Source organism: Kitasatospora sp. NPDC059646, from assembly GCF_042734615.1.
Taxonomy (GTDB): domain Bacteria; phylum Actinomycetota; class Actinomycetes; order Streptomycetales; family Streptomycetaceae; genus Kitasatospora.
The window spans coordinates 96,490-137,184 of sequence record NZ_JBHWDS010000015.1; the positions used below are offsets into that span (position 1 = coordinate 96,490).

At 74.9% G+C, this 40,695-nt stretch carries 42 protein-coding genes; 13 read left to right on the forward strand and 29 right to left on the reverse strand.

The window, feature by feature from the left end:
• Window positions 1-19 precede the first annotated feature (19 nt).
• The 3 genes from ACFV1L_RS13450 to ACFV1L_RS13460 all read right to left on the reverse strand — a co-directional run bounded on the left by ACFV1L_RS13450 (window position 20) and on the right by ACFV1L_RS13460 (window position 2,751).
• Window positions 20-682, reverse strand: coding sequence for a hypothetical protein (locus ACFV1L_RS13450; protein ID WP_380365464.1), 663 nt, complete (start codon window positions 680-682; stop codon window positions 20-22).
• A 30-nt stretch (window positions 683-712) separates the two neighbouring features.
• Window positions 713-1,630: a hypothetical protein gene (locus ACFV1L_RS13455; RefSeq protein ID WP_380365466.1), complete on the reverse strand. Its 918-nt coding sequence runs from the start codon at window positions 1,628-1,630 to the stop codon at window positions 713-715.
• Between the two features lie 251 nt (window positions 1,631-1,881).
• On the reverse strand, window positions 1,882-2,751 hold the full coding sequence (locus ACFV1L_RS13460) for a helix-turn-helix transcriptional regulator (protein ID WP_380365468.1): 870 nt from the start codon (window positions 2,749-2,751) through the stop codon (window positions 1,882-1,884).
• A gap of 78 nt (window positions 2,752-2,829) precedes the next feature.
• Here ACFV1L_RS13460 and ACFV1L_RS13465 point away from each other — a divergent pair, with 78 nt between their 5' ends.
• A complete protein-coding gene (locus ACFV1L_RS13465; protein WP_380365470.1) occupies window positions 2,830-3,597 on the forward strand; it encodes an SDR family oxidoreductase in 768 nt (255 codons plus the stop codon).
• A 56-nt stretch (window positions 3,598-3,653) separates the two neighbouring features.
• The gene (locus ACFV1L_RS13470) at window positions 3,654-3,863 is read left to right on the forward strand and encodes a tautomerase family protein (RefSeq protein ID WP_380365472.1); all 210 of its coding nucleotides are present in this window, start codon (window positions 3,654-3,656) and stop codon (window positions 3,861-3,863) included.
• Between the two features lie 639 nt (window positions 3,864-4,502).
• Here the strand turns inward: ACFV1L_RS13470 and ACFV1L_RS13475 are convergent.
• From ACFV1L_RS13475 to ACFV1L_RS13485, 3 genes are all read right to left on the reverse strand, one after another.
• The gene (locus tag ACFV1L_RS13475) at window positions 4,503-4,883 is read right to left on the reverse strand and encodes an STAS domain-containing protein (protein ID WP_380365474.1); all 381 of its coding nucleotides are present in this window, start codon (window positions 4,881-4,883) and stop codon (window positions 4,503-4,505) included.
• A gap of 188 nt (window positions 4,884-5,071) precedes the next feature.
• Window positions 5,072-5,416, reverse strand: coding sequence for an erythromycin esterase family protein (locus ACFV1L_RS13480; RefSeq protein ID WP_380365563.1), 345 nt, complete (start codon window positions 5,414-5,416; stop codon window positions 5,072-5,074).
• Window positions 5,386-6,447 (reverse strand): erythromycin esterase family protein, encoded by a 1,062-nt coding sequence (locus ACFV1L_RS13485; protein ID WP_380365476.1) that lies wholly within the window; start codon window positions 6,445-6,447, stop codon window positions 5,386-5,388. The genes ACFV1L_RS13480 and ACFV1L_RS13485 overlap by 31 nt, the downstream gene beginning before the upstream one ends.
• Before the next feature lie 890 nt (window positions 6,448-7,337).
• Here ACFV1L_RS13485 and ACFV1L_RS13490 point away from each other — a divergent pair.
• A complete protein-coding gene (locus ACFV1L_RS13490; protein WP_380365478.1) occupies window positions 7,338-8,279 on the forward strand; it encodes a hypothetical protein in 942 nt (313 codons plus the stop codon).
• A complete protein-coding gene (locus tag ACFV1L_RS13495; protein WP_380365480.1) occupies window positions 8,279-9,346 on the forward strand; it encodes a Ku protein in 1,068 nt (355 codons plus the stop codon). Before ACFV1L_RS13490 ends, ACFV1L_RS13495 begins: the two co-directional genes overlap by 1 nt.
• 39 nt (window positions 9,347-9,385) lie before the next feature.
• Here the strand turns inward: ACFV1L_RS13495 and ACFV1L_RS13500 are convergent, their stop codons facing one another.
• The 7 genes from ACFV1L_RS13500 to ACFV1L_RS13530 form a co-directional block, all read right to left on the reverse strand.
• Window positions 9,386-10,435, reverse strand: coding sequence for an aromatic ring-hydroxylating dioxygenase subunit alpha (locus ACFV1L_RS13500; RefSeq protein ID WP_380365482.1), 1,050 nt, complete (start codon window positions 10,433-10,435; stop codon window positions 9,386-9,388).
• A gap of 349 nt (window positions 10,436-10,784) precedes the next feature.
• Window positions 10,785-11,336, reverse strand: a complete 552-nt coding sequence (locus ACFV1L_RS13505; RefSeq protein WP_380365483.1) for a hypothetical protein — start codon at window positions 11,334-11,336, stop codon at window positions 10,785-10,787.
• Window positions 11,336-13,894 (reverse strand): helix-turn-helix domain-containing protein, encoded by a 2,559-nt coding sequence (locus tag ACFV1L_RS13510; protein ID WP_380365485.1) that lies wholly within the window; start codon window positions 13,892-13,894, stop codon window positions 11,336-11,338. The genes ACFV1L_RS13505 and ACFV1L_RS13510 overlap by 1 nt, the downstream gene beginning before the upstream one ends.
• Before the next feature lie 12 nt (window positions 13,895-13,906).
• Window positions 13,907-14,587, reverse strand: a complete 681-nt coding sequence (locus ACFV1L_RS13515; protein ID WP_380365486.1) for a hypothetical protein — start codon at window positions 14,585-14,587, stop codon at window positions 13,907-13,909.
• Between the two features lie 608 nt (window positions 14,588-15,195).
• A complete protein-coding gene (locus ACFV1L_RS13520; RefSeq protein WP_380365488.1) occupies window positions 15,196-16,047 on the reverse strand; it encodes a HEAT repeat domain-containing protein in 852 nt (283 codons plus the stop codon).
• A 68-nt stretch (window positions 16,048-16,115) separates the two neighbouring features.
• Window positions 16,116-16,499: a hypothetical protein gene (locus ACFV1L_RS13525; RefSeq protein ID WP_380365489.1), complete on the reverse strand. Its 384-nt coding sequence runs from the start codon at window positions 16,497-16,499 to the stop codon at window positions 16,116-16,118.
• Between the two features lie 163 nt (window positions 16,500-16,662).
• On the reverse strand, window positions 16,663-17,496 hold the full coding sequence (locus ACFV1L_RS13530; RefSeq protein ID WP_380365491.1) for an NAD(P)H-binding protein: 834 nt from the start codon (window positions 17,494-17,496) through the stop codon (window positions 16,663-16,665).
• 325 nt (window positions 17,497-17,821) lie between these two features.
• Between ACFV1L_RS13530 and ACFV1L_RS13535 the strand changes: the two genes are divergently transcribed.
• Window positions 17,822-19,042 (forward strand): esterase/lipase family protein, encoded by a 1,221-nt coding sequence (locus tag ACFV1L_RS13535; protein WP_380365493.1) that lies wholly within the window; start codon window positions 17,822-17,824, stop codon window positions 19,040-19,042.
• A gap of 236 nt (window positions 19,043-19,278) precedes the next feature.
• On the opposite strand, the gene ACFV1L_RS13540 is transcribed toward ACFV1L_RS13535, so the two are convergent.
• The 3 genes from ACFV1L_RS13540 to ACFV1L_RS13550 form a co-directional block, all read right to left on the reverse strand.
• Window positions 19,279-19,863, reverse strand: coding sequence for a hypothetical protein (locus ACFV1L_RS13540; RefSeq protein ID WP_380365495.1), 585 nt, complete (start codon window positions 19,861-19,863; stop codon window positions 19,279-19,281).
• A 229-nt stretch (window positions 19,864-20,092) separates the two neighbouring features.
• Entirely contained in the window at window positions 20,093-20,755 is a 663-nt protein-coding gene (locus ACFV1L_RS13545) for a response regulator (protein WP_380365497.1), read from the reverse strand.
• Entirely contained in the window at window positions 20,752-21,861 is a 1,110-nt protein-coding gene (locus tag ACFV1L_RS13550) for a sensor histidine kinase (protein ID WP_380365498.1), read from the reverse strand. Before ACFV1L_RS13550 ends, ACFV1L_RS13545 begins: the two co-directional genes overlap by 4 nt.
• A gap of 451 nt (window positions 21,862-22,312) precedes the next feature.
• Here ACFV1L_RS13550 and ACFV1L_RS13555 point away from each other — a divergent pair, with 451 nt between their 5' ends.
• Window positions 22,313-23,896: an alpha/beta hydrolase family protein gene (locus ACFV1L_RS13555; RefSeq protein WP_380365564.1), complete on the forward strand. Its 1,584-nt coding sequence runs from the start codon at window positions 22,313-22,315 to the stop codon at window positions 23,894-23,896.
• A 230-nt stretch (window positions 23,897-24,126) separates the two neighbouring features.
• Window positions 24,127-24,471 carry a hypothetical protein gene (locus ACFV1L_RS13560; RefSeq protein ID WP_380365500.1) on the forward strand — a complete coding sequence of 115 codons (345 nt, stop codon included), beginning with the start codon at window positions 24,127-24,129 and terminating at the stop codon, window positions 24,469-24,471.
• 34 nt (window positions 24,472-24,505) lie between these two features.
• On the opposite strand, the gene ACFV1L_RS13565 is transcribed toward ACFV1L_RS13560, so the two are convergent.
• From ACFV1L_RS13565 to ACFV1L_RS13585, 5 genes are all read right to left on the reverse strand, one after another.
• On the reverse strand, window positions 24,506-25,090 hold the full coding sequence (locus ACFV1L_RS13565) for a TMEM165/GDT1 family protein (RefSeq protein WP_380365502.1): 585 nt from the start codon (window positions 25,088-25,090) through the stop codon (window positions 24,506-24,508).
• A gap of 405 nt (window positions 25,091-25,495) precedes the next feature.
• Window positions 25,496-25,894 (reverse strand): DUF2267 domain-containing protein, encoded by a 399-nt coding sequence (locus tag ACFV1L_RS13570; protein ID WP_380365504.1) that lies wholly within the window; start codon window positions 25,892-25,894, stop codon window positions 25,496-25,498.
• 279 nt (window positions 25,895-26,173) lie between these two features.
• Window positions 26,174-26,578 (reverse strand): DUF2267 domain-containing protein, encoded by a 405-nt coding sequence (locus ACFV1L_RS13575; protein WP_380365506.1) that lies wholly within the window; start codon window positions 26,576-26,578, stop codon window positions 26,174-26,176.
• Window positions 26,575-26,820 carry an STAS domain-containing protein gene (locus tag ACFV1L_RS13580; protein ID WP_380365507.1) on the reverse strand — a complete coding sequence of 82 codons (246 nt, stop codon included), beginning with the start codon at window positions 26,818-26,820 and terminating at the stop codon, window positions 26,575-26,577. Before ACFV1L_RS13580 ends, ACFV1L_RS13575 begins: the two co-directional genes overlap by 4 nt.
• 197 nt (window positions 26,821-27,017) lie before the next feature.
• Window positions 27,018-27,452, reverse strand: coding sequence for an Hsp20/alpha crystallin family protein (locus ACFV1L_RS13585; RefSeq protein ID WP_380365509.1), 435 nt, complete (start codon window positions 27,450-27,452; stop codon window positions 27,018-27,020).
• Between the two features lie 109 nt (window positions 27,453-27,561).
• Between ACFV1L_RS13585 and ACFV1L_RS13590 the strand changes: the two genes are divergently transcribed.
• The gene (locus tag ACFV1L_RS13590; protein WP_380365511.1) at window positions 27,562-28,248 is read left to right on the forward strand and encodes a hypothetical protein; all 687 of its coding nucleotides are present in this window, start codon (window positions 27,562-27,564) and stop codon (window positions 28,246-28,248) included.
• A 244-nt stretch (window positions 28,249-28,492) separates the two neighbouring features.
• Window positions 28,493-29,263 (forward strand): polysaccharide deacetylase family protein, encoded by a 771-nt coding sequence (locus ACFV1L_RS13595; protein WP_380365513.1) that lies wholly within the window; start codon window positions 28,493-28,495, stop codon window positions 29,261-29,263.
• A gap of 109 nt (window positions 29,264-29,372) precedes the next feature.
• Here the strand turns inward: ACFV1L_RS13595 and ACFV1L_RS13600 are convergent, their stop codons facing one another.
• On the reverse strand, window positions 29,373-30,554 hold the full coding sequence (locus ACFV1L_RS13600; protein ID WP_380365515.1) for an MFS transporter: 1,182 nt from the start codon (window positions 30,552-30,554) through the stop codon (window positions 29,373-29,375).
• Between the two features lie 170 nt (window positions 30,555-30,724).
• Here ACFV1L_RS13600 and ACFV1L_RS13605 point away from each other — a divergent pair, with 170 nt between their 5' ends.
• Window positions 30,725-31,048, forward strand: a complete 324-nt coding sequence (locus ACFV1L_RS13605) for an ArsR/SmtB family transcription factor (protein WP_380365517.1) — start codon at window positions 30,725-30,727, stop codon at window positions 31,046-31,048.
• 28 nt (window positions 31,049-31,076) lie between these two features.
• On the opposite strand, the gene ACFV1L_RS13610 is transcribed toward ACFV1L_RS13605, so the two are convergent.
• Window positions 31,077-31,619, reverse strand: a complete 543-nt coding sequence (locus tag ACFV1L_RS13610) for a DUF4383 domain-containing protein (protein WP_380365518.1) — start codon at window positions 31,617-31,619, stop codon at window positions 31,077-31,079.
• Window positions 31,620-31,803: 184 nt separating this feature from the next.
• Between ACFV1L_RS13610 and ACFV1L_RS13615 the strand changes: the two genes are divergently transcribed.
• A complete protein-coding gene (locus ACFV1L_RS13615; protein ID WP_380365520.1) occupies window positions 31,804-32,835 on the forward strand; it encodes a sigma-70 family RNA polymerase sigma factor in 1,032 nt (343 codons plus the stop codon).
• On the forward strand, window positions 32,832-33,884 hold the full coding sequence (locus ACFV1L_RS13620) for a MerR family transcriptional regulator (RefSeq protein WP_380365522.1): 1,053 nt from the start codon (window positions 32,832-32,834) through the stop codon (window positions 33,882-33,884). Before ACFV1L_RS13615 ends, ACFV1L_RS13620 begins: the two co-directional genes overlap by 4 nt.
• A 44-nt stretch (window positions 33,885-33,928) precedes the next feature.
• Here ACFV1L_RS13620 and ACFV1L_RS13625 read toward each other — a convergent pair whose 3' ends face one another.
• The 4 genes from ACFV1L_RS13625 to ACFV1L_RS13640 form a co-directional block, all read right to left on the reverse strand.
• Window positions 33,929-34,663, reverse strand: coding sequence for a DUF1295 domain-containing protein (locus tag ACFV1L_RS13625; protein WP_380365565.1), 735 nt, complete (start codon window positions 34,661-34,663; stop codon window positions 33,929-33,931).
• A 166-nt stretch (window positions 34,664-34,829) separates the two neighbouring features.
• On the reverse strand, window positions 34,830-36,119 hold the full coding sequence (locus tag ACFV1L_RS13630; RefSeq protein ID WP_380365524.1) for a class I SAM-dependent methyltransferase: 1,290 nt from the start codon (window positions 36,117-36,119) through the stop codon (window positions 34,830-34,832).
• Window positions 36,116-36,805, reverse strand: a complete 690-nt coding sequence (locus tag ACFV1L_RS13635) for a DUF1365 domain-containing protein (RefSeq protein ID WP_380365566.1) — start codon at window positions 36,803-36,805, stop codon at window positions 36,116-36,118. Before ACFV1L_RS13635 ends, ACFV1L_RS13630 begins: the two co-directional genes overlap by 4 nt.
• 83 nt (window positions 36,806-36,888) lie before the next feature.
• On the reverse strand, window positions 36,889-38,217 hold the full coding sequence (locus tag ACFV1L_RS13640) for an NAD(P)/FAD-dependent oxidoreductase (RefSeq protein WP_380365525.1): 1,329 nt from the start codon (window positions 38,215-38,217) through the stop codon (window positions 36,889-36,891).
• A gap of 436 nt (window positions 38,218-38,653) precedes the next feature.
• Here ACFV1L_RS13640 and ACFV1L_RS13645 point away from each other — a divergent pair, with 436 nt between their 5' ends.
• Entirely contained in the window at window positions 38,654-39,877 is a 1,224-nt protein-coding gene (locus tag ACFV1L_RS13645) for a glycosyltransferase (RefSeq protein ID WP_380365527.1), read from the forward strand.
• Window positions 39,878-39,918: 41 nt separating this feature from the next.
• Here ACFV1L_RS13645 and ACFV1L_RS13650 read toward each other — a convergent pair whose 3' ends face one another.
• Together ACFV1L_RS13650 and ACFV1L_RS13655 are read right to left on the reverse strand one after the other, a co-directional pair.
• Window positions 39,919-40,209 carry a DUF427 domain-containing protein gene (locus tag ACFV1L_RS13650; RefSeq protein ID WP_380365528.1) on the reverse strand — a complete coding sequence of 97 codons (291 nt, stop codon included), beginning with the start codon at window positions 40,207-40,209 and terminating at the stop codon, window positions 39,919-39,921.
• Window positions 40,210-40,343: 134 nt separating this feature from the next.
• Window positions 40,344-40,565: a hypothetical protein gene (locus ACFV1L_RS13655; RefSeq protein WP_380365530.1), complete on the reverse strand. Its 222-nt coding sequence runs from the start codon at window positions 40,563-40,565 to the stop codon at window positions 40,344-40,346.
• Window positions 40,566-40,695 lie beyond the last annotated feature (130 nt).

A 40,695-nucleotide genomic window follows, 5' to 3' on the forward strand; every position in this document is an offset into this window, starting at 1 on the left:
TCGGGGCGCCCTCTCCGGGTCAGTTCTTCTCGTAGAACGAGCTGGAGTCCCGATCGAAGAGCAGCGTGACGGGTGTGCCGTCGACCAGGGTGACCTCGCACGGGTTGCTCCATGCGTGCAGGATGACGGTTCCGTTGTTCTGGTACTTGTCCAGGAAGACGGACACCCGCTCCTCGGGGACGAAGGACGCCTGCTCGCCCGGACCGAGGGTCACGGCGCAGAGCGGGGACGATCCGTCGTCTCGTCCCTCGGCCGACATGGTCGACGTCTGCGCGAGGCCGAAGGTGTAGGCCTTCTTCACCGACCCCTCGCTCTTGTTCCGGACCCAGTAGGCCGTGTCGGAGGGCGGCTTCTGGGTGCTGTTGCGGGTGAACGCGGCCCCGTCGAAGTCGTAGTAGACGCCCATGTCGGCGTTGCCTCCCAGCGGCGTGTCCTGGGAGATGGTGTGGCCCTCCTCGATGGTGGTGAGGGACGCGTACAAGGTGTACTGCTCCTCCCAGGACACCGCGTTGTTGGCCATCGGCGCGAAACTCACCCACCCGACGTTGGTGGTGTTGCCACCGGCGAGGGAATCACCGCCGGTGGCGGTCACCGCCTTGGCCAGGATGACGTTCTGGCCCAGCGTCTTCACGATGTAGTCGGCGTCGCTCGCGCCGGGGTTGATGTGCAGGACGTAGGTCATCGTTGCTCCAGGTTCGGGTTCGGGTCTGGCTCACGTGCTGGCGGGGGTGCCTGCGTAGAAGGCGTAGAGGGTGCCGTTGTACGACGCGAGGCGCGGGTGCGCGGCGTCGGCGACGCCCGGGATCTGCTGCCACGCCTCCGTCCACGTGCCGGCGCCCCCGTTGTAGGCGCACCACCACAGGGCACCGTCCGCGTCGACGGCCACGCCCAGGAGTTGTTCGTCCTTGTCGTCCCCCGGGACGACCCCCAGCGCGGGGTAGATGGGGTTCTTGGGTGCCTGGACGGAGACCTTCTGCGCGGTGCTCCAGGTGGAGCCGGCCCGGTCGTAGACGCTCCAGAGCACATCGGTGGTGCCGGCCCCCGGGCTCTGGTAGACGAGGTACGGCCGTCCCTTGAACTCCCTGACCGCAGGCTGACCGGAGGCGCTCTGACCGGGCACGGCCTGGAACCCGCCCCAGGTCGCGCCGTCGAACTGGCTCCAGGTGAGGGCGCTGCCGGTCTTGGTGACGAGCATGAGGGTGTTGTTGGAGTACGCCAGGTCGCAGCTCCCGCTGTCGGGCGAATCGGGGATCGTCTGGTCCGCCGTCCAGCTCTCACCGCCGTCGGTGCTGAGCGTCCACGACAGCGTGTTGCTGGTGGCCGTGGTGTGGACGCAGCACAGCTCGTCGGTGGTCCGGGCCGCGAGGGCGACGGCTCCCGCGCTGACCCTGGTGTCCGAGTGGTCGCCGCTCCACGAGCCGTCGAAGACGCGCGAATGCAGGTAGGCGTCCGCCGGACTGACATGGGCCATGCACAGTTTCTCGACATCGCCGTCGTAGAACGGGGCGGGTGCCGGATAGGAGTTGCCGATCACTATCTCGTCAACCGGCTCGGGCGCGCCCCAGGCCTTGTTCTGCGCGGCGAAGGGCATCATCCACAGGACGGGGTCGCTGTCGTCGGCTTTCGTCATCGTGTCGTCGTCCTTTCGTCGCTCGACGTCGACCACGCACGAGGGGGGCGGACGGCCCCCGCCGCGAGCGGATGTCCACCGCGGGAAAGTCGGAAACATCCGCGGCATGCCCTTACGACGCCACCACAGGAACCCGCACCCGACACCGGCCCCGCCCGCCGTACGGCCCCCGGCCCGCAACCGATCGCACTCCGGCGGCTGTTGGAGGTCCGGGGCCCGCCGTCCGCCTCGCCTGTGCGGGCGACGCTCCGTCAGAGTGTCGGGTGCACGACGTTCTGGGTGCCGACGACCGTGAGCAGGTCGAGCAGGCCGGCGCTGTCGGTCCCGGCCACGGGGGTGAACCAGAGCAGGCGCTGCCGGCCGTCCTCGCTGAAGAGGTTGAGGCAGTTGACCTCGATCGTGCCGAGCGTGGGGTGGATCAGACGCTTGCGGTCGTCGCGCCGGAAGGCGACGTCGTGGTCGGCCCAGAGCGCGGCGAACTCGGCGGAGGCGACGAGCAGTGCGCGGATCATCGAGGCCGCCTCGGTGTCCTTCGCGTCCCGGCGGGCGGCGGCGGCCCGCAGGTCCGCGACGAAGGCCCGGGACTGGGCTTCGTGATCGGGCTCGGGGTAGAGCTGCCGGGCGTCGGGTTCGGTGAACCACCGGTGGACGAAGCTGGCCCGAGGTCCCCGGAAGCCGGACTGGTCGCCGAGCAGGGCCACCGCGACCGGGTTCTGCACGAGCGTGACGTGCAGGTCGGTGATGACCTGGGCCGGTGTCCCGGCCAGCCGGTCGAGGAGGTCGAGCATGCCGGGGTGCACGTGGGAGGCCGGACCGCCCTGGGCGGGCACCGGGCGGTCCGCCAGGCGGAACAGGTAGTCGCGTTCGTCGGCGCTCAGCCGCAGGGCCCGGGCCAGCGAGGCGATCATCTGCTCGGACGGCTGGGACCCGGCTCCCCGTTCGAGCTCGTTGTAGTAGTCCACCGACGCGCCGGCCAGCTGGGCGACCTCCTCGCGGCGCAGCCCGGGCACCCGGCGTCGGGGCCCGGCCGGGAGGCCGACGTCGGCCGGGCGGATGCGCTCGCGCCGTGAGCGCAGGAAGGCACCCAACTCGCGGTGTCTCGCAGCAGTCATGCCCCCCATTCTGCGCTCGGCCGGGCCGCCGACCCAGGGGATGACATCCCCTGGTTCCGCCGGTCGCGGCCGCGCATCGTGGACGCCATGACCACGAACCACGACACTCGAACCCATTCACCGGCGGCCGCGCGGGTCGCCGTCGTCACCGGAGGATCGCGCGGCATCGGCCGCGCGGTCGCCCGCAGGCTCGCCCGGGACGGCCTGGACGTCGTGGCGAACTACGCCTCCGACGAGGGCGCGGCCCAGCAGACGGTGGCGGCGATAGTCGCGGACGGCGGGCGCGCCGTCGGCGTGCGGGCGGACGTCGCGGACGAGACCGCCGTGGCGGCCCTGTTCGACCGCGCGGAGCGGGAGTTCGGCGGCGTGGACGTCGTGGTGAACGCCGCCGGCCGGCTCGCCCTGTCGCCGATCGCCGACCTCGACCTCGCCGTGCTCGACGCCGTCCACCGCACCAACATCCGCGGCACGTTCGTGGTCGCGCAGCAGGCGGCCCGGCGGCTGCGGCCGGGCGGTTCCTTCGTGGGGTTCTCGACCTCCGTGGTCGGGACGCAGTTCCCCGCCTACGGCGCGTACGCGGCGAGCAAGGGGGCCGTCGAGGCGATCACGCTGATCCTCGCCCGCGAACTGCGCGGACGGGACGTCACTGTGAACACCGTCGCCCCCGGTCCCACCGCGACGGACCTGTTCCTCGACGGCAAGGCCCCCGAGCAGATCGACCGGCTCGCCAAGAGCTCCCCGCTGGAGCGTCTCGGCACCCCCGAGGACATCGCCGCCGTCGTCGCGTTCCTCACCAGCCCGGAAGGGCACTGGCTCAACGGCCAGGTCCTGCGGGCCAACGGCGGCCTGGTCTGACCGGCCGCCCGCACTTCCGATCCCGTCGAAGAAACCCCTCCAAGGAGTACGTCCCCATGCCTTTCGCCAACTTCAAGGTTCCCGCCGGCACCGTCACCGCCGAGGACAAGAGGAAGATCGTCGAGCGCACCACCGAGCTGTACGCGGAGATCTACGGAGAGCGGGCCCGTGCCACCACGGTCGTCCTCGTCGACGAGGTCGTCGACGGCGGCTGGGGTGTCGCCGGCCACGTCCTGACCGCCGCCATGCTCAACGGCGACGCCTGACCGCGACCGTCCGGGGCCGGCCTCACCGACCTGCGAGCACCTGCGCCCACGGCTCGTCGAGGCCGGCCACGCCCAGCACGGCGGCGACATCACGGCAGCCGGGGCCGAGCCGGCAGCGGGGCGGTCCCATGCCCCAGCCCGCAGTCCCACTCCCCCACGGCAGCGCCGCATTTGACGATGCGTCCGCCGCTGGCACCTCCGAGGCGGCGGCGCTCAGCCCGGATCGTAGCCCGCACAGCCGCCCCCGATCGTCGGAGCCCTCCCGGCCTGCACGGTCCGCCCGCTGCGGTGACCGGTGCGTTCACCGCAGCGGGCGGGATGCGCTCGAAGAGCCGCAGGAGCTCGTACCGATGCCGCGTCTCGTCCCTTCGCCTCCGGTACGCTCTCCGCCGCCCGTTCGGCCTTGTCGGCGAGGCGACCGCAGCCCGGTGGGCGGCGGACCGGCGCGGCCGGTGCTCATGCCGGCAATCTGACCGGCCGTCACCGACCCGCTCCCGCGCCGCCGAGTCCCGGGGCAACGAACCGGACAAGGCCGCAGCCCCCGGCCGGCAACCGAGCAAGCGACCGGCATCCGCCCCCGGGACCGGGCCCCACCTGCCTGCCTGACTGTCACCGGGCGTCCGGCGCAGGCCACCCGAATCAGCCGTCGGCAGCGTTGAGCGCGGCGTCGACGTCCTCCTCGATGTCGAACACCTCGTCGGCGCCGGTGGCTTCCAGCAGCCTCAGCATCTGCTGGCTCGGGCCGGCCACCACCAGCCGGATGCCCGCGGCCGAAGCTGTCGTCCGGGCGGTGAGCAGGGCGTTGACTCCCGTGGAGTCGCAGAAGCCCAGCCCCGCGAGGTCCACGACGACCACACGTGCCGCCGGGGGCTGCATCGCCTCGTCGAGGGCGGCCGCGAACTGGTGGCGGCGGTCCATGTCCATGTCGCCGACCGGCCGCACCACGCACACCGACTCCGACACCCGCTCCACGGTGACACGCAGGTCAGGACCGGTGGCGGGCCGATGTTCACCGGACATGAGCGGCGCTCCTTCGAACGGGAAGCTGTCCGCTTCGATCGTCCCGCCCCCGCCCCGCCCGGTCCAGCCGTGCCGCCGCCCGAGCCCTCCCGTCCGTGTGCGGCGCATGCCCGCCGGCCTGGGCACCGGGGAGATCCCCTGATGACGAGCCCGAGGCCGTGCCGGCACGGCGGGGTGGTCGTCCGGTGTCAGTTGAGCATCTGGGCGGCCTGGACCTCCTGGAGGTGGATGAGGACGTCGTGGGTCTGGGCGAGGCGGATCTGCGGCGCGTCGGCGATGCCGGGGTAGGTGGCGCCGATGTTCTTGATCGTGTGCGGTTCGGCGAGCCAACTGCGAGCCGCGGTGGGGGTGTTGCGCAGGTCGACGACGTAGTCGCGGTAGCGGACCTTGTCGAGGGTGTACTCGGCGCTGCCCGGGGCGGCCGGGGCGGCGGTGAACCGCTCCGGGACGCCGTCGTGGTTGAAGGCGTTGAACGTGCCCTGGTTGAAGCTCAGGCCGACGCTCAGGTAGGCGGCGCCCAGCTGCTCGCGCAGGAACTCGCCCTGGACGGGGGGTGGCTGGCGGGGGCGTAGGTCTTGAGGGCGACGTGGGTGTTGTGGGCGGAGATCATGATCTTGCTGCCGGTGCGCTGCTGCCACCAGGCGACGTTGTCCGCCATGACGCGGTCGCGGTAGAGCATGGCGGCGGGGATGTTCTGGGGGTCGTCCAGGTCGAAGGCGTACAGGGTGGTCATCTGGTGGATCGCGGTGGCGTGCTGGAGGGCCCAGGCGTGGGCCTCGTCATCGGCGCCGGGGTGCTGCCTGAGCAGTTCCACCGCCCGGCCGGTCCGTTCGGCGAGCTCCTTGCGGTCGGCGAGCGGCTTCGCCAGGTAGTCGTTGACGTAGGTCTCGGCGCTGCCGGCGGGCCGCAGTCCCCGGTACAGCTCGGCGATCTGCGCGGCGAGTTCGGGGCTGGACGCGGCTGCGAACGCGTTCACCTGGTCGTACAGCCCGGGGCCGGCGAAGCCGTTGTCGTCGCCGACGAAGTGCACCGGGTCGTCGGGGTGCTGGATGTTGTAGGCGCGCATCCAGCGGAGCAGGTCGCGGCTCTCGGCGTTGTTCCACCACCGGTAGGTGCCCTGGAACTCGTCGTCCATGATCTGCTTCAGGTCGCCCTCGCCGCGCGTGAGGTAGGCGTCGATCCGCAGACCGCTGCTCCAGGCGGCTTCGAAGGCGAAGGTGCGGAAGCCCTTCTCCTCCACGAGGTAGCGGAAGACGCGGTGCTTGAGGGTGACGAATTCGTGCGAGCTGTGGGTGGCCTCCCCCACGCCCACCATCTTGGCGTCGCCGACCATCGCGCCGAACGGGCGCAGATCGGCCAGGCTGCCCCGGGGTTCGGTGGTGCGCAACGGGTGCGCCACCCGGTCGAGGGCAGCCTCGGGCGAGCGGAACGCGGCCGCGTCGGCGGAAACCGACGCGGCGGACGGTGCCGACGGGGCGGCGGCGGAAGCGGCGGGTGTGACGGCCAGCGTGGCCCCGAGGGGGACGAGCAGCGCGGCCAGCAGGAACGTGCGCGTGGTGATCATGGGCCCAACCTTCGCCGCCCACCGGCACCGCGGACCATCCGGTACACCCCCCTACCGGCCCGGGGGTTGGCCTCACCCACCGACCGACGGGGGCCGCCGGGACCGCGATCCCCGCCGTGACTGGGAGTCAAGCACGCTGCCCCCGCCCGAATCCAGGAGCAGCGGCCCCCGAGAACCGGCCCAACCCGGGTTCCACGCCTCCCTGTCCTGTCACCGGGTCATGCCGCAGACCTCAACCCCGACCCCGCACGGGATTCCTCTCCTCCCTGCCGCCGGGAGCGCCTTCCCCGGGTTGACTGCCGCAGGCGGCCGTTACGGGGTGCCGATCGGGAAGTCAGCGTCATGTTCGACAGGTCCAGTCCCCGGACCTGGTGGACCCCTCGGTGACCTCGTGCAGGCCCTGCCCCGCGCGGAGCGCGCTCTGGCGCCGCAGACCGGGGTGCACCGTCGCCCCCGGCTCGCCATCGAGGGACGCGAACGCGTCCACGTCCCGCACCGTCCGCCCCGAGGGTCCTTGACCGCCCCCGGCTTCAGCGCCGCCACGAATCCGCGGTCCGCGTCCTCGGCATCGGCCGTCTGCTCGTACAGCCGCGCGTAGGGCTCCAGCGCGTGCGGGTGCCCGGGGGCCGGCCGGGCCCGGATCGTCCCGATGACCTCTTCGGTCCGGCCCCCGTCCTCCAGCAGGCGTTCGGCCGGCTCCGGCGGGATGCACCCGGATCGCGTCCCGGTGCCGGCGGTCAAGATCCTCGGCGGCCTTGGCGGGGCACCGTGGCGTCCGCGTCCGGCATCCGGTGACAGCGGGCGGTCCGGACGGCAGAGTCGGGCGTGCGGTGGCCTCCCGCGGATGAGCGAATCGCCACAGCGGGCAGACGGTTCAGCTGGAGGCAGTCGTGGAGACGTTCGGGAAGGTCGCCGACAGGCTCTACGCGCTGCCTCCGCGCGAGTTCACCGCGGCCCGCGACGCCGCCGCAGCAACCGCCCGGAAGGACGGGGACCGGGCGCTCGCGGCGAAGATCAAGGCGCTGCGCAGGCCCACGCTCGCCGCATTCGCGCTCAACCGCCTCGTCCGTGTCCACCACGACGAGGTCGGACCGCTGCTGGAGCTCGGCCGCTCGCTGCGCGAGGCCCAGCAGCAACTCGCCGGCGCCAAGCTGCGGGAGCTGTCCGCGCAGCGCCACCGGCTGGTCGCGGCCCTGACCGAGCAGGCCCGCGGGGCGGTCGCCGAGGCGGGCGAGCGGCTCGGCGAGGCGCAGCTGCGGGAGGTGGAGCAGTCGCTGCGGGCGGCGCTCGCCGACGAGCGGGCCGCCGGAGAGCTGGCGGAGGGCCGGCTCACCGGAGTCCTGGAGGAGTCCGGCCTGGCGGTGGTGTCCGGGGTCGGCGGGCCGTCCGGCCGGGTGCGGCCGGTGGCCGCCGCGGGGAGCAAGGAGGAGGAGGGGGAGCCGGCCGGGGGGTCTGAGAAGGCGGAAAGGTGGGCAGCCGCCCGGCGTGAGGCGCTTGAGCGGGTGGCCGAAGCCGAAGCCGGCCTGGCCGCGGCCGAGGACGAGCAGCGGGCGGCCGGCCGGGAGGCCGAGCGGCTGGACGGGCAGGTGGCCCGACTGGCCGCCGAGGCCGCCGCCGCGGCCGGGCGGGCCGAGCGGGCCCGGGCGGCCCTGGAACGCGCCGAGCGGAAGGCCGCGCAGGCCCGCGACGCCGAGCAGGCCCGGCGCGCCGAGCACCGGGCCGCCCAGGGACGCGCCGCAGCGGCGGAGCAGACGACCGGCCGCGCCCGCGCCGAGCTCGACGCGGCACGGATCCGGCTGCGGAGACTGGAGAACGAGAAAGGCGGCCGCTGATGGCCCGACCCGTATGGACCGGCGTGCTCACGTTCGGCCTGGTGACCGTTCCGGTGTCGCTGTACACGGCGACGGACAGCCACAGCGTGCAGTTCCACCAGCTGCAGCGCGGCACCGGCGACCGGGTGCGCAACAGGCGGGTGAACGAGCGCACCGGCGAGGAGGTCCCGTACGAGGACATCGTGAAGGGCTACGAGGTCGCCGACGGCGAGTACGTCGTGGTCGAGCCCGGCGAGCTGGAGCAGATCTCCCCCGGCCGCTCGCGCACCATCGACATCTCCGGCTTCGTCGACCTGGACCAGGTCGATCCGATCTTCTTCGACAAGACGTACTACCTCGGGCCGAAGGGCAAGGAGTACGGGAAGGTCTTCCAGCTCCTCACCGAGGCGCTCACCCGCTCCAACCGGGCCGGCATCGCCTTGTTCTCCATGCGCGGCAAGGAGTACCTCACCGCGGTGCGCGCCGAGGACGGCCTGCTGGAGCTGCACACCATGCACTGGGCGGACGAGCTCCGCGACCCGCGCAAGGAGATCGGGGACCTTCCCGGCGGCCGGGCCGAGTTCAGCGGTCAGGAGCTGGCGACCGCCGAGCAGCTCATCGACATGCTCACCGTCGACTGGAACCCCGAGGAGTACCACGACACGTTCGAGGAGCAGGTCAGGAAGCTGATCGAGGACAAGGCCGCCGGCCGGGAGATCGCCGTCGCCGAGGGCCCGCCCGCCGAGGCGACCAACGCGGTCGACCTGATGGACGTGCTGAAACGCAGCCTCGAAGGCGTCCAGGGCGGCACGGCGGCGCCGACCGCACGGGGCCGGGCCCGACGGTCCCGCAGCACGCCGAAGCGGACCGGCGGGAAGAAGGGCACCAGCGCCCGCTCCACCGGATCGAAGACGCCGGCCGCCAAGAAGCGCACCACCGCGGAGGACGACCTGTCGCAGCTGACCAAGGCCCAGCTGTACGAGAAGGCCGCCGAACTGGAGATCGCCCACCGCTCCACCATGACCCGCGACGAACTCCGGAAAGCCGTCGCCGGAGCCACCGGCAGCCACCTGCGCGCCGCCTCGTGACCACCCGTCCGACCGCCGGCAGGGCCGGCGGGTCGGCCGTCAGTTCGCGCCGGGCGGGTAGAACTGGCGGACCCAGTGCCGGTAGATGCCGACGGACTGGTCCCCGGCGGCGAGCCGGGGCCGGGGCTCGTACCGCTTGTGGTTCCAGATCGGCACGTCCTGCCGGATGATCCGGGCCGTCATCCGCAGCGTGGAGCGGGCGACGGTCCTGGTCAGTGCCGCGCGGACCGCCGGCAGGTCCGGGCCCGGTACGCGTTCCGGGTCGGTGATCTCGCAGGCCGCCGCGACCCGCAGCACCGTGCGCCAGGGGCCGATCGGGGTGGGCAGGCCCCAGAGGTGGACGGCCATGCCGAAGCGTGGCAGTTCGAGCTGGGTGAGCGTCCACCCCAGCCCCGCCATCAGCGTGGACTTCTCCCAGGACAGCGTTCCGAAGAACGGGATCCGGCCGGCGACGGAGCGCAGGTTGGTCCGCAGGTACGGCCCGTCGGCGGCGGCCGGTGTCATCTGCCGCACGGCCAGGCGGTGGAGCGTGCCGAGGTGCCGGAAGTCGGTGACGTTCTCCACGACCTCCTGCGGGTGGGTGTCCGTCTCCACCGCCCAGTGCGCGGTCGGCCGTACCTCCGGGCCGGGCAGAGCGGGCAGCTCCCAGCCGGGCGGCTCGTCGTCGTGGCCGTGCCACACGTACAGGAAGCCGTTGCGTTCGAGGACCGGGAGGTGCGCCACGCCGGTGCGCAGCAGCACGCCGTCCGGATCGCTGACGCAGCCGCCGTCGGCTCCGAACGCGAAGCGGTGGAACGGGCAGACCAGTGTGTCGCCCTCGACCGTGCCGCCGACGCCGAGGTGGGCGCCCATGTGGGGGCAGTAGGGGCGGGTGGCGCGGACCTCGCCGCGGCGGGTGCGGTAGAGGACGACGTCCTCGGTCGCGAACCTCCGGGTCAGCACGGCGCCCCGGCGCAGTTCCCCGGAGAGGGCGAGGCAGAACCAACCACTGGGCGTCGGGAGCGCGGGCCCGTCGCCGGCGGGCACGGCCCGGGGCGGGCGGGCAGGCCGCGGAGCGGTGGCCGGGAGACTGTCGTCTGCGGTTGTCATGGGGCACACGGTAGGCAGACGAACGTTGGCCGCCGCGCCGTGTCGTACGCGACACCTGCCGCACTCACCCGCACCGCCCATCTTCCGGCGTCGACAGCAGTGCGCGGCCCCGCTCACAGGGCACGCCCGGGCCCGCCCGGCGCGGTGACGCGCGTACGCGGCACCCGCGGCCCGGGCGGGAGTCCGGACGGCCGGGATTCGCACCGGGGCGGTTCCCACGGCTTCCCGGCCTCCGACTGGAGCTGACCGGTCGGCGCGGTGCCGGCTGTTGGCGCGGCGGCGGCCCGCGTAGCGGCGACACGTCTCTCCGGGGCCGCGGCGAGCCCGTGGACGGCCGTCCTTCGAGGGGTCAGTTCAGCTCGAAGTCGTCGGTGTCGTACTCGAAGTCGTCCGGCGCGAAGCCGGCGTAGCCGCCTCCGCCGTTGAAGTAGTCGGCCAGTGCTTCGCCGATCACTTCGCGGACCTCGCCCTCGTCCTCGGCGAGGGCGAGGGCCGCGGCCTGGTCGCCGGTGAGGGAGAGGTGGATGTCGCGGGCCCGGACCGCGTCCGAGCCCTGGATCTCGAACGTCCTGGTGCGGCCGACCCGGACGGTGATCCCGGAGCGCGCACCGAGCTTGGCCAACTGCTTGGCCTTGCGCTCGCGTCCGCGCTCGGTGGTCTGCACGTCCAGCGCGTCGCGCTGCAGCCGCTCGGCGTCCGCCCCCCTGGGGTGGCGGGTTCCGTCGATCCAGCGCAGCACGGTGCGCGGGGACACGCCGTAGGCGGCGGCCATCGCCTTCGTGCTGCCGCCGTACTTGCGCTCGCGCACGTGCCCGGCCTGGGTCGTCGACTGCACCGGCGCCTTCCGCGACGGGAACAGCGCCTCGCGGACCCGCCCGAACATGCCCTTCAAGCCCGCCATCAGCTGTCGCCTCCCTGCGCGTCGTGGCCGGCGCCGGCCGTATCGTCGTCGGCCTGCTCCGGACCGATCCGAGTGCCGTCGGTCGCGTGGTCGTGCGTCAGCCTGGACGGGTGCTCGCGGCGTGCCATCGCCTCGGCGGCGGCCCGGAGCGGGATCGAGGCCTCGTGCTTGTGGCTGCCCGGTGCGATGCCCAGGCGCAGCGCCCCGGGTACGGGTGAGCCGTCGTCCTTGACCGGCAGGAGCTCCAGCGGGGAGGGCCGGTCGGTGGCGTAGAGGTAGGAGTCGACGTTGACGGCGAACGGCGCCCGGCCGGTCAGGAGGTAGGTCTTGCGGAGGCGGCGGTGGGCGGCGATGCGGGCGGCGGCGATGATGTGGAAGCGGATCTCGGGCCGGTAGGTCCAGGAGGCGGCGGTCTTCTCCAGCCACGTCTCGTCGTCGAGGTGGCGGGCGGAGTCGGCCCACTTGCCGATGCCGCCCTTGTAGATGTTCTTGTACAGCCTGGCCAGGGTCAGGGCGTCGGCGCGCGCCGGGTCGTCGCCGGTGTCCTGGTGGGCGGCGTAGGCGGTGAGGAACTCCTCCGGCCCCTGGCCGTCGATCAGGCCGAGGTCGGCGTAGACGCGCTTGTAGCCGGTGCGGACCCGGCCGGTCCACTCCTTGAGCAGCGGCGCGGTGTGGGTGGACAGGTACGCCTCGGCGATGGTGGCCGGGTCGAAGCCGTAGGTGGTGGCCATGTAGGCGACGGTCGGGGTGGCGTACCAGCCGGGGCCGGTCGGCGGGCGGCCGTGGAAGGTGGCGGGGTGGGGCAGCAGCTCGTCCACCTCGACGGCGGTGAAGTCGCACAGCCACAGGCCGGCGGTCCTGCCCTTGCCCCAGGTCGGCCGCTCGACGTGCTCCAGCTCGCCGACCGGCAGGGGCAGGGAGTCGGTGACGGACAGGTACGACGCGCAGACGTCGACCGCGACGGCGAAAGCGCGGCCGGCTTCGTCCCGGGTGAGCTCGCGGGCCCACCACTTGTAGTCCTCCTCCTCGCACACCGCCCCGCCCTCGGAGAGCAGCTGGCGGGTGAGGGGGTGGCGGGCCCCCGCCGCGACCGGCACGCACCGGTCGCCGGCCGGGAGCGCGCCCTCGCGCAGGTGGGAGGACCACTCCCCCGTCGCCTCGTCCCTGACCCACTCGACCCGCGGGCGGACCGCGTCCAGGAGCAGCATCGCGGTGGAGGCGGTGGTGGCGCCCGGCGCGACGCCGAGGTCGGCGGCGAAGGCCCGGTAGCGGCGGGCGAACGTCTGCCCGTCGCGGCTGCCGTCGGGGGCGGTGGCGAGCGGAGCGGCGAGCGCGCTGACGGCCTGCTGGCGGGCGTCGCCCTGCCCGAGCCACGGCGCGACGGTCACCTGGAGGGACGTCTTCGGGCCGCCGGCCGACCCGGCGCGGCGGAACGCGCGGAAGACCGGCCCGACGTTCTCGCTGATCTCCATTCCGACCGCTGCGGCGGCCTTCGCGAGCTTCGCCCGCAGCGTGTTCAGCGCCTTGTCGGTGCTCGGGAGTGCGGCGGGCAGGCCGAGCTGCTTGAGCGCGGCGGCGGTCAGGCACACCGCGCCGTCACCTCCCCGCCCCAGCGGGTGGGCGCGCTCGACGCGCAGCGGCAGCCCCGTGCCCAGCCACGCGAACCAGTCGGCGAGCTTCGTCCCGGCCGGGGCCGGGAAACCGGGCACGTCCAGCACCCAGCCACCGCCGTCGACGGCGTCCAACGCCACCACCGGCACCCACCGCCCGGCCGTAGGCCCGGCCCCGGAGGCCGGGCCCGCGGTGCGCGGCGCTGCCGGGCGGCCCTGCGCGCGGACCGGGCGCTGACCGGTCCGCGCCGCGGCGGCGGCCGCCGACGGCGGCGCAGCGACCGGGGTCGGGGAAGCCGAGGTCGCTGCGACCGAGGCCGCGGAGTCGTCCTGGACGTCGGCGGCGGGGGCCGGGACGGCCTGCTTCTCCGCCTCGACGACGGGGGTCGGGGCCTGGGCGGCCGGAGCCTGAGCAACGGGGCGGCAGAACCCGCCGAGGTGCATCGGCCGGCCCTGCGCACGGTAGACGGAGGGCTGCCCGCACTGCACGCACGGCGCGGCGTCGGCCATCACCAGCGAGCCGTCCGGGTGCTGATCGAGCATCACCGGCTGCGGTGCCGTCCCGGCCTGCTGCCCAACGGACGGCACGGGCGCGGGCGCGGCGGGAGCCTGCTGCCCGACCGCAGGGGCGGCCGGCGTCCCGGTGGACCCGACCGGCTGCCCGGCTCCCGGCACGGGCGCGGGCGCGGCGGGCTCGTCCGGGGCGGGGAAGCGGGCGGCCAGGCCCTCCAGCAGGCGGCCGTAGGCGGGGGCGACCTCCGGGCCCGGGACGGCGCTGCCGTCCTCCCACTGCGTCACCAGCGCGGAGCCGACCCGCAGGGCGGCGGCGATCTGCGCGGGCGTCAGCCCGGCCGCCAGGCGCAGCCGCTTGCGCTCCGCCGGGGCCGGCAGGGCGGTGCTCACGGCGGCGAGCAGCGCGTCCACGGACTCGAACAGCTCGTCGGACATCGGGGCTTCTCCTCAGCGTCCGTTGGGGCGGGTCGGGTCCAGGCGCGGGTCGCCGAACAGGGCGTCGAAGACGTCCTCGGTGACGCAGCCGACCAGGTTCCGGTCGGCGTCGCGCAGGGTGTAGCCGGCGCTCCGGCCGAGGCCGGCCTGGGCGATCGGGACCTGGGGACGGTAGTAGAAGGTCAGCTCCCGGCCGGCGAACTCGCCGGAGTCCTCCTGCGGCGCGGTGTCGGGGTGCGCGGTGTCGGGGTGCGCGGTGTCGGGGTGCGCGGTGTCGGCGGGCAGGATGAACGAGGGCAGGGCCTCGACGTCCTCCTCGCCGGCCAGGTGCAGCACGCCGTCGTCGGCGGTGCGGAAGGCGACCACCAGGTCCACGCCGCCGGCGCGGCGGTCCTTCGGCAGGCCGTGGCCTTCCAGGACCCGGCCGAGCTGGGAGGCGGACATCGCGGCCGCCATGCCCAGGGCGCGCCGGTTGGAGTAGGCGCCGGCGGCGTCCGCACGGGCCATCGCCACCTCCTTCACCACCGTCAGGTGCTGGACGAGGCCGCTGAGACGGGCGACCAGCGCGACCAGCTCCTCGAAACCGGCCGCCTGCGGCGGCTCCACCAGTCGCTCGCCCCGCAGCCCGGCGAGCAGCGCCCGGCCCAGGTCGTCGGGCACCTCGACGTGCTCACCGCCGATGCCGACCCTCACCTGAAAACCCCCAAACGGTAGAGCATGAACAAATAGTAGGGCTCTGCACTTTGGAAGACCAGGACGAAGGGCGCGGCGCGCGGACCCGGGTACGGCGCACCGGTGCCGGACCCGCGAGAACACCGCCCACCGCGCGTCCGCCGGGCCGCCGGCCGGATCCACCAGCACGATGGGCACCGCCAGGAGTCCGGCCCCTCGGCACGGTGGCGCAGCGCGGCGGCGAGAGGCTGCTCTCCGGCACCGGCGAGGCCTGCGCACACCCGCCCGCGGGCGGGACGCGCCTGGCTGGGGCACCGGATTCTCCTCGCCTCGTCGGTCACGGGGTCTCGGGCCGGTCGATCGACACGCCCGACGGGCCGTCAGGATCCCTGCGTACCCCGGGGACCCCAATTGCAGCCCTCGCCGCGGTGCCCGCCGGCACCGGCGGCCGCCTGCCGGCCTGCTGGTCGCGGACGCCTCGCTTCCGGCCGACGACCGCCGCCGCTCCGTGGCCCGGCCCCGGCCGGGCAGGTGGGGGCGCCGGCCCGCCGGCGCCCGAACTTCGCCGTGACGCTCCGAAGTTCGGCCGTACAGCTCCCGGAAGAGCCGCAGGCGGCACAGGCGGGAACTCACCTGACGGTGGGGAAGTCCAGGGCCGTGCGGGCGGCTTCACGGACGTCGGTGTCCTTGTCCGCAGCGAGCCGTTCGAGGGCGGTGCGTACCGCCGGGCCGGGCCGGCCGGCCAACGACCATGCGGCTTGAAACCGGACCACGGGGTCGGTGTCCTCGGTGCGGGCCGTCAGCAGGTCGGTGACTGCCGGGTCGTGCGCCGAGCCGAGGGCGTGCACGGCGGCTTGCCGCACTTCGGGGGCGGGATCCCCGGCGCCGGCGATCAGCAGGGCTCGGGCACGTGAGGGATCCCCCACGCCGAAGATGCTGCCGAGGGTGCCCATCACGTGGGCGCGCACTCCCGGGTCCGGGTCGGACGCCGCGTCGGCGACGAGTGCGAAGTACTTGGCCCCGCCGAAGTCGGTGACGCTCAGGCCCCAGATGCCCACCTGCCTCGTCGCGGGGTCGTGCGAGGCGATGCAGCCGAGCAGCAGGCGGTGCGCTGTCTCCGGCCAGGCGGTGAACAGGGCGAGGAGGTCGAGCTGCAGGGTGCCGCCGTCATCGTTGCGAGCACCCACGCTCGCGCGCAGCAGGGCCGGCAGCGCCGCCTCGCCGCAAGCACCTGCCAGGACGTGGGCCACGAGGTCCCGGGCGAACGAGTCGTTCGCCTCGACGCAGTCGGCGAGTCGACGCTCCAGCTCGGGCAGCAGGAACGCGGCTTCGGGTGTCCGAAGCCGCTCCGCCAGGTGCTCGAACCGGCGGCATGCACCGGGTCCGCGATCAATGCCCCCGCCCAGCCCCAGGTCCAACTCCTCCCACGCACCCTGCAGTTCTGCACGCCCGACCGCTGCGGATCCATCGCCCCTCGACATGCCCGCACTCTACGCACATGAACTGTCGCCCCCCGGACGCGCGTCACGGCGGCGCGAAGACCTCGAACCTAAGCCGTGCCGCCCTGTTGGCGGGCCATCCAGTCCATGATGGCCTGCTCGGTCCGGGCGAGTGCGTCGGTGGGGCTGAACTGCAGCAGCTCCGTCCCCGCGTCGACGTAGGGCCGGTGGCCCGGCGGCTGGTAGAAGGCGTCGCCGGCCTCGTACACCTCCTCGTGGTCGGCGAAGACGAAGCGCATGCGCCCGGCGATGACGTAGCCCCAGTGCGGGCACTGGCACTTCCCGTCGGGGAGTGACTGCAGCGGCCCGTCCAGGTCGGCGTCCGCCCCGAAGGAGACGAATTCGACGGTGTAGCCGTTCATCTCCTCCCGGCGGTCGGTCACCGGGCCGAACTCCTGGACCTTCGTCGCGGACTCTTTGGACACCTTCGGCATCGCTCGGCTCCTTCCCGTGACGGCCCCCGAGGCTCCCCGTCCCTTCGAGTCGACCACTCCGTACGGCCGGGTGCATCCGGGCGAGGGGCGGCGCGCCGGGGGCCTTTCGGGACGCCGGGACGTGCCCGGCCGGGTACGGAGCGGCGACTCGGGACCGGGGGGCTCAGCGGAAGGCATCGGCGCTCTCCGCCGCCCACTGCCGGAAGGTCCTGGCCGCCGACCCGGTGATCCGGAAGACCGTGTCGTGCACCTGCTGCAGCGCTTCGTTGACGTCGCCGCCGGTCACGTCGAGCACCGCATCCGCCGCCTCGGCCCCGAGGACGGCGACCATCCCGGCCCGGGCCTCCTCCCGGCCGATCTCGGCGAACGCCACCTCCCGCCCGATCACCGTCGCGATGGACTCGACCTGCTGACGGGCCGTCACCCGCTCGGGGCCGGTCAGCGCGTACGTCCGGCCCCGGTGGCCCGGCTCGGTCAGGGCGACGCACGCCACGGCCGCGATGTCCGCGGGGTGGATCGTGGGCAGTCCGGTGTCCGCGTACGGCACGCGGACCGTCTCCCGCCGGCGGATCGTCGCCGCCCACGCCAGGGCGTTCGAGGCGAACTGGGTCGGCCGCAGGACCGTCCGTGCCATGCCACTGCTCTGGAGCAGCCGTTCGACCGTGAGGTTCTCGGCGGCCGGGCCGAGGTGCGGATGGGTCTGGACGGTGATGGAGGAGACGAGCACGACATGCTCCACGCCCGCCCGGCGGGCGGCCGCGATGACGTCGGCGTCCGGGCCCAGACGGGAGACCAGGAACAGCGACCGCACTCCCTCCAGCGCGGGCTCCAGCGACGCCGTGTCGGCGAGGTCGCCCTCGACCGCCTCGACCCCTTCGGGGAACGCCGCCCGTGCGGCGTCGCGGGTGAACCCCCTGACCGGGCCGGCGCCGCGCGCGTGCAACTCCTTCAGCAGAGCAGTTCCGATGTTTCCGGTGGCCCCGGTCACGAGGATCACGAGCACCTTCCCCCTTCGTCGGACGATCACTGGAAGTGAACCTAGACGTTCAAGTCCGCTTCAAGTCAACAGACTTCCGACGGTGGCCCCGGCACGTCCACCCGTACCCGCCGAGCCGTCATCAGGGCCCGCCACGGCGGCGCCCGGGAAGAGCGGGCCGGAAGTCCCGCGTGCAACCTCATTCGTGGACGATCTCATGCCGATGACTCAGGAGCCGGGTCGTTCGGCCGGAACTGCCGCAGGCTCGCCAGTCGGTCTGTGCGGCCGACGGCCCCGGCGGTTCTCCGGCATCTGCCGGTCCCCCGTTCCTGGAGGTCACCCGTCCATGCGCCCCGCCAGTCGGCGGCGTGCGGCCCGCACCGTGTTGCCGGGTCTGCTCGCCGTCCTCCCGTTCACCGTCCTGCCGGCGGCACCCGCCGCCCACGCCGACGCCAAGCTCACCCACCGCCCGATCGTCTTCGTCCACGGCTACCGGTCCAACTCCGGCGTGTGGAGCGGGATGATCGGCTACGCCAGGTCCTACGGCTACCACTCCGACGAGCTCTACGCCTTCGACTACAGCGGCAAGACCCCGAGCGACACCCCGATCGAGGAGCTCGGCAAGGACCTCGCGCAGTACGTCAAGGACCAGAAGCTGCTCGACCGTTCCCCGGACGGCAAGATCGACATCATCGCCCATTCCATGGGCGGCCTGGTCGCCCGCGCCTACCTCAAGTGGGAAGGCGGAACGAGCGCCACCACGTCGTTCGTCTCGCTGGGAACTCCCAACCACGGCACGACGGCCGCCCACCCCTGGTGCGGGACCTTCGTCGACAAGCAGTGCGAGGAGATGGGCGTCGGCTCCGACTTCATCACGGCCCTCAACTCGGGCTCGGAAACCCCCGGCCCGACCCGGTACGCCACGTTCCGCTCCAACATCGGCGACGAACCGGTGGACGAGATGTGCGACAGCCTCGTCTGGGGCGGTTACGCCGCGACGCTGCAAGGCGCCGAGAACCACACCACTGCCTGCCTGGCGCACGGCGACTTCTACCACGACGACTGGACCCGCGAGAGGTCGCTGAACTTCCTGCAGGAGCCGTCCTGGCTGAGCGGCACCACCGTGACCCCCCGGCAGGTCTACACCATGTGCAACACGCTCGAACGGCTCGACGGCCCGGACCGCTGGAACGAGGCGTGGGTGCAGAACTGCCAGATCATCACCAACCGCGGCACCAGCGCCACCGTGATCCCGGAGATGCGCGTGCGCGGCTGCGGCTACCGCCGGAGCTTCCTCAAGATCTTCTACTACGCGAGCAACAGCGGCCTCTGCCAGGTCGACGTCGACGTGGAGGTCTACAAGGACTCCTCCCAGTGGAGCACCACCACGCCGAAGGCAGCACGGGAGGCGGACCGCGCCTTCAACATCACCGCCGGCCCGTTCGGCCCCGGCGGCCCGGGCGCCTTCTACTCGCGGTTCGACTTCCAGATCTGGGGTGACGGCAACGACGCGGGAGGCGAGAGGATCAAGGACGTTCGGGTGACGCCCACCACCGTCGTCCCCTGACGGCGCCGCCCGGCCCGGACCTCACGGCCCGGACCGTCCGGCGACGGCTGTCCGGCGGCAGGCCGCGGGTCGGGCGACCGGCTCGCGGCCTGCGCCTGCGTGGTCGTGCGCGTCGGAGCCCCGGTCGGACAGGTCGCCTCGTCCTGCCGGGGCTTCGGACTGCCGTCCGGTGCCCGCGCCGCCGAGCAGCACGCCCACCCGGCGACGTGGGCGCCGGAGGTCGCGGCGCCGCGCCGTCAGCCGGTGGCGCTCCAGCTGTGGGCGACGTCGATGACGAGTCGGTTGTCGAGCTGGAAGACCTCGAACGGCAGGCGTGCCCGGACACCCAGCCCGAACTGCGTCTCGCCCTCCAGGCTGCCGGCGAAGCGGCTGTCCACGAACGTGCGGTAGCCGGTGAGGTCGACGCCCGGCAGCGCGTCGCCCGAGCGGGCCGGGTAGACCTTCTCCCAGGTGGCGGGGTCGTAGGTGCTCGCGCCGACGACGATCTCCAGGACGGCGCCGCCGTTCACCGGGATCGGTGTGCCGGAGCCGGCCTGGTGGACGGTGTTGCCGTTCACGTAGTGCACCCGGTAGGCGAGCGGGTTCTCCGGCGAGGTGCCCGGGACGTCGACCACCAGGCGGTCGAAGCACTCGTGGGCACCGGTGCGGATGTTCGTCAGCGCCTGCGGCTGGTACGGGACGGTCCGGTCCTGCCGGTCGAGGCTGCCCCACACGGTCGAGCAGTCGGTCGTGGCGGTGACGGCCGAGGCCGTCGGAACCGCGGTCGCCGCCGCCCCCGCGGCGAGCACCACGGCAGCCAGCACGTTGGTCCACCGTCGCATGTCGTTCCCCCTTGTCCGGGTCGGCCCCAGCGGCCGGCCCGCACGTATCCACGCTCCGACGGACGGAAAGGTCTCGGGCGGGCGGCCGGGAAGCCGGTCGTTTCCGCGCGGCCGGACGGCGGACAGGACGACCCGACGAGCACCACCTCACGGACGACCCGCACCACCGCCGCACCTCACCGGCCGGAACAGCCGGCGGCCCCGGTGGGAGCGCCTCGCCCCGGCACCGTCAGCGCGGCGGCACGAGGCGGCTCTCGTGGGCGAGGACGACGGCCTGGACGCGGTCGCGGAGGCCGAGTTTGCGCAGGACGCGGCCCAGGTGGGCCTTGACGGTCGCCTCCGCGAGGCGGAGGGTCGCGGCGATCTCCGTGTTGGACAGGCCCGCGCCCACGTGGGCGAGGACCTCGCGTTCGCGGGCGCTGAGCCGGGCCAGGCGCTCGCCGTGGTCGGGGCCCGGCGCGGCGGCGAGGTGGGACCGGTGACGGTCGATCAGGCGGCGGGTGACCCGCGGGGAGAGCGCGCCGCCGCCCGCCGCGACGTCCCGGACGGCGGCGAGGAGCTCACCGGGACGGGTGTTCTTCAGCAGGAACCCGGACGCCCCCGCGGCGAGCGCGGCGAAGGCGTACTCGTCGAGGTCGAAGGTGGTCAGGACCAGCACCCTGCTGCCCGGGCAGGCGCGCACGATCCGGCGGGTGGCGTCGATCCCGTCCGTGCCCGGCATCCGCACGTCCATCAGGACCACGTCCGGCCGCAGACGGCGGGCGAGCTCGACGGCCTGCTCGCCGTCCGCGGCCTCGCCGACCACCGCCAGGTCGCTCTCCGCGCCCAGAACCGTGCAGAACGCCAGGCGCAGCAGCGCCTCGTCGTCCACGACCAGCAGACGGATCGTCATACCGGCACCGCCCCAACGCCGCCGACGCCGACACCGCCGTCGACACCGACGCGCAGGCACGCCCGCACCCGCCACCCGCCGCCCGGCAGCGGCCCCGCGACCAGCACACCCCCGTGCGCCTCGGCGCGCCGCCGCATTCCCGCAAGTCCCCTGCCCCCGCCCGCCGGAACAGCCTCGGCGGGCCCGGTACGGGCGGTCGCCTCGTCGGTGACGTCGACGGTCACCGTCCGGGCCGTGCAGCGGACGCGGACCTCGGCGCGGGCGCCGGCCGGGGCGTGCCTGAGGGTGTTGGTCAGGGCTTCCTGGACCAGTCGGTAGACGGTCAGCTGCACCGCTTGCGGCAGCCGGGCGCAGGGGCCGCGGACGTCGAGGCGGGTGGGCAGGCCCGCGGCGCGCATCCGCCGGGCGAGGGCGTCGAGGCCGGCGACGCCGGGCAGGGGGTGGCGCAGCGCGTCGGGGTCGTCGGCGTGCAGGATGCCCAGCGAGCGCCGCATGTCGGCGAGGGCCTGCCGGCCGGTCTCGGCGGCGCCGCGCATGGCCGTGGCGGCCGCGGCCGGCGCACGGTCCTGGGCGTGGAGGGCCGCGTCGGTCAGCGCGACCACCACCGACAGGTTGTGCGTGACGATGTCGTGCAGGTCCCGGGCGATCCGGGCGCGTTCCTCGGCGACGGCCAGCCGCGCCTGCCGGTCGCGGTGCGCCTCCAGGTCGGCGGCGCGCTCCCGTACGGCCGCGAGATGCGCCCGCGCGGTGCGCGCGTTCGTGCCGAGCGCCGCGGCGGCGACCACCGCCGCGGCCAGGGCCGCGAACGGCGCCAGGAACGCGCCACCGGTCGCCCACCGCACACTCGCCGCCAACGCGCCGGCTCCCGCAACGGCCACCGCGACGAACGCGGCCCGCCGGCCGGCGTACGCCGCCACCCCGTGCACGGCCGCCAACAACGCGGCGTCCGCCGGGAGTTGGATCCCCACCAGCCACTGCGCGCAGGCGGCCGCCGCCACCACCGCGAACACCGCCCGCGGCGCCCGGGCCCGCCACGCCAACGGCACCACCAGCGCAGCCGTCAGGGCCGCCGCCACCGGCACCTCGCTCGGCGCACGGCTCACCACGACGTGCCCCACCAGCCCGGCCAGCACCGCCCCCGGCAGCACCCACCGGCCCGGGGCCTCCGCGCCCGGGCCACCGGCAGCCCACTGTGCACCGCGCCACGCTGGACGGCGCGCGAAGGACACGCCGGAGGACGTGCCGGACGACGTGCCGGCACCAACGGCGGCCGTCCGCGTCATCGCTGATTTCCTGCCACTCGACACCTCACCGCGCCACATCTCGGCCGCTCCCGCCCCGGCGCGCGTACACAGCCGGGTGAGCGCCCGATCGGGCGCGCGCCCCTGGCCACGCTAGGGCCCCGCCCGGCGCCGCACATGCGCCCGACGGTGGAGCAGACCCCAGCGGCGTGCGACTTCAGGAGGAGACGCGGTGCCTCCCCGGGTCGCACCCCGCATCCCCCGCCGCAGTGCCGGGACGCCACCGCGGTGGCAGCGCGAGAACAACCGGCGGACGATGTGCCCGCCGGCCACCGACAGCCACGATGACCGGGTGATCGACACCATCACGGGACCCGACGCGTCCCCCTGGGAGCTTCTGGCGACCCTGGCCGCCGCCGCCCTGGTCGCCGCCCGCTGGCTCCCGGCCGCCGCCCGCATCCGCACCGCCCTCGGGGCGACCGCACTGATGACGGCGTCCGCGGCCTTCCTCGTCCCCGCCGGAATCCGCTGGCAACTGCTGCCGGTCCTCGCAGGCGCCGCTCTGGCACTGCCGTCCGCACTCTCCCCCGTCCTGCGACCGCTCCTCGCACCACGACTCGCACCCCTGCTCGGACCGCTGCTCCGGCCGCTGCTCGAACGGCTTCCCGGCCGGCGCGGCGAGCGATCGGCCCGGAGAGCGCCGCGGGCGCGGCGGGCCCGGCGGTGGTTCGGGCCGGCGGGGTCGGCCGCGTGCGCAGCCCTGATCGCCACCGGCCCCGCGGCGGCATGGGCGTTCCCGATACCGGACTTCCCCCGGCCGTCGGGACGGTTCGCCGTCGGCACCCGCGTGCTCCAGTGGACCGACCCCGCCCGGCCCGAGACCTTCACCCCCGACCCCGACGACCGGCGCACCGTCGTCGTCCAACTCTGGTACCCGGCCCGGCCCGCACCCCCGAATGCTCCCCGGGCCCGCTACCTCGGGCGGACCGCGGAGGAAGCACGCACCGTCCGCGACGCCCTCGCCGACGGGGCGGGACTGCCCGGCTTCCTCCTCGACGGCGCCACCCGCGCCCGTACCCGAGCCGTGTTCGACGCACCGCCCGCCGATGGAGGCGGACGCTTCCCCCTCGTGCTGTTCTCCCCCGGGTCCAGCGGAGCCCGCACCCAGAACACCGCCTGGGCCGAGGAGTTGGCGAGCCACGGCTACCTGGTCGCCGCCGTCGACCACCCGTACGACTGCGCGGCCGTGGTGCTGGACGACGGACGGACGATCCGCTCCGCGACCGCCTCCAGTGGCGACCGGGACACGGACGAGGCACTCGCCGCCCAGTGGACCGCGATCCGCGCCGCGGACCTCCGGTTCGTCCTCGACCGGCTGGAGAGCCTCGACCACGGCGAGCGCCCCGGCGACCCGCTGGCCGGACGCCTCGACACCACCCGTGCCGCCGTCGCCGGACACTCGATGGGCGGCGCCGCCGCCCTCCAGGCCGCACGGAACGACCCCCGCTTCACCGCCGCCCTGGACCTCGACGGCTACCCCCACGGCCCCCTCACCCCCGCCCTCCACCAACCCGCCCTCGCCCTCACCCAAGCGCCCAGCGCCGCCACCGACCCCCGCTACCTCCCCCGGCTCGACCAGGCCCTCACCGCCACCACCGCCACCGCCTACCGCCTCACCCTCCCCGGCACGACCCACCTGACCTTCACCGACAGCCCCCTCTACCTCCCCCCGCTCCCCTCCCTGACCGGCACCCTCGACCGAACCGAAGCCGTCCCCGCCGTCACCACCACCACGCTCGCCTTCCTCGACGCCGTCATGACCCCCACCCCCGGCGACCCCGCCCCGGCCCTCGCCGCCCACGGCGACCTCACCACCCACCAACCACCCGCCCGGCCCTGACACACACCGGGACGGCGGACGCCCGGACGCCGGGCAGGGCGGCACCGGAAGGCGGCCCGCGGACGGTACGGCGGCGAACGCGCTCCAGGTGCTCGCCGGCGTACCGTCCGCGATGCCCGCTTTGCCGAAGCAGCAACGGACTTTGCCTGCCGGGTGCGGTCTGCCGCATCGTCGCTGGCACAGGGACTCCGAAAGCCCGCCCGGGCTTCCCTGGTCTTCGAGGAGCGGCCATGAATCCCCCGTCCGTGCACCGGCGGGCTCTGATCACCTGGTTGGCGATCTATCCCGGCATCACCGTGCTGTCGGTCCTGCTCGGACCGACGCTCGCACCGCTGCCCGTCTACCTCCGGACCCTGGTCCTGACCGCGATCCTGGTCCCCACCGCCGTCTACGTGCTGGTGCCCGCCCTCCTGAAGGCCAACGCCGCGCTGACCGGGCGCCGCAGGGCCGTCGGTCGCAGCGGCGGCTGGCGAACTGTCCGTCCCGTCGGACGGACGCCGGGGACGGCCACCGTCGACCCAGCCGCCCCCGAGCGAAACCGAACCCCGGCAGCAGGCGCCCCCGCACGCCGGTGACGGCGCCGGGGGCGGCTGCACGGGAGTGCGGCGTTCAGGAGGCGAAGGCCTCGATGACGGACCACAGGGCCAGGCCCGCCATGCACACGCCGCCGATGCGCTGGACCAGCCGCAGCGGCACCCGCTTGGCGATGAAACGGCCCGCGAGCAGCGCCAGGGCGGAGACGGACATCAACGCGGCGGCGGAACCGATCGCGGTGGACAGCACGCCGTTGGCGGCGGCGAGGTTCGCGGTCGTGATCTGCGTGAGGTCGCCCCACTCGCTGATGAACACCGCCATGAAGGCCGTGCTCCACACCGGCCAGAAACCGGTCACGGTCCGGCCCGCCGCGTCGGCGTCGTCGTCGTCACCGCCGCTGCGGAGCAGGACGAATGCGCCGAAGCCGAACAGGGCGGCGGAGACCAGCTTGACCGCGACGTTGGGCAGCAGGCCGATGACGCTGCCGGCGCCGACCGCGATGGCCACGTGCACGATGAACGCGGTCGACGTACCGAGCCACACGTACAGCGGGCGCATGCGCGTGCCCATGGCGAGCGAGGCGAACATCGTCTTGTCGGGAAGCTCGGCGAGGAAGATCAGGCCGAAGGCGGTGACGATCGCCAAAGGGTCGAGGGACATCCAGGGGCTTTCTGATTCGACCGGGCCCAGAGCCCGGCACGTACACCCCACGGCAGGCGGGTACGGGAGGACCACTCGACCCGGCATGACGGAAAACGGCCGCCGCGGGGCGCGACTGCCGATCATGCCTGGCCGAAGGTCTCGTCCACCGCGACGCCCACCGGCGTCCGCGGCCCGGCGACCGGGCCGACCGCCGGAGGCGGGCGGCCAGTATGTCGACCTGCCGGTATTACGGGACTACTCCCCTTCGCGGCCGCCACCTTACCGGTAGTCGACCACCATCCGAAATCCCCGCTGATCACGGTCGGCCGGCAAACGGTCGGCCCCGGCCGAACCCGGGCCCCGCCGCGCCCCCGCGTCGACGGAGCCGCCCGACGGGCCCGCCCGCGCTTCGTCCGGACGGCCTCAGGCGACGGCGGCCAGGTCGGCGCGGCCGAACAGCAGGGCGTAGCCGCGGGGCAGGCGGGCGAGGAGGCGGTCGGCGAGGTCGTCGCCGGCGAGGGCGGTGAGGGCGGCCAGGACGGAGGAGGCGTCCCAGCGGGCGGCCGTGAGGCTGGTGCCCAGGGTGTGGGCGAGGCCTTCGACGAAGGCGGGGGCGGTGACGGGACGGGGCAGCGGTATCTGGGAGGCGAAGACGGCGCGGGCCCGCGCGGGCAGGGCCGCGGCGAGGTCGCAGCGTTCGTCGCCGGTGAGTTGGGAGCCGAGGAGGGCCAGGACGGCGTCGAGGACCCGTTCGGCTTCCTCGTCGGTGGGGTAGCGGCCGAGGGTGCGGACCTGCTGGAGAAGGTGGCGGTAGCGCGTCATCACCGTGGGGCCTTCCAGGGGGCGGCCGCCGGCGGCCCGGCGGCGCGTGACGGGTGGTCAGGGTCGTTCGCCTGCGGTCGGACGGCCGAACAGCAGGCCTCGGGCGGCGGCGACCGGAGCAGGAGACGCCCCGCTCGGGCCGCCGCCGGCACGCCCGAGCGGTGCTCAAGGCCGTTCATCTGCGGGAGGGAGGACGGCCGGACAGCAGGTGCCGGCCGGGTCGGCCGTCGGAGCGGCACGCGCCGCGCGAGGCCGCCGCCGGCGGAGTGTGGAGGGTGGTCAGGGCCGTTCGCCCGCGGTCGGACGGCCGAACAGCAGGTCGTAGCCGGGCGGGAGTTGGAGCAGGATGCGCCCGGTGAGGTCGTCGCCGGCGGCGTCGGCCACGGTGGACAGGACGGCGCCGATGTCCCACAGGGCCGTGGCCTCGGTGGCGCCCTCGATCCACGCCGCGGTCGCGCGCACGAAGCGTTCCGGGCTGAGCGGCTCGGCGGCCTGCAGCGGGTTGAGCAGGACCAGGGCCATGGTCTCCGGCAGGCGGGCGGCCAGTTCCGCGCGCACGTCTCCGACCAGGTGGGCGCCGAGCAGGGCCAGGACGACCCGGGCGACCCGCTCGGCCTCTTGCGGGGTGTCGTACTCGCCGCGTTCCCGGACCTCGTCCAGGAACGGCTTCCATCGAAGTGTCACCGCGGTTCTCCCTCCGTCCCGAAGCGGGGGCCGGCGCGACGGCGCCCGGTCCGGTCGGGGCCCGACGGGCGGGCCCGGCGCAGCCGGTGAGTTCGAGCAGCCGGACGACGCGGCGGCCGGCCGCGTGCGAGGACGAGGCGCCCGCCGCTGCGGCCGGCCTGGTTGCGGCCCCGGACGAGGGCGCCCGGGCCCGCGCGGTCCATGAACGTCACCTCCGACAGGTCGAGCACCACTTCCCGCACGACGAGCCGCTCCGGCCGCTCCGGCCGTTTCCCCGGAAGGGCGTTTCCCCGGAACGGCGAGCGGGTACGGCGAGCGGATCCGTCCGGCCGGGGCCGGCCGGCGGCCCGGGGTGGTCCGGCCGCCCCGTTTCGATCGAAGGGGAGAGACCGGGGGCGGCGCGGAACTGCACCGGGGGCCGGCCGGGCCCGGGGTTCGGTCAGGCCTGGATCTGCTTGCGGTCGCCGCTGTGGTTGATCGCGACCTTGCGGGGCTTGGCCTTCTCGGCGACCGGGATCGTCAGGGTCAGCACGCCGGCGTCGTAGTCGGCGGTGATCCCGGCGGGGTCGAGGGTGTCGGACAGCATGACCTGGCGGGAGAACACGCCGAGCGGGCGCTCGGACAGCTCCCACTTCACGTTGTCGCCCTCCTGGCGCGGACGGCGCTCGGCCTTGACGGTCACCATGTTCCGCTCGACGTCGATGTCGATCGCGTCCGGGTCCACACCGGGCAGGTCGAAGCAGATGACGTACTCGTCGCCTGCGCGGTAGGCGTCCAGCGGCATCGGTGCCGGACGCGACCAGGTTCCGGTGCTGCCCAGGAACTGCTGGGTCAGGCGGTCCAGCTCGCGGAACGGGTCAGTGCGCAGCAGCATCGCGAAACACCTCCATTGATCGAACGGGTGCCAGTGCGCTTCACCTGACACCTTTGTAGCGCGTCATCCATCCGATGACAAGTCGCGTTGTCGTCTATAGAGTGACTACATGAGTGAGAAGTCCCGCAGACCCGCCGCCGGCCCTCCCCGACCGCACGGACCCGCCTCGTTCCTGGCCGCCGCGGCTGCCCTGGCCGCCATCGACGACGCCGTCCGCACCGCTCAGGACCAGGCCGCCCCGCCCGCCGGCGCCGCCGACCGGCACGAGGGCCCCGAACAGGCGCTGGCCGCGCTCGTCCTGCTGCGCGAGCTGCGCACCGAACTCGCCGGCTGGGAGGCCGGCCTGGTGGAGACCGCCCGCCAGGCCGGCGCCACCTGGGCCGACCTCGCGCACCCCATGGGCGTCGCCAGCCGCCAGGCCGCCGAGAACCGCTACCTCCGCCTCAAGCCCGCCATCGGGGCACCCCACGCCGCAACCGGCGCAGAACGCGTCAAAGCCGTCCGCGACCGCCGGGCCGCCGACCGGTCCGTCACCGCCTGGGCCCGCGACAACGCCGCCGAACTTCGCGTCCTCGCCGCCCGTCTCACCACCACGCCCCTCCCGCCCGAGGCCCACTCCGCCCAGACCGCCCTCACCGCCGCCCTCGCCGCGCCCGACCCCGCCGACCTGATACAGCCCCTCACCGCCATCCGCCCCCACCTCGACGCCCACCACACCGAGCTCGCCACCCGCCTCGACACCCTCACCGACCACACCGCCCGACTCCGCCACGACAGCAACCGACGCCGCACCTGACCCGGGCCCGTGCGGCGCGGGTGGGGCAGATTCGGTCGTACCGGCCGGTCGATCCGGGACGGACGGCGCGGCGGGAGGCACGAGACCGCGGGTGTCGGGCGCGCTTCGGCCGGGAGCGCGCAGCGGGCAGGCGGCCAGTCCCGTCCCGGCCTCGCTGGTGGCCCCGGCGGTCGGCGGAGCGCCCCCGGAACCCCCGTACCGGGCGCGGGGAAGGCGGGCGAAGGCGCAAATGTAGGGTTGCCCGATGAAGCTGGCGAAGAGGCGACCGAGGTTCTACGTCCTGCTGTGCGTGGCGGTGTTGGCTGTCGGGGCGCTGGTCACGGTGGCGGTGGTCCGCAGTTTCGCCATGGTGACGGTCGATCCGGGGCAGGCCCGGAAGCGGGCGAAGGCGGGGCCGGTGGCGGGGCAGGTGGACTGCTCGCGCCGCAAGTGCATCGCGTTGACGTTCGACGGCAGTCCCGGGGAGCCGACCGAGCGGGTGATGGACCTGCTGGCGCAGCACCACGCCGCGGCGACGTTCTTCCTGGAGGGGCGGGACATCCACGCGCATCCGGAGGTGGTGCGGCGCATCGCGCGGGAGGGGCACGAGATCGGCGACCACACCTGGAACCACCCCCGGCTGACCGAGGCGCCCGACGCCACGGTGCGGGAGGAGCTCGTCCGGACCGCGGACGCGATCGAGGAGGTCACCGGTCGGCGGCCCACCCTGATGCGCCCGCCCGAGGGCCGCACCGACGACCGGGTTTCCCGGATCTCGCGGGAGCTCGGCATGGCCCAGGTGCTGTGGACGGTGACCGCGCAGGACTACGCGACCGAGGACGCCGCGCTGATCGCCGAGCGCGTCCTGGACGGCGCCGCACGCGACGGCATCGTCCTGCTGCACCCGCTGCACAGGGGCACCGTGCCCGCGCTGCCCGCCGTCCTGGACGCGCTCGACAACCAGGGCTACACCTTCGTCACCGTCGGCCAGCTCCTCGCCCCGGCCACCGCGGAGCCCGGCACCATCTACAGGTGAGCGCCGGACGGGCGGTGGCCGTCCGCGCGGGCCCGGCCGGTGGAACAGCGTCGTCGGCCCGGCCCCGCGGGGCGAACCGCCGACCACCCTTCCCGCTGGGGGCGCCTGCTCACGCGCGGACGGGCTCCGGCGCCGGGCGCGGCGAACGGGATGCCCGCTCGTCGCGGGTGGTCGCCGCGGCCACCGCGCACGCCGCCACCGCGAGTGCCGCCGCCGCGAACGGGAACCAGCGCCCGCCCAGCAGGGCGATCGCCGCGGACCCGGCGACGCCGCCGGCCGCCGTGCCCAGGTACAGCGCGCTGCTGTTCAGCGAGATCAGCAGCGGCGCACTGCCCGGATCGATCGACGCCAGACGGTGCGGCAGCGCCACCGACACCGCCCATCCCGCCAGCGGCACCACCAGCGCGTAGCCGAGCGCTCCCGTCATGGAGCGCCCCAGCCAGGGCAGCGCGGCGAACGCGCCCGCCGCCACCGTCGATCCGGCCAGCAGCACCCGGCGCACGCCCAGGCGGTCCACCAGGCGCCCGCCCAGCCAGCTGCCGGCCACCGACATCACTCCGCTGGTCAGCAGGATGACGCTCAGTCGGCCGCCGTCGCCGCCGGTCGCGCCCGAGACGGCCATGGCCAGGTAGATGTAGACGCTCTGGAAGGCGAGGAAGAACATCAGCGTGGTGGCTGCCGCGCCGAGCACCCGCCGCCGGCCCAGCGGGGCCAGCCGCGCCCGCAGGGTGGTGGCGGCGGCCGGCGAGGGCAGGTCGCGCAGGAGCAGCGCCAGGCCGGCGAACGCGGCCAGGCCCAGGGCGGTGACCAGCCACATCGTCAGCCGCCAGTCGGTGCGCCCCACCCAGGTGCCCAGCGGTACGCCCAGCGCGGTGGCCACCGTCATGCCGCCGAGCACGACGGCCAGCGCCCGCCCTCGCCGTTCGGGGCCGACCAGGGTGGTGGCCACCGCGTTGGCGGTCGGCGTGTAGAGGGCGGCGCCGGCCGCCGCCAGGACCCGGGTGGCCAGCAGCAGCCCGTAGGTGGGGGCGAGTGCGCTGAGCGCGTTCGCCGCGGTGAACACCGCGAGCGCGGTGAGCAGCAGGTTGCGGCGCGGCCAGCGGGCGGTGAGTGCGGCCAGCACCGGTGCCAGCAGCGCGTAGCCGAGGGCGAAGACCGTCACCAGTTGGCCGGCGGCCGGTACCGACACCCCCAGGTCGGTGGAGACCGGGCCGAGGATGCCGGCCACCACCATCGAATCGGTGCCCATGGCGAAGGTGCCGAGGGCGAGCAGGAGCAGACGTACGGGCACGGGGACCCCCCGGGGTGCAGGACACGGTTCGGCGGACAGGTGCGCGGGACCGCTCCACGGTCTGTTGGACGGACGTGAAACAGTTGGACGCTCGTCAAACATTCGGGGATGGGTGGATGATTGTCAAACAATCACCGTCCCGGCCCCCGCCCCGAGGAGTCAGCGCCACCGTGACCGACACCGAGCGGCTTCCCCAGCCCGCCACCGCCGACATCGACCTGGTCACCGTCCTGCACGCCCTCGGCGACCCCGTCCGGATGACGCTGCTCCTCAGCTACGCCGACGGCGCCGAGCACTCCTGCGACCCCGGCGGCCTGGGCCTGGACCACCTCCACAAGTCGACGGTCTCCCACCACATGCGGGTCCTGCGCGAAGCCGGCGTCACCACCACCCGCGTCGCGGGCCGCAACCGCTTCGTCAGCCTGCGCCGCACCGACCTCGACACCCGCTTCCCCGGCCTCCTCGACGCCCTCCTCGCGGCCGCCACCCCCTGACACCGCCCCCGGGCGGCCGGGCAGCGGCTCACGCCGGACCTCCGGGCAGCCCGGCCGGACCGGTCGGGCGGGCCGGGCCGGTGAGGGCCGCGGGGCCGTCCTGCTCGGCGGGCCGGGGGTGACGGCGGCGCCAGTACGGGTTGTCCAGCGGCAGCCTGCCGCTGACCCGGCCGTACATGCCGAGCGCGGCGACCAGCAGTCCCATGGCGAAGCTGAAGAGCACGTTCGGGATGCGGAACGCCAGGACGTTGGCCGACGAGTCCAGCAGCGCGAGGTTGACGAAGCCGCTGAGGACGAACAGCGTGCCGACGGCGATGTTGACCGTGGAGGCCACGGTGCCGCCGATCAGCGCGCCGGTGACGAGCACCAGCGCCGTCACCACCGACACCAGGCTGAGCAGGCCGTTGCTGGAGAGTCCGGCGATCTGCCGACCGCTGGTGGTGAAGAACGGCAGCCCGTCCGCGAGCCCGAGGCAGCCGAAGACCAGCAGGGCCGCCCCGCACAGGGCGGCTCCGGCCCGGTGGATCCGGGAGAGGCGGCGGTCGGCGGGGAGTTCGTCGTGCAGTTCCATGATCCGCTCCGTTCCGTTCGGGCCGGTCCGACGCGGCCGGCCCTCTCCCGGAGCGTGGCGCGCGGCCCCGGCGCACCCCAGTCGCAGCGGTACCGCAACGCTTGGGACGCCGATCCGGTGCGGCAAACCGCTGCACAAACGCTCCGACTGGGTCCGCCGGGGCGATTCGCTGCACGGTGACGCTGTGAGTACCCCCACGAGGACCGGACGGAAGACGGGCTCCGACGGGTGTCCCGGCCCGGGGCCCCAGGAACTGCCCGCGCTCCTGCGACGGGTCGCACGAGGTGACGAGGCCGCCTTCGAGCAGCTGTACCGCGCGGTGGCGGGGCCGGTGCTCGGAGTGGCGCTGCGGACGCTGCGCAGCCCGGCGCACGCCGAGGAGGTCGCCCAGGAAGTCCTGCTGGAACTGTGGCGCACCGCCGCCGCGTACCGGCCCGAGCGCGGATCGGTGTGGACCTGGGTGCTCACCGTCGCGCACCGCCGGGCGGTGGACCGCGTCCGGTCCGTCCGGGCGTCGGCCGAACGCGACCTGCGGGCCGGGCTGCGGGAGACCGCGGTGAGCGACGCGCCCGAGGAGCAGGCGGTCCGCTCCCTGGAGGGGCAGCGCGTCCGGTTCGCGCTCGGGCAGCTCAGTGCGGTGCAGCGCGAAGCCGTGGTGCTGGCCTACTACGGCGGCTACACGCACAGCGAGATCGCGCACGCGGTCGGCGTGCCGCTGGGCACCGTGAAGACCCGGATCCGTGACGGGCTGATCCGGCTCCGCGCGGCCGTCGCGTTCGACGCCGGGCCGGCCGGACGGGCGGCCCGGCCGCGCGGGCCGGCGACGACCGAAGCAGGCGCCGGGCCCCGGACGAAGCCCCGCCGGAGCCGGGAGCCGGCCGACCCGTCCGGAGCGCCCGGCCCGGCTCCGGCCAGGACCGGGCGGACCGGTCCTCGGCCGAGTGGTCCCGCGACGCGCCCGGCAACGGCCGGCGCCCCGTCCGCGGGGCCCGGGTCCACTACGGTCTACAGGGCTTCCCCGCAGCAGAAGGACGCCATGACCGCCGCCCACCGGAGCACCGCCCGCGCCGTGCCCCCGGCCGTTCTCCCCCGGACATCCGAACGCCGTCCGACGCGCCCGGGCCTCCCGGCCCCGACCACGGTCGAGCGGCCCGGGACCGCCGTCACGGGGTCGCGCCGCACGGCCCCCGGCGCCGGAAGGGCCACCGAACGGTGACCCCGCTCGCCCCCGGGCAGGACCGCCCCGTCCCCGCCGCCGCTCCGGACCCGCTGCGGGACGCGGGCCTGCCGACCGGGGGCGTGGCCCGGCGGCTCGGCGTGTCCCCCACCACCGTGCGCTCCTGGGAACGCCGTTACGGCATCGGTCCCGCCCACCGCGAGCCCGGTCACCACCGCCGTTGGAGCCCGCAGGACATCGCCGTCCTGGAGACCATGTGCCGCCTGACCGCCCGCGGAGTCCCACCCGCCGAGGCCGCCCGAGCGGCCCTGGCCGAACGCTCCACCGCCCGGGACACGGACACCGCCACCGACGGTGCGGACTCCCCGCTCCCGGAGGCGGCCACGGGCTCCCCGGGCGGTGACCGTCCCGGCCCCGGCCCCGGCGGAGGCCGGGCGCTGCGGGTCGGAACGGTGCGCCCCGAGTGCCGCGGCCTGGCCCGGGCGGCGGTGCGGCTCGACGCACCGGAGGTCGACCGGATCCTGCGGGAGGCGGTCGAGGGCCTCGGGGTGATCGACGCGTGGAACCAGGTGATGATGCCCGCGCTGCGCGCCGCCGGTCGCAAGTGGGCGGCCGACGGCGAGCAGTACGTCGAGGTGGAGCACCTGCTGTCCTGGCACGTCTCCGGCGTGCTGCGGGGCGCGGCCGTGGCGAGGGGACCGCTAAGGCCCGTGCCGCCGGTGCTGCTGGCGGCGGCGCCCGCCGAACTCCACACCCTCCCGCTGGAGGCCACCGCTGCCGCGCTGACCGAACGCGGCCTGCCCTACCGCATGTTGGGGGCCGCCGTGCCGCCGAGGGCGCTGCTGGACGCCGTCCGGCGGCTCGGTCCCCGCGCCGTGATGGTCTGGTCGCAGGACCGGCGCAGCGCGGACCGCGAGCTTGTCGCCCGGGTCGACGCGCTCCTGTGGGGCGGGCGCGGCTCCCGCAAGGGGGCGCTGGTGGTCGCCGCGGGCCCGGGATGGGCCCGCGGCCGACCGGCCGTCCGGGCGGCCGTGCCCCGCACCCTCGCGGACGCGGTCGATCTGCTCGAACGGACCGTCACCGGCTGACGCCCCGAACGCGCCCGCCCGGCACGGCCGTTGGGCCCGCGGGCTCAGCGGCGTGGCGGGCGGGGCAGAAAGCCGCTGGTGCGGGCCGCGTAGGCGTCCCAGCCGGGCTTGTCGGAGCTGAGGTGGCGCTCCAGCAGGGGTTTGCCGCTGCCGAAGGCGAGCAGGTAGGTCATCAGGACGGGGCTGAGGACGAACGCCCAGCCGACCGGCTCGGCGGCGGCGAACAGGAACAGGGCCCACCAGACGCAGGCGTCGCCGAAGTAGTTCGGGTGCCGGGTCCACGCCCACAGGCCGCGGTCCATGACCCGGCCGCGGTTGGCCGGGTCGGCCTTGAACCGGGCCAGCTGCCAGTCGCCCGCGGTCTCGAAGAACATGCCGACCGCCCACAGGGCGAGCGCGGCGGCGGCGAGCGGGCCCAGGGGGGCGGTGAGGTACTGGGCGGCCTGCACCGGCAGGGCCACCCACCAGACGATCGCCGCCTGCAGCAGGTACACCATGCGCAGGGCGTAGGCGTCGCGGCGTCCGCCCGGGGCCTTGGCGAGCATCCGGTCGTAGCGGGGGTCCTCGCCGTGGCCGCGCGAGCGCCACCGGATGTGGGCGGACAGCCGCAGGCCCCAGAGCGTGACCAGGACGGTGACCAGCAGGCGCCGTCCCGGGTCGCCGTGGCCGGCGGACAGGGCGTGGCCGGTCCAGGCGACGGCGGTGAACGCCAGGCCCCAGGCCACGTCGACGCCCCGGTGGCGGCCCGCGCGCACGCCCGCCAGGAACGCGAGGAGCATGACCAGGAGGGCGGCGCCGGCGGTGGCGAGGAGGTTGACGGCGAAGGCGGCGGCGTTCACCGGCACCGCCCCGGTGTCCGGCACCGGCCGGCCGGACGGCGTTCCGGGGCGCGCGGTGGGGGCGTTCGGCCGGCGGGGCGGGCGGGCGGGGCGGCGGGGTGCGGGGTCATCGCGCGGGCTCCGGGCGGGTGAGGAGGATCTGCCGGACGTCGAGGTAGCCGGCGGCGAATCCGGCCTCGGAGTAGGCGAGGTACAGCTCCCACATGCGCCGGAAGACCTGGTCGAAGCCGAGGGCGGCGACCTCATCGGCGCGGGCGGTGAAGCGCTCGCGCCACAGCCGGAGGGTCTGCGCGTAGTGCGGTCCGAAGGAGTCGCAGCCGGCCACGCGCAGGCCGGTGTGGCGGGCGGTGGTCTCGCGGATGGCGTCGAGGGAGGGGATCTGTCCGCCGGGGAAGATGTACTTGAGGATCCAGGTGTGGGTGCCGCTGCTGGCGAGCATCCGCTCGTGCGGCATGGTGATCGCTTGCAGGGCGGCGCGCCCGCCCGGTGCCAGGACGCGGTCGACGGTGGCGAAGTAGGCGGGCCAGAACGGCCGGCCGACCGCTTCGATCATCTCCACGCTCACCACCGCGTCGTACTCTCCGCGGACGGAGCGGTAGTCGCACAGCCGCACCTCGGCCCGGTCCGCGAGGCCGGCGTCGGCGATCCGCCGCCGGGCGAGGGCCTGCTGTTCGGTCGAGAGGGTGAGGCTGACGACGCTCGCGCCGCGGGAGGCCGCGCGCAGGGCGAGTTCGCCCCAGCCGGTGCCGATCTCCAGCACCCTGCTGCCCGCCCGGACGCGGGCCAGGTCGAGGAGCCGGTCGATCTTGCGGTGCTGGGCGGCGGCCAGGCCGTCCCACGAGGCGAGGGGCGTGCCGTCCCGGGAGGTGGGGAAGACGGCGGCGGAGTAGCTGAGGGTGGGGTCGAGGAAGAGCGCGAACAGGTCGTTGGACAGGTCGTAGTGCCGGTGGACGTTGGTGCGGGCGTTGTCCGGGGTGCCGAGTTCGGCGGCGGGCGGGCGCCGGACGTAGAGGCGGCGCAGCCAGTGGGTTCCGGTGGGGACCAGCGTGTCCGGGGCGGTGGCCAGCTCGGTGAGCAGGGCCACCAGGTCCGGGGAGTCCCAGTCGCCGGCCTGGTAGGACTCCCCGAAGCCGATCAGGCCGCCCTCGCCGATCCGGTGGAAGAACGCGTCCGGCCGGTTCAGGCGGAGCACGGGCGCGCCGGCGGGCGCGGGTGCGAGCGGCCGTCCGTGCGGGAGTTCGATCCGCAGGCCGCGGCGGCGGGCGATGCGTCGCAGCAGGAGCCGTGCGGCGGCTGCCCGGAGCGGTGCGCGGGGGACGCGGGCCACGTCGGGCCAGTGCCGGGGATCCGCCGTCGTGGGCGCGGCGGGTGCGAGGACGTCGGCGTGCGCGGTCATCGGGTCTTCTCCGTGGGGGCGTGGTGGGGGCGGGGGTGGACGGGCAGTCCGCGCAGCCACAGCCGCGCGCCCTGGTAGCGGATGTGGGCGCTGACCGCCGATGTCGACAGCGGGTGCCGGGCGGCGGCGCGCAGCAGCGTGGTGGTGCGGGCCGGGCGGCGGGTGCCGTTCACGGTCGCGGTGAACGGCCGGCCGCCCGCGCGCTCCAGGTGGACGGTGAGGGCCAGCCGTTCGCCCGGCACGGGCAGGGACAGCCGGTAGCGGCCGTCGACGGGGAAGAACGGGGAGACGTAGAACTCCTTGTCCGTCTCGGCGCGGCCGTGCCGGTCGGGGTGGAGGAGGTAGCGGTGCCGCTGCCCGTAGGTGTTGTGGACCTCGGCGATCGTGCACAGGGCCCGCCCCTGGCGGTCGTGGCACCAGTAGACGGTGAGCGGGTTGAACACGTGGCCCAGTGAGCGGGCGTGGGCGAGCATCAGGATCCGGCCGCCCGTGGCGTCGATGCCGGCCGCGTGCAGGTAGCGCTCCAGGTCGTGCCGGGCCGCCGGGCCCGTGGGACCGGTTTCGGGGAACGCGGCCAGCCGGCGCAGTGGCCGTGGGACGGCCGGCGGACGGTCGAGGTCGATCAGCCACAGGTAGGTGCGGTGCGTGAAGGCGTTGCGCAGCGGGGACGTGCGCACGTGGGTGATCCGGCATTCGTACAGCGCGGCACCCCACGGTTCGGGCAGCGCCGGTGCCGGGCGCGGCGCGGTAGGGGGGTTCGGTTGCGCGGTCACGGTGCGGCCGCCCCGAGCAGTGCCTGGGCGGCGTCGAGGCCGGAGCGGCAGCCGTCCTCGTGGAAGCCCCAGCCGTGGTAGGCGCCGGCGAACGCCGTCCGTCCGGTGCTCAGTTCGGGCAGGCGGGCCTGGGCGGCGACGCTCTCGCGGGTGAAGATCGGGTGCTCGTACACGGTGCGGGAGACGACGTGCTCGGCGGCCACGGGCCGGTCGGGGCTCTCGTTGAGGGTGACCAGGTAGTCCTCGGCGGTGTCGAGGCCGAGCAGGCGGTTGAGGTGGTAGGTGACCTTGACGTCGGTGGAGCGGCTGGAGCAGTCGTCCGTCCGGTAGTTCCACGACGCCCTGGCCCAGACGGCCCGGGGCAGGTGGGTGGCGTCGCGGTGCAGCACGGTGGGGTTGCGGGAGTACCGGAAGGCGCCCAGCAGTTCCTTCTCGGCCGGGGTCGGGTCGGCGAGCAGGGCGAGTGCCTGGTCGGCGTGGGTGGCCACGACCACGGCGTCGGCTTCGGCGGTACGGCCGTCGGCGCAGGTCACCGAGACGCCGTCGCTGTGGCGGCGGACGGCGCGGACCGGCGCTCCGCGGTGCACCGCAGTCAGCTTCTCGGCGATCCTGGCGACGTAGGTCTGCGAGCCGCCCACCACGGTGCGCCAGGTCGGCGAGCCGAGAACGGACAGCATGCCGTGGTTGGCCAGGAAGGCGAACAGGTAGCGCGCCGGGTAGTCCCCCGTCAGGTCCGGTGCGCACGACCAGACCGCGGCCACCACCGGCGTCATGAAGTGCTCGACGAAGTAGCGGGAGAAGCCTTCGGCCGCCAGGAACTCGCCCAGTGTCGGGTCGCCCGCGGCGGGGTCGGCGAGCAGGGCCCGGGCCCGGCGGTGGAAGCGCGGCACCTCGGCCAGCATCCGCAGGTAGGGGCCGCGCAGCAGCGCGCCGGGCTGGGCGATCAGCCCGGCGGGGCCGCGCGCGCCCGCGTACTCCAGCCCGCACCCGCCGCAGTGCACCGACATGCTCATGTCGCTGTCGCGGGTGGTCACCCCGAGTTCGCGGAACAGCGCCACCAGCTGCGGGTAGGTCCGCTCGTTGTGGACCAGGAATCCGGTGTCCAGCGGCACGACCCGGCCGTCCGCTCCGATCACCCGCTGGGTGTGGGCGTGCCCGCCCAGCCGGTCGTCCGCCTCGTACAACTCCACGGCCGCTCCTGCGCGTTGCAGCCGGTAGGCGGCCGTCAGGCCGGCGACTCCGGCTCCGATCACGGCCACGGTGCCGCGGCTCGCCCGGCCGGTGCGCCACGGCGCGGTCGTCGTCTGCCGGGTGATTGCCGGCATGGTTCCCTCCCTCTGGACGGCGAGGGCACCGGGGCGCGCCCTCCCTCTGCCCCACGTTCGGCGCGCTCGGGCCGGCGGATTGGTCCGGGCGCGCGCGGGGCGGGCCGGGCCTGCCGCCGGCGTCGCGGTCCCGGCGCGCCCGCCCGCGGACAGCGCCGGTCACCCGATCCGCCCCGGGCGCCGCGCGGACCTGTCGTCAGTGGCGGACGTCTCGTCAGTGGCCGGGCGGGGGGCGGGAGTTCGGTGGCGGGGGCCGGGTTCCTCACGGCCGCCGGGAGGGTGGTGCCGGATCGGCTGCGGTGCCTGCTCGCGGCTCCCGCGCCGGACGTCCCTCCGGTTTCACCATACCGCGCCGGCGGGGGCTTGCCGCAAGGCCCGGGCGAGGGTGCAGAATCGCCGACTCAACCCCCCTCACCTGCGAAAACGGGAGTCGAACATGCGCGTGGTACTGACCTCCTGGGGATCTCGCGGAGACATCGAGCCGCTGGCCGCGCTGGCGGCGGAGCTGCGGGCGCGCGGCGCGGAGGCGGTGGTCTGCGCCCCGCCCGACGAGGACTTCGTCGCGCTGGTGGAACGGGCCGGTGCGCAGCTGGTGCCGCTCGGCCCGACGGTGAAGTCGATCGTCGCCAACCCGAAGCCGCCCACCGGGCAGGACGCGTTCAAGCTGGCTCCCGCGCTGGTCGAGGCCCGCTTCGAGACGCTCGCGGCGGTGGCGGCCGACGGCTGCGACGCCGTCCTGGCGACGGGCCTGATGCCGGCCGGCGCGCGGGACGTCGCCGAGAAGCTGGGCGTCCCGTACGTGCTGGCCTGCTTCCACATCGCCGGGCTGCCCTCGCGGCACTTTCGGCCGGGGCGCCGGCCGGGCACCCCGTCCCCGGAGGGCGAGACGGACTACGCGGTGCTGTGGAAGCAGGACGCCGAGCGCGTCGACGAGCTGTACGGCGCTGCGGTCGACCGCGGGCGTGCGGCCATCGGGCTGCCCCCGGTGGCGAACGTCCGCGACCACGTCTTCACCCGGCGCCCCTGGCTGGCCGCGGACCCGGTGCTGTGCCCGGCGGCCGGGATGACCGAACTCGACCCGGTCCAGACGGGCGCGTGGATCCTGCCGGACGCCAGGCCGCTGCCCGAGGACCTGCGGGCCTTCCTGGACGCGGGCGAACCGCCGGTGTACGTCGGCTTCGGGAGCATGGCGGCGTACGCGCCGGAGGACGTCGCGCGGGCGGCCGTCGGGGCGAGCCGTGCGCACCGGCGGCGGGTCGTCGTCGGAAGCGGGTGGGCGGGCCTGGGCGCGGTGGACGACGGCGCGGACTGCTTCGTGGTCGGCGAGGTCAACCAGCAGGCGCTGTTCCGGCGGACGGCCGCGGTCGTGCACCACGGCGGTGCCGGCACGACCACCGCGGCGGCCCGCGCGGGGGCGCCGCAGGTGATCGTGCCGCTGATCGCCGACCAGCCCTACTGGGCGGCCCGGGTCGCCGAGTTGGGCATCGGGACGGCGCACGCGGGCCCCGCGCCGACCGTCGAGTCGCTGACGGCGGCCCTGGGCGCCGCACTGAGCCCGCAGGTGCGGACCCGGGCCGCGGCGGTCGCGGGAACGGTCCGGGCGGACGGCGCCGCAGTGGCCGCCGACCTCCTGCTCGACCTGGCCGGACGCTCCCGCTGACCCCGTCGGCGGCGCGCCCCGGACGGCCGGACCCGGGCGCGCTACTCGGCGGTGACGACCTCCACCCCGCGCCAGAAGGCGACCCGGTCGCGGACGTGCTCGGCCTCCGGCTTCGGCTCCGGGTAGGACCAGGCGGCGTCGGGGTTCTGCGCGCCGTCCACCGAGACCGTCCAGTAGCGGGCGGTGCCCTTCCACGAGCAGACCGTCGTGGTGTCGCTGGGCACGAAGAACTCCCGGTTCAGCGACTCCGGGGGGAAGTAGTGGTTGCCCTCCACCAGCACCGTGTCCCCGGACTCGGCCAGCACCGCACCGTTCCACACCGCTCGCACCATTCGTGCCACCGCCTTCCCTGCCCGGCCGACTCTGCTCCGTCCCTCCGTCAACTCCCCGCGCCGGCAAGCCATTCCGCACCGCCGGATGCGGCCCGGCGAATCCGCCGGGCCGCGTCCGGGGGCCCGACGAGCCGTCAGCGGTGGCAGGCCGCCGCGAGGAGCGGCAGCAGCAGGAGCAGCACGGTCAGGCCGAGGCAGGCGCAGCCGCCGGTGCGGCGGCCGGTCTCGACGTGGCCGGCCGGGGCGGTGCCCGGGTGGTGGGCGGCGTAGTGCTCCAGGTGTCGGCGCTCGGCGTCGGCGGGGTCGAGCCGGGGCGTGCGGTGGCCGCACTCGTCGCACCAGTAGCGGTGTGCCACGTCGATTCCTCGCTCCGCGCTCCTCGGGGGCAGTGATCGTGGCGCGGTCCGCGCCGGACGGACAGGTCGGGGGGGCCCCCCGGCCCGGGCCGGGGCCCCCCCCACGGGGCCCCCCCCACCGGACAGGCGG

Excerpts from the sequence above, each read along its gene's own strand:
- ACFV1L_RS13525 (WP_380365489.1), bottom strand. The coding sequence starts at position 16,499 with ATGCCGAAGGTGTCCAAAGAGTCCGCGACGAAGGTCCAGGAGTTCGGC.
- ACFV1L_RS13450 (WP_380365464.1), bottom strand. The coding sequence starts at position 682 with ATGACCTACGTCCTGCACATCAACCCCGGCGCGAGCGACGCCGACTAC.
- ACFV1L_RS13585 (WP_380365509.1), bottom strand. The coding sequence starts at position 27,452 with ATGCTGCTGCGCACTGACCCGTTCCGCGAGCTGGACCGCCTGACCCAG.
- ACFV1L_RS13625 (WP_380365565.1), bottom strand. The coding sequence starts at position 34,663 with ATGCTCCTCGCGTTCCTGGCGGGCGTGCGCGCGGGCCGCCACCGGGGC.
- ACFV1L_RS13455 (WP_380365466.1), bottom strand. The coding sequence starts at position 1,630 with ATGACGAAAGCCGACGACAGCGACCCCGTCCTGTGGATGATGCCCTTC.
- ACFV1L_RS13470 (WP_380365472.1), top strand. The coding sequence starts at position 3,654 with ATGCCTTTCGCCAACTTCAAGGTTCCCGCCGGCACCGTCACCGCCGAG.
- ACFV1L_RS13565 (WP_380365502.1), bottom strand. The coding sequence starts at position 25,090 with ATGTCCCTCGACCCTTTGGCGATCGTCACCGCCTTCGGCCTGATCTTC.
- ACFV1L_RS13590 (WP_380365511.1), top strand. The coding sequence starts at position 27,562 with ATGAGTGAGAAGTCCCGCAGACCCGCCGCCGGCCCTCCCCGACCGCAC.
- ACFV1L_RS13545 (WP_380365497.1), bottom strand. The coding sequence starts at position 20,755 with ATGACGATCCGTCTGCTGGTCGTGGACGACGAGGCGCTGCTGCGCCTG.
- ACFV1L_RS13645 (WP_380365527.1), top strand. The coding sequence starts at position 38,654 with ATGCGCGTGGTACTGACCTCCTGGGGATCTCGCGGAGACATCGAGCCG.
- ACFV1L_RS13650 (WP_380365528.1), bottom strand. The coding sequence starts at position 40,209 with ATGGTGCGAGCGGTGTGGAACGGTGCGGTGCTGGCCGAGTCCGGGGAC.
- ACFV1L_RS13500 (WP_380365482.1), bottom strand. The coding sequence starts at position 10,435 with ATGACAACCGCAGACGACAGTCTCCCGGCCACCGCTCCGCGGCCTGCC.
- ACFV1L_RS13495 (WP_380365480.1), top strand. The coding sequence starts at position 8,279 with ATGGCCCGACCCGTATGGACCGGCGTGCTCACGTTCGGCCTGGTGACC.
- ACFV1L_RS13630 (WP_380365524.1), bottom strand. The coding sequence starts at position 36,119 with ATGACCGCGCACGCCGACGTCCTCGCACCCGCCGCGCCCACGACGGCG.
- ACFV1L_RS13475 (WP_380365474.1), bottom strand. The coding sequence starts at position 4,883 with ATGTCCGGTGAACATCGGCCCGCCACCGGTCCTGACCTGCGTGTCACC.
- ACFV1L_RS13640 (WP_380365525.1), bottom strand. The coding sequence starts at position 38,217 with ATGCCGGCAATCACCCGGCAGACGACGACCGCGCCGTGGCGCACCGGC.
- ACFV1L_RS13570 (WP_380365504.1), bottom strand. The coding sequence starts at position 25,894 with ATGACGCGCTACCGCCACCTTCTCCAGCAGGTCCGCACCCTCGGCCGC.
- ACFV1L_RS13460 (WP_380365468.1), bottom strand. The coding sequence starts at position 2,751 with ATGGGGGGCATGACTGCTGCGAGACACCGCGAGTTGGGTGCCTTCCTG.
- ACFV1L_RS13540 (WP_380365495.1), bottom strand. The coding sequence starts at position 19,863 with ATGCGACGGTGGACCAACGTGCTGGCTGCCGTGGTGCTCGCCGCGGGG.
- ACFV1L_RS13510 (WP_380365485.1), bottom strand. The coding sequence starts at position 13,894 with ATGTCCGACGAGCTGTTCGAGTCCGTGGACGCGCTGCTCGCCGCCGTG.
- ACFV1L_RS13520 (WP_380365488.1), bottom strand. The coding sequence starts at position 16,047 with ATGTCGAGGGGCGATGGATCCGCAGCGGTCGGGCGTGCAGAACTGCAG.
- ACFV1L_RS13505 (WP_380365483.1), bottom strand. The coding sequence starts at position 11,336 with ATGGCGGGCTTGAAGGGCATGTTCGGGCGGGTCCGCGAGGCGCTGTTC.
- ACFV1L_RS13610 (WP_380365518.1), bottom strand. The coding sequence starts at position 31,619 with ATGGAACTGCACGACGAACTCCCCGCCGACCGCCGCCTCTCCCGGATC.
- ACFV1L_RS13595 (WP_380365513.1), top strand. The coding sequence starts at position 28,493 with ATGAAGCTGGCGAAGAGGCGACCGAGGTTCTACGTCCTGCTGTGCGTG.
- ACFV1L_RS13485 (WP_380365476.1), bottom strand. The coding sequence starts at position 6,447 with ATGATCACCACGCGCACGTTCCTGCTGGCCGCGCTGCTCGTCCCCCTC.
- ACFV1L_RS13560 (WP_380365500.1), top strand. The coding sequence starts at position 24,127 with ATGAATCCCCCGTCCGTGCACCGGCGGGCTCTGATCACCTGGTTGGCG.
- ACFV1L_RS13555 (WP_380365564.1), top strand. The coding sequence starts at position 22,313 with ATGTGCCCGCCGGCCACCGACAGCCACGATGACCGGGTGATCGACACC.
- ACFV1L_RS13465 (WP_380365470.1), top strand. The coding sequence starts at position 2,830 with ATGACCACGAACCACGACACTCGAACCCATTCACCGGCGGCCGCGCGG.
- ACFV1L_RS13535 (WP_380365493.1), top strand. The coding sequence starts at position 17,822 with ATGCGCCCCGCCAGTCGGCGGCGTGCGGCCCGCACCGTGTTGCCGGGT.